The following is a 50,830-nucleotide window of genomic DNA, read 5'->3' as shown; positions in this document are numbered from 1 at the left end:
ACTAATGAAATCCTCATCAGTAATATCATCGGCTTTCGTAAATGTTGTGAATTCCATAACTGTTGGTTTAACTTGGTTTAATCGTAGCATTGCCTTTCCTTGAGGTGTTAAAAATTATTTCTATACCAAGTTAGACGATACTATTTGATAGGTGTGACAAAGTAATCGAAAAGATATTAAAGTGTGGGATTTATTATTTCGTATTTAAGAGATAGACTCTAGGTCAATAAGTCCCGATCGTAAGTGCTCCAAAAATACTTTGACTTTATCAAGTGGATATATTTTGCCTGAGTAAAACGCATATAACACTAGATCTTCTGGTTCGCTGTTAAGTTCAATGTTAATAAGAAAGCCATTATCTATTTCTGTTTGACATGCATGTGTGGGTAAAATGGCAAAGCCAAGTCCTTTTAACGCACCAGCCTTGGCTATGTTACCGCTGTTAACCTTATAGCTGGATTGCACTTGAATAGTTTGCTTTTTCTTAAATCGCCATGGCATGCCTTGTAGCACAGATAAAGTGGTAATACAGGGGACTTTGCTTAAATCATCCAATGAACGTGGCAATGGATGTTTTTTAAGAAGCTCTGGTGCGGCAACCACAGAGCTTGGCCAACGCAGGATTTCCTTAGCGACCCAGCCTGAATCTTCCAATCTCCCACGGCCAAAGCTCAGTACCAGATCGAAGCCATCTAACAAGCCTTCTTTTGGATTTAATTGGGTGTCACAACTTAGTTGTATTCTAGGATACTCTAAGCAAAAATCCGCGATTATCTCAGCCATAAAAGGGAGGTCTGGCAAGATTATTTTAAGATGACCAGCGAGAGAATTACCATATAGTGAGACTTCTTCAAGGGTATCATTCATTGCTTGTGTGAGTGGTGAGATTGACTGATAGAATTGCTTTCCTGATGCAGTAGGAATCATTTTACGCGTAGTGCGTTCCAATAATCGTAAATTAAGCTGTTGCTCCAATAAAGCGACATGGCGACTAATATTCGATGTTGGCAATTGAAGTTGCTCTGCTGCCAGTTTAAAACTCAATTTTTCATATACGGCCTGAAAGCTAAGTAACCACTGAATTTCAATTTTTTCAATCATTCATTCACTCAAAAAATGGGATTAACAAAACAATAATAACTTATTTATCCTAAATTGTGGACTTGTAATAATCACTAACGAAGTTTATTAACGAGGTAGCATAGATGAAAAATAACAATAGAATTGCCATTGTCGGCGCAGGTGTAGCAGGAATAGCACTGGCGATATTGGCAACAAAGCAGGGGTATCAGGTGAGTTTGTATGAACGTGATAGTAAGATCTCGTCCATTGGAGCCGGTGTGACCTTATGGCCCAATGCAATTTTTGTACTGCAACAGATGGGCTTGGAAAAAGAAATAAAGCGAATGGGCGGTGTACCGAGTTGTATGCGTCAATTTAATCAATATGGTGTTCAACAAGGCAAGTTTAATATTGAAGACGTGAACATACTGAGTGGATTTCCCAGTGTGACTATATTGCGACATGATCTCATGGACATACTGGCCAAGGCACTAAACGATTTAGGTGTGCAAATACATTTCAATTGCCCAATGACAGCGCAAGATATTGATGCATTAAAGCAAGAGTTTACACTAGTGGTAGGCGCTGATGGGCGAATGAACTCAGTAGTACGCCAAACAATATACCCAGAAAAGGTGAAGCCCTGTTATCAGGGCTTCATTAATATTATTGGTATTAGTCGGCTGGAGGAAGGTGATTTAGATAACGCCATTCATGATTTTCGCGGCTCAGGTGAGCGCTTTGGCATTGTACCGATTAAAGCTGGTTTATGTTATTGGGCAGGGGGATGGAGTACTTCTATTGATAAAGATCGGCCTTTATCCACTTGGTACGACGAGATGCATCAGCGTTTTATGAACTGGCCTGACCCAGTAAAAAATGTATTGAAATCTTATGAGAAATCGTCGCTCAATCGTATCTTTGTTCATGATCTTGATCCACTGCCCTATTGGCATCAAGACAATGTTCTAATTATTGGAGATGCTGCACATGCACCTTTGCCTACTTCTGGTCAAGGGGCATGTCAGGCGTTGGAAGATGCCTGGCATCTTGCCCGATGTTTAGAAAAAAAAGATGTACTAGATAACATCCTAACAGGCTTTTATCAACAACGTATCGTTAAGACTTCTGCGGCTCAAACCGCGGGGAGACAATTAGCACAGCAAATTTTTTCAGACTATTCTGAACCTCAGCCCTCTGTTTCAGGTATTTCCGCTGAGCAGTTAACCGAGTTATGGATGCAAGGATTAGTGATGAATGAAACATAAGTTTCGTGGCCTTCCTGTCGAATACTCGTGCTCCTAACAACAAGATGGTATATCAGATCCCTTAAAAAATGCTTATTGCTTCTATTTAATAATAGATAAAGGCAGCGGATAAACCGCTGCTTTAGATGATTTCCAGTGGTTTCTTTGCAAATAAAGAACTCATCTTAGAAAGTCCTACACATAGCTGCCCATTAGAAATGAAATAAGAATGATCGGTTTGAGCTTAATCAGCCTCACAAATAAGCAGTAAATTTCGGTTATTATTGATACTGTTAGCTTCTGCTTAGCGCACAAAGTAACCATAAAAAAAGGCCGAAAATTTCGACCTTTTTAGTAATTCCAGTATGCAACTTTATTACTCTTCCACAGCTACACAAGCTATAAATGAAAACTTACTCAACCGTAACCGACTTAGCTAAGTTTCTTGGTTGGTCAACATCGGTCCCTTTGATAATGGCCACATAGTATGAAAGTAATTGTAACGGTATGGTGTACACAATTGGGGCGATTAATTCGTCACAGATTGGTACATCAATAACTTTCATGGTGTCGTCGCTAGAAAAATTAGCGTTAGAATCGGCAAATACATACATTAAGCCTCCACGTGCGCGTACTTCTTCTACGTTTGATTTTAATTTTTCAATTAAGTCATTTTTTGGTGCAACAACAATGACTGGCATTTCTGCGTCAATTAACGCTAATGGGCCGTGTTTTAACTCACCTGCAGCGTAGGCTTCTGCGTGGATATATGAAATTTCTTTAAGCTTTAATGCCCCTTCCATTGCAATTGGGTATTGATCACCTCTACCTAAGAATAGGGCGTGATGTTTATCGGCAAAATCTTCTGCTAAATCTTCAATTGAACTGGCTAATGCCAGTACTTCTTCAAGTTTGCTTGGTAGCGTCATTAATGCTTTAGCAATGTTGCTTTGTATTACTGTACTCATACCATGAGACTTACCTAAAGCTAACGTCATCATCATTAAGCCAACAAGTTGGGTAGTAAAGGCTTTGGTTGATGCAACGCCAATTTCTGCGCCAGCTTTGGTCATAAAGGCAAGATCAGATTCTCGCACTAATGATGAACCATCTACATTACAAATAGTTAAACTAGCTTGATAGCCTAGCTCTTTTGCTAAACGTAAAGCTGCCAGTGTATCGGCAGTTTCACCTGATTGAGAGATGGTAACTAATAATGCATTTTTAGGTACATGAGATTTTCTGTAACGAAATTCACTGGCTATTTCTATGTTACAAGAAACTCCCGCTAAGGCTTCTAGCCAATAACGCGCAACCATGCCAGAATGATAGCTTGTGCCACAAGCAATAATTTGTACATGCTCAATATTTTTGAAAATATCTTCTGCACCCGCACCGAAGGTATTCATATCAAGGGTATCACCAACTAAGCGCCCTTCTAAGGTGTTTCGTATCGCCGTTGGTTGCTCGTAGGTTTCTTTGAGCATGTAATGACGGTATTCCCCTTTATCACCACTGTCATGATTTACTGAAGCTTCTTTTGCTTCTCGTTCTACTGATTCACCATGAATATCGTACACATTCACATCAAATCGAGTGACTTCTGCTACATCACCTTCTTCTAAAAAAGAAAATTTACGGGTAACAGGTAATAACGCCATCATGTCTGATGCAATAAAGTTTTCACCTAAACCGTAGCCAATAACTAATGGGCTGCCGGAGCGTGCAACAATAATTCGGTCTTTGTCTGTACTGTCCATTACCACGGTGCCATAGGCACCTTCAAGTTGTTGAACTGTTTTTTGTACTGCAGCAAGTAATGTATCACTGTTTTTTAATTCATGGTGTACTAAATGCCCAATAACCTCTGTGTCTGTTTGAGAAACAAACTCATAACCATAGCCTTTAAGGAGATTACGTAAGGTTTCGTGATTTTCAATAATACCATTATGAACAACAGCAATATTACCACTAGAAAGATGTGGGTGAGCATTCACTTCGCTCGGAGCTCCATGTGTAGCCCAACGAGTATGCGCAATACCTGTACCACCGCTAAGCGGATTATCTTGTATTGCTTGTGCAAGTTCTTGCACTTTTCCTAAACGCTTAGCACTAACTAATAGATTTTGTTGATCTATTGTTGCAATACCTGCTGAATCATAACCTCGGTATTCTAAACGTCTTAGTCCTTCAACTAAAATTTCTGCTACATCACGTTGTGCTACTGCACCGACTATGCCACACATAGTGTATATCCTTTGTTTTAATTAATGGCTTTAGCGCATATTAAGTTTACGCCTTGAGCTACTAGTTGTGTTCTGACTGATTCAGACAAGTCATCATCAGTAATGAGGGTGTGTATTTGTTGCCATCCTAATTCTAAATTAGGTATTTTTTTAGCTATTTTGTCAGACTCAATCATAACAATAACTTCACGCGCCACTTCTGCCATTACTCGGCTTAAGCCTGTTAGTTCGTTAAACGTTGTAGTGCCTCGTTCAATATCTATGCCATCAGCCCCAATAAAGAGTTGATCAAAGTCATATGAACGGAGTACTTGTTCAGCTACTTGCCCTTGAAAAGCTTCTGAGTTTGCATCCCACGTACCACCTGTCATCAATAACGTTGGTTCATTCTCTAAGGCATGAATTTCGTTGGCTATACTCAATGCATTTGTCATTACTACTAAGCCTTTTTTATTTTCTAACTCACACACTAAAGCTGACGTTGTTTGACCGCTATCAATAATAATGCGGTTATGATCACGAATCAGTGTTGCTGCATGTTTAGCGATTATTTTCTTTTGCTTAGAAAGCTTTTCAGTTTTAGGTTCTGTTATTTCACTTGGTAGTGCTATCGCACCACCATAACGGCGTAAGAGCAAGCCGCTGTTTTCAAGCGAAGCCAAATCTTTTCTAATAGAAACTTCAGAAATATCAAATTGTTTAGCTAAACTATCAACACTTACTTCACCATTAATATTCAACTCTGCAATAATGCTATGGCGACGTTGCTGGGTATTTCTCTTTGACATAACGTTATAGATAAATTTTCAGTTGAGTTTCATTTGTGCTGTATTATGTTTCATTTCGAAAGTTAATGCAATAAATCTATACTTTACTTTGTCAGAATATAAGGTAAAAACTCAGGACATATTTTACTGTTTTTAATTCATCATGCATGATTGAATTTAGGTTATTTATTGGTAAAAACAGCCTAAATTACTCATTAAGAAGACGATTGTATTCAGGTGTTTTACTAAATTCAGCCGCTGCTTGTTGTAATTGATTTACTATTTTTTCATCGCTATTTTTATTTAATGCAATATAACCCATTCGTTGATTTTCTATTGTGATTTTTTTATAGCTAATAGTAATATTGGACTGATTAATAGCCTGTAAGCTAGTTTCTACATTATTAGGGTCAGAATAAATTAAATCTACCCGGCCATTAAGTAATAAATTAAGCATTTTATTGCTATCAGAAACAATATAAATATTTTCTTGCTCTGAAAAACCCGCGCTAATTAGCTCTTTATGTGCAGCAGAACCTAAAATAACAGCCGTAAGTTTTTTCTTTGCTTGTTCCATGGTTTCAACATAACTCTCTGGTTTACTTTTTAACGAAATAAACACACGTGCTGCTTGGCTTACTTTAATTATCCAATGAAAGTTATCTTCTCGTTCAGGTGTTCTGAACATACTTAAAATCAGCGTATTGGGTATGTTTTCAGCTAAAAATACAGCACGAGCCCAAGGAATATAAGCAATATCAGCACTAAGCTGTGTTTCTTTCAACAGGGCATTAAGAATTTCAATAGTAGGACCTTTATGCTCACCATTTTCTTGATATTGAAGTAATGGATTTGAAAAGGCAACAACCTGTAAATCAGCCGATATTTTGTTTTGTGCAAAAGACAATACCGGTTGAACACAAAGTAATAATAGAATTATTATTTTATAAAACATGTTGATTTAGGATTATTTTTTTACTGGACGTTGCCAATTATTAACATTACGTTGTTTACCCCGGGCAATAGATAACGCTTCTTTTTCAACTTCTTTAGTAATAACAGAACCTGCGCCAACAGTCGCTGTTTCACCAATAGTCACGGGGGCAACTAATGAGCTATTTGAACCAATAAAAGCATAATCCTTAATGATGGTTTGTGCTTTATTAACCCCATCGTAATTACACGTAATGGTACCTGCACCTATGTTGACATTTTTACCAATAAGGGTGTCACCAAGGTAGGTTAAGTGCCCTGCTTTACTACCTTCACCTAGGGTGGTTTTCTTCATTTCAACAAAGTTACCTACGTGTGAGTTTTTAAGCATTGATGTACCAGGACGAATTCGCGCGAACGGTCCTACAGAACAATTTTCACCTATAACGGCATCTTCGATAATAGTATTAGGTTTTATTTCAACATTTTCACTAATATAGCAATTTTTCAAAATACAATTAGCGCCAATACTTACACCACTAGCTAATTCTACCTTGCCTTCAAAAATACAATTAATATCAATACTAACTTCATTACCTATCACTAACGAACCTCGAATATCAATACGGGCAGGGTCGCGTAAACTTGCGCCAGCAATCATTAACTCTTGCGCTAATCTTGCTTGATAAGCACGCTCTAATGAGGCTAATTGTACTCTATTATTTGCACCTTCTACTTCAATTTCTGTTTCAGGGTGTGCTGTTGCTATTGATTTACCTTCATGATGCGCTGCTGCAATGATATCGGTTAAATAATATTCACCTTGAGCATTTTCATTAGACAGACCGCTTAACCAACGTTTCAAGTCACCACCATTAGCTAACAAAATACCCGTATTGGCTTCATTAATGGTTAGCTGTTCTGGGCTTGCATCTTTTTGCTCAATAATACCAACCACTTGCCCATCAACACGCACAATACGACCATAGCCAGTTGGGTTAGCTAAATTAACCGTTAATAAGGCCATTCCATTTTCTGGTTTGGCCTGTAGTAAACTTTCTAAAGTTGATACTTTAGTCAGTGGTACATCGCCATACAGTACCAAAACATTTTCATCATCTTTTAAAAAAGGAGAAGCTTGGTCAACCGCATGCCCCGTGCCTAATTGCTCTTTTTGTTCTACAAAGGTTAAATCTTCACCTAAGCCATTTTCAGTTAACGCTGCTTTAAGTACTTCACCACCAAAACCATAAACAACATAAATATTTTTAGCACCAATTTGGCGTGCAGTATCAATAACATGTGAAACCATGGGCTTATCAGCGACAACATGAAGTACTTTAGGTAAGGTAGAGCGCATACGAGTACCTTTACCCGCAGCAAGAATAACAACAGAGAGAGACATGATAAATCCATTCAAATTAACTAATTTTTTATCGCTGTATTGTACCTAAACTTCAGCTCTCTTTACTAGTGATTATGTTGAATATCCATACTTTCTCCATTTGCGTTGTATATGCCAGACGCACTATGATCGATAAAACCAAGATTAATCATTTTAATTAAAAAGGGATCGGATTCATTATCACCAATATCGGCAAAATCAGTGCTTTGATAATTGGCTCGTTGGGCAAAAATCTGATTGATCACTTTCATGTTGTGCTCAATTTTTTGTAATTGCCAATGACTTTTTTTATTACCTTGTGTAATGGTTAACTCTGTAATTAAATTCAAATTTTTATTCCATAACAGTTTTCCGCTCAAGTTTGAATCATCACTGTGCCATTGATACTGTTCTTGCTGATAGCACTCGTCTGCCATAGTATTAATTAATGTTAACGTCTGTTTTTTACTGTTTGGAATAAGCTGTCTAATTTGTTGCCAATATTCTTCTGACATTGGTTTAGCTTGATATTCAATGCTTCTTTTAAATTGATCAAAATGCGTAGTTTTTTGAACTAAGCCATTACTTGATCTATACCAAGTAGTCGATTGCTCGCCATTAATTGACAACACTTTTTGATTAGTTCGCCATAATGAACTGAGGTGAACGGCTTTATCTGTAATTGAATATTGGTTTTCATTACTGTGTATTTTACTGTTTGTTAGTTGATAATACGCACCGAGAAAGTCTTCGCTAAGATGGCAAGTTTGCTCTGCTTTTACCATAAAAGTAGTGAATACTAACAGTAAAAAAATGGCTATAGAACTTTTCATTAAATACTCCAGGGGAGTTATCACTAACCCCCCCTTAATTGGTGAAAACAGCTAACGTTATTCGTTGCTACCTGTTAAATTTGCGGCGTAATTCATAATATGAAAAATAATACTTTGCTCATTTGTACCTGTAACTAAATGTGCACCTGGTCCTGATGCAAAAATGGCCACGTCTTCACCTGCGTGGGTTTCTGATGATAAAGGCACCAGTGCTTCTTGATGAAAACCAACCGTTGTTGTATCAACACTCGTTAAATCAACACGACCTGCACCATTTTCATTAGCATAGGCGGCATCTGCATCAGTTTCTTGCCCTAGGTTTTGATATCCAAGGCCATTGGTATACCCCAATGTAGTGTATGGCATACCATCACTTGCTAAACTTTCTTCCGTTTGACCTACACCCACTACTTTACCGAGTATTGGATTACCGCGCTTTGGATAACCTGCTATGGTAAATACGTGGCTGTGATCCGCTGTAACAATAATGAGTGTCTCTTCGGGGTTAGTACTATCCATAGCCATTTGCACCGCTTTAGCAAACTCAATTGTGTCATTTAATGCGTTATATGCGTTACCCGCATGATGCGCGTGGTCTATTCGACCTGATTCAACCGTTAAGAAAAAACCTTTATCATTATTGTCTAGTATATCAATGGCTTTGCTAGTCATTTCACTCAAACTAGGTTCACCTGCAATATCATTTGCTCTATCGGCTTCATATTGCATATGTGATTCATTAAATAATCCAAACAGGCGAGTTGTTGTTTCAGGGTTAATTGCATCAAAACCAGCTTGATCAACTATATACTTGCCTGATGTGTACTTGGCACGCCACTCAGCAGTTAAATCGCGCCCATCATTTCTATCACCTTCTTTTTCACTTACTGCATCAATACTATTGAATGCTGCATCTTTAGGTAAAAAATGACGGCGACCTCCACCCATCACAACCTCAATACCATCAACATCTACGCCTGTCATTCTGGCTTCTAAATTAACCTCAAAATTTACTAATTGTGAAGCTATATCTTCACAGCCCGCAGCAATGGAGTTAGCAGACATATCTGATACATCTTCCCAATTGCGCTCTGCAGATTTTGCGTAAGTCGCTGCTGGTGTTGCATGCGTAATTCGTGCTGTAGAAATAATACCAGTAGATTTACCCGCAATTTCAGCAAGCTCTAATGCTGTTGTCATTTCATTACCAGCAACGCTTAAACAGTCACCTCGCTGAATATCTGCATCAACACCTAATACACCTGCATCTGTTTTCACGCCTGACATCATGGCGGTCATGGTGCCTGCAGAATCAGGCGTTTGTGCATCAACATTATAGGTTTTAGCAAATCCTGTAAAAGGAAAGTTTTCAAAACTTAAACGATTACTTTCTCCTAGCATACCTTTGCGCTGCCCTTCAAGAATTCGCGCAGCGGTTAAGGTAGAGATACCCATGCCATCACCAACAAATAAAATAACATTTTTTGCTTTGCCTTTAAGTTCTGATATTTCAGACACACTTTGCCAATTAGTTTCTGCCGTTTCTATTGCTTTTTCCCCTTGAATAAACCATTCATTGGAAACGTTTGTCGATAAGCTTTCTCGGGTTAACGTATTATTTTTATCACTATCATCACATGCGGCCAAACTGCATAAAATGGTAAGAGCAATTATTGAGTTATTAAAGTTTTTCATACATTTTTCCTAAATTATTAACTTTGGCAACTATTCAGTTAAACCAAGCGCTTTATTGATGATATGGAATATAACGCTCTGTTCAATATTACCTTGTACTAGTTGAGCACCTGGTCCCATGGCGTGAACAGAAATATCTTCTCCTGCATGGGTTTCTGAACCTAAAGGAATGTTAGCTTCTTGATGATAACCACTGTCCATCGTGTTAATTGCTGTTAAATTTATACGCCCTGAATTAATAGCTTCGTTGTAACCTTTGTCTGCATCTGTTGCACCAATAAGGTTACGATGTCCTAAACCATTGGTATAACCTACTGTGGTGTACGGCATGCCATCACTCGCTAAAGTTGCTTCAGTGCTTCCAACAGAAACAACTTTACCCAAAATAGGGTTGCCCCGTTTTGGGTAACCTGCAATGGTAAAAACATGGCTATGATCGGCAGTAACTAAGATCAATGTTTCTTCTGGATTAGTATTATCAATTGCCGCTTGAACAGCATTAGCTAACTCAATCGTATCGGTTAAGGCATTGTATGCGCTACCTGCATGATGACCATGGTCAATACGCCCAGATTCAACAGTAAGAAAGTATCCTTTCTTATTGTTATCTAGAATATCTAATGCGGTAGTCGTCATTTCTGTTAAACTTGGTTCTCCAGCAATATCATTTACTCTATCAGCCTCATATTGCATGTGCGACTCGTTGAATAACCCTAAAACTTGCGGTGTATTAGTGGTATCTAATAAATCAAAACCCGTTTGATCAACAATATATTTACCTTGTGGGTAATTTGTTTGCCATTGCGCAGTTAAGTCAACTTCATCTGTTCTGTCTCCTTCAACTTCACTCATTGCATCTGCACTATTAAAAGCGATGTCTTTTGGTAAAAAGTGACGACGACCGCCCCCAAACATTACTTCAATACCATCAACATCAACGTCTGGATAACGTTCTTCTAGATTTTTTTCAAAATTGATAAGTTGTGAGGCAATATCTTCACAGCCTTGATCCACGGCTTCGCTCGGCATATCAGAAATATCTTCCCAATTGCGTTCCGCTGATTTTGCATACGTAGCGGCTGGTGTTGCATGTGTAATACGCGCTGTCGAAATAATACCCGTTGATAACCCGCGTATTTCAGCAAGTTCTAGTAAAGTAACAGCTTCATTACCTTTTACTGTTGCACAGTTACCTCGTTCTATATTTTCAGTTACCCCTATCACGCCAGCATCACTTTTTAACCCAGACATCATCGCTGTCATTGTGCCAGCAGAATCTGGGGTTTGTGCATCAACATTATAGGTTTTTACCAAAGCGCTGAATGGAAATTTTTCAAAACTTAAATACCCTTCTTCTCCAGATTTTCCTGCTTGTTGCCCTTGTAATATTCGTGCTGCGGTTAGTGTTGAAATACCCATACCATCACCGACGAAAAGAATCACATTTTTAGCTTTACTTTGTGTTGTTTGTGCCAATTTATTCGCTAGTACTTGCTCGCCTTGCTTATACCAGTCATTAGTTTTTTGATCATTAAATAAATCAACAGCTAACGCAGAGAGGCTTACACTCGGTAGCATAGTCGCTAAGACTAATGCGATGGTTTTTTTGTGCATTATTTACTCCAACCAGATAAATTAAAAATTAATATGCGAGCTAAAATAAAGCATTTGTGTGAAGTAAATATGACTAAAATATGGCGTTTCATTGATGTTTATATGACGATTAAGTGACAAAAAATAAATCATTTTTATATAGGGTTCAGGTTGAATCAGTATTATTTTTTCTTGCACACATCAAGTGCAAATGAGCTTTTTTTCGCCCTAAAATTACGCATAAGGTTAATATTTTTATTCATACTAGTATTATTTTTTTGTTATTTTTCATTAAGTTGTTTTTTATAAAATCTTTGGTACACATTTTGCGATAGCACTGTCAATATTGTCTGTGAGAGTGATAAGTAAACTATGAGTTCAAAAATAAAGTTAGTGGTGGTGGGTAATGGTCCTGTTGGTCATAATTTTTTAGAGTATTTGGTTGAAAGTGGTCAAAGTGAAAATTATCAAGTCACCGTCTTTGGTGAAGAACCTATTCCAGCCTATGATAGAGTCCATTTAACCGCTTGGTTTAAAAATCAATCAGTTGAAGACATTAATATGGTTCACGATGACTTTTACCCTCATAATAACTTCACTCTCCATACTGGAGACAAAGTTACACAAATAGATCGTTTTAAAAAAGTCGTTGTTTCTGAATCTGGTCTTGAAGTGAATTACGACAAGATTATTCTTGCAACAGGTTCTTTTCCTTTTGTTCCACCTGTTCCTGGTCATCAACGCGATAATGTTTTTGTTTACCGTACCATTGAAGACCTTGAAAAAATTACAGCGGCTGCAAAAACAGGAAAAGTAGGCGCTGTTATTGGTGGTGGCTTACTTGGTTTAGAAGCGGCTAAAGCTCTCATGGATTTAGATTTACAAACTCATGTAATTGAGTTTGCGCCTCGCTTGATGGCTGTGCAAGTCGACGATGGTGGTGGCAAAATGCTGAGTAAAAAAATTCAAGATTTAGGTGTTAGTGTTCATACACAAAAAAATACCCAAAATATTACCGATGGAGACACTGCTTTTCATAAAATGAGTTTTGCTGACGGTGAAGAATTAGAAACAGATATTATTGTATTTTCAGCAGGTATTCGTCCACGTGATGAACTGGCTCGCCAAGCGGGTTTAGGCATGGGCGCTCGTGGTGGTGTGGTAATTAATAATAATTGCTTAACTTCAGATCCTGACATTTATGCCATTGGCGAAGTGGCGCTTTGGGATAATAAAATTTACGGTTTAATTGCCCCTGGTAACGCTATGGCTCATGCAGCCGTTGATCACTTAACAAATACAGGCACTAGCGAGTTTACTGGTGCTGATATGAGTACAAAATTGAAACTGATGGGCGTTGACGTTGCGTCTATTGGTGATGCTCACGGTACAACACCTAACTGTCGTAGTTATACTTATGTTAATGATCGTGAAGAAGTTTACAAAAAAATTGTAGTGAGTCAAGATGACAAGCTATTACTTGGTGCAGTACTTATTGGCGATGCTGCGGAATACGGCTCTTTATTACAATTCATGCTAAATAAAATGGAATTACCCAGTGAACCTGAAGGCCTTATTCTACCAAGTTTAGACGGCTCATCGAGCGGAATTGGTGTTGATGCACTACCTGATTCTGCTCAACTTTGTTCATGTTTAAACGTGACTAAAGGCGATATTATTGACGCTGTAGAAGCTGGTGCTTCCGACATGGCTGCTATTAAATCTTGCACCAAAGCAGCCACAGGCTGTGGTGGTTGTACAGCTTTAGTAACCCAAGTATTAAACTGCGAATTAGAAAAACAAGGGGTGGAAGTTAATACTGATCTTTGTGAACATTTTGCTTACACACGCCAAGATTTATATAACATTATCCGCGTTGAAAATATTAAGAGCTTTGCTGAATTACTTGAAAAACACGGTACTGGTTTAGGTTGTGATATTTGTAAACCAACAGCGGCTAACATTTTAGCTTCTTGTTGGAATGATCACGTATTTAATAGCAACCTTCAAGGCTTACAGGATACCAATGATTACTTCATGGGTAATATGCAAAAAGATGGTACTTATTCTGTTGTGCCTCGAGTTGCTGGTGGTGAAATTACCCCAGAGAAATTGATTGTTTTAGGTGAGGTTGCTAAAAAGTATAACCTTTATACCAAAATTACTGGCGGTCAACGGGTTGACTTATTTGGTGCTCGCTCTGAACAATTACCTGATATTTGGCGTGAATTGGTTGATGCTGGCTTTGAAACAGGCCATGCATACGGCAAATCATTAAGAACCGTTAAATCATGTGTTGGTTCAACATGGTGCCGTTATGGTGTTCAGGATTCAATGGCATTATCTATTTTATTAGAAAATCGTTACAAAGGATTACGCTCACCCCATAAATTAAAAATGGCCGTTTCTGGATGTACCCGTGAATGTGCAGAAGCACAGAGTAAAGATGTGGGTATTATTGCCACTGAAAACGGGTGGAATATGTATGTGTGCGGTAATGGAGGTATGAAACCTCGCCATGCTGATTTATTTGCTTCAGATCTTAGTGATGTTGATTTAATTAAATATATTGACAGATTTTATATGTTTTATATTCGCACAGCGGATCGCTTACAACGTACCTCAGTGTGGATGGATAATATGGAAGGCGGTTTAAAGTATTTAAAATCTGTCATTATAGACGACAAATTAGGCTTAGCAGCTGAATTAGAGCAAGAAATGTCTAACGTGGTCGATACTTATCAATGTGAATGGAAAACAACCATTGAAGATCCTGAAAAACTGAAGCGTTTCACTCACTTTGTTAACAGTAAACTACATGACGACAATGTAATATTCACTACTGAACGTGAACAAATACGCCCTGCTATGACTTCAGAACGAAGCACTGAAACAGTTTAATAAGGAAACATGATGACCACAATACAACAGCAATGGTTCGATATTTGTAATATTGATGACATACTACCCAGCATGGGACGTTGCGCACTTTTTAATAAACAACAAATTGCAATTTTTCGAATAACCGATGAGCATGGCCAACAAAATCTATATGCTATTGATAATTACTGTCCGTTTAGTCACTCTAATACTCTATCACGCGGTTTAACGGGAAGTATTGATAATAAAGTAGTAGTCGCCTCTCCGCTTTATAAGCAACATTTTGAGTTAACGACTGGGCTTTGCCTTGAAGATGGTAATGTTAGCGTTAAAACTTACCCTGTGCGCCTTAACGGCAGTACCGTTCAGCTTGCAGCATAAGGAATTATAATGAACAATTTTACTAAATATACTTATTACACCGCTGATGTTTTTACCGATCAAGCTTTTAATGGTGTGCCTTTACCTGTTTTTCCTGAGGCAAGCGGTTTAACTGATATTCAAATGCAAAAAATTGCCAATGAACTCAATGCTTCAAGTACTATTTTTTTGCTACCCGCAGATGATGAAAACACTCGAAATATTCGTGTTTTTTCTAAAGATAAAGAACAACCTACCAGCCTTCATGCAATTTTAGCAGCGAGTTATGTTTTAGCAAAAACAACCATAACTCTCACTAGTAAACATACACTTATTTCACTTATTTCACTTATTTCAACTATGAAAGGTCATAATCAGGTAATTAATAGCTATGTATCTAAAAATGATGATGGTGATGTAGGTATTATTCAACAAACCTATGATACCCATGCAGCAATTGATTATTACACACCAACTACTGATGAATTAGCTGCTATGTTGTCACTTAGTCCTGCAGATATAGGATTTGACCATTATCGTCCTTTGATTGTTTCTTGTGGTGTTCCTTATTTAATTGTACCTATTATGTCTTACACAGCGATACGTGAGGCTAAATTTAACGAATCAGCATGGAGTAATTCATCAGCACCCAGTTCATTAGCGCAAGAAATCTTACTTTTTGCTAACAATACCGATGATAACCCTGCTGATTTTCATGCTCGCTTATTAGGTCCCGCTATTGCACATCATGAAGATCCACCGATAGGCGGTGCAATACCGGCTTTTGCTAGTCATATTTGTGATCATCCTCATGTACAAGCAGGTACTCATGTTTTTGGCATTCAAAGGGGCGCAAATGATGCTCGAAAGAGTCTTTTTTATGTAGAAATGGATAACAAACAAAGCAAAGACTTAACCATACGTGTTGGCGGACACGGCGTTTTAATGAGTGAAGCAAATATTAGAGTATAATTATAATAGTCGTTATTTCCAGTAATTAACCTGAACTCAGTTTAAGAGATAGTTAGTATTATATTAAATTGAGGCAAAACTTGATTACATCTGATAACTAAATTTACACTTTGTTAGTTTTAAATATACGATCAATACCCTTTTCAGTATCTTTTAAATCATAGGGAACTTTTTATAATTTCCCTACTCTTAATAAAGGTAAGTTTTATTTCCCTTGAGTGTTTTATGCGTCTATTAAATAGACGTATTTTTTTGCCTGTAATTGAATGAAATAGGTATTACCTAATATCTTCCAAAAAAAACGCCTTGTTACTATAAAGCAACAAGGCGTTTCTAATTGATTCACTAAACCTTAGTTTATGACTGAATAAGAGATATTATTAATTTCTTTTATTCGTCGCTTGAATAACACGTAATTGAGCTACTGCACGTGCTAATTCAGCCGCAACTGCGGCATAGTCTACATCAGTGCCATGGGCATTCATGTTTTCTTCTGCGCGTTGTTTAGCTTCTAAAGCGGCTTGTTCATCCAAGTCATCACCACGTGTTGCTACATCCGCTAACACAGTTACTTGATTTGGTTGAACTTCTAACATACCACCAGACAGATAGATAACTTCTTCGCTACCATCATTTTTAGTAATAAGTGCCATACCAGGTTTTAGTGAGGTCAGTAAAGGTGCGTGACCAGGCATAATACCCAACTCACCTTCACTACCTGTGATCTGTAATGATTTGATGCTGCCAGAAAATAAACTTTCCTGTGCACTTACTACATCCAGATTAACAGTTAATAATGCCATTTGACTCGACCTCTTAAATTGTAAGCACTTATATTTTACAAGTGCTTACCAGATGATTACATCTTGTTAGCTTTCTCTACGGCTTCTTCAATTGAACCAACCATGTAGAACGCTTGCTCAGGCATATCATCATATTCACCTGCTAAAATTCCTTTGAACCCAGCAATGGTGTCTTTTAATGATACATATTTACCAGGTGAACCAGTAAATACTTCAGCAACAAAGAACGGTTGAGATAAGAAACGTTGAATCTTACGTGCGCGAGATACTGTTTGTTTATCTTCTTCAGATAACTCATCCATACCTAAGATGGCGATGATATCTTTAAGTTCTTTATAGCGTTGTAATACAGTTTGTACGCCACGAGCTACTTCATAATGTTCTGCACCAACCACTAATGGGTCAAGCTGACGAGAAGTTGAATCTAGTGGGTCAATCGCAGGATAAATACCTAACTCAGCAATAGAACGAGAAAGTACTACAGTTGCATCTAAGTGAGCAAAGGTAGTTGCAGGGCTTGGATCGGTCAAATCATCTGCTGGTACATATACCGCTTGAATTGATGTGATTGAACCTTTATTAGTTGAGGTAATACGTTCTTGTAATACACCCATTTCTTCAGCAAGTGTAGGTTGGTAACCTACCGCTGATGGCATACGACCAAGTAACGCTGATACTTCAGTACCTGCAAGTGTATAACGGTAAATGTTATCTACGAAGAATAATACATCACGACCTTCGTCACGGAATTTTTCTGCCATAGTCAAACCTGTCATGGCAACACGTAAACGGTTTCCTGGAGGCTCGTTCATTTGACCGTATACTAACGATACCTTATCAAGTACGTTAGAATCGTTCATTTCGTGATAGAAATCGTTACCTTCACGTGTACGCTCACCAACACCAGCGAATACTGAATAACCACTGTGCTCAATAGCGATGTTACGGATAAGTTCCATCATGTTTACTGTTTTACCAACACCAGCACCACCGAAAAGACCAACTTTACCACCCTTAGCGAATGGACAAACTAAATCGATTACTTTGATACCTGTTTCTAACAATTCGTTAGACATGGCTTGTTCTGCGTAAGCTGGTGCTTCACGGTGAATAGACCAACGGTCTTTTTCACCAATAGGGCCAGCTTCATCGATAGGTTCACCTAGTACGTTCATGATGCGACCTAAGGTCTCAACACCAACAGGAACTTGAATTCCCTTACCGGTATTTACTACATTCAGTCCACGACGCAAACCGTCTGAGGTACCCATTGCAATAGTACGTACAACACCGCCACCAAGCTGCTGTTGAACTTCTAGTACTAAACCATCTAGGTCACCTTCGGTTATATTTAATGCGTCATATACCTGAGGTACAGCATTTTGTGGAAATTCAACATCCACAACTGCGCCAATGATTTGGACGACTTTACCTGTACTCATGTTTATTCCTCTTAATTTAAATTTGCTGATATAACAGCAAATTCTAAGTTAAATTACGAAACTATTGACTGCCTTTGTATTATAACAAGGGCAAATTACCAATTAACCAACCGCTGCCGCTCCTGCTACAATCTCACCCAACTCTTGAGTAATTGCAGCTTGACGTGCTTTGTTGTATACCAGTTGTAAATCATCAATCAGCTCACCAGCATTGTCTGTTGCGGCTTTCATGGCTACCATACGGGCAGCTTGTTCACAGGCTAGGTTTTCAACCACACCTTGATATACTTGCGATTCTACATAACGAACTAATAATTGATCTAACAATACGTTAGCATCAGGTTCGTATATGTAATCCCAACGATGCTTAATAGCGTCATCGTCAGATTTAGGCAAAGGTAACATTTGATCAACTGTTGGCTCTTGTGTCATCGTATTAACAAATTTGTTATACACAACGAACAATTTATCAATTTCACCGTCATCATAGGCTTTCAACATAACCTGTACACTACCAACTAAGTCAGTAATTGAAGGGTTATCCCCTAGCCCAGATATTTGTGCAGATACTTTAGCGCCCATGTTGTTAAAAAATGAAGTAGCTTTAGAGCCTACTACCGCAAATTCAACTTCTGCTGATTCTGACTGCCATTTAGCAGCATCAGCGAGCACTTTTTTAAATAAATTAATATTTAAACCACCACACAAACCACGGTCTGTTGATACAACAATATAGCCAACACGCTTAACTTCACGTTCTTCCATATAGGGATGGCGATATTCTAAGTTGCCAAGCGCAATATGACCGATCACGTTTCGTATATTTGTCGCATATGGACGAGAGGCTGCCATGCTTTCTTGTGCTTTACGCATTTTTGAAGCGGCAACCATTTCCATAGCGTTTGTGATCTTTTGAGTGTTTTGTACACTCGCAATCTTGGTTTTTATTTCTTTACCAACGGCCATGACTCTCTCTCCGAAAAGATTACTTAATTAAAAACGTCTTACCAAGTTTGTGTAGACTTGAAATTTTCAAGTGCTTTCGTCAAACCTGCTTCAATGTCTTTATCGTAGTTACCTGATTCGTTAATCGTAGCCATAAGCTCAGCCTGATTATTACTCATATAGGTTTGTAACGCGTCTTCAAAATCATTGATTTTGTTTATTTCAACGTCATTCAAGAAACCTTTTTCCGCAGCAAATAAAGAGACGGCAGTTTGAGCAACAGATAATGGGCTATATTGCTTTTGCTTCATTAATTCAGTAACACGTTGGCCATGCTCTAACTGAGCACGCGTTGCGTCATCTAAATCTGAGGCAAATTGAGCAAATGCCGCTAATTCACGATATTGAGCCAATGCTAAACGGATACCACCACCTAATTTCTTGATGATTTTCGTTTGCGCTGCACCACCAACACGAGATACTGACAAACCAGCATTTACCGCAGGACGAATACCTGAGTTGAATAAATCAGACTCAAGGAATATTTGACCATCCGTAATAGAGATTACGTTTGTTGGTACGAAAGCAGATACATCACCCGCTTGTGTTTCAATAATAGGTAAAGCAGTTAATGAACCTGTTTGACCTTTTACTTCACCGTTTGTGAATTTTTCAACGTAAGCTTCGTTTACACGAGCAGCACGTTCTAATAAACGACTATGAAGATAGAAAACATCACCTGGGTATGCTTCACGACCTGGTGGACGACGAAGTAGTAATGAAATTTGACGATAAGCAACAGCTTGCTTAGACAAATCATCATATACGATCAACGCATCTTCACCGCGGTCACGGAAGTATTCACCCATTGAACAACCAGCGTATGGTGCTAGGTATTGAAGTGCAGCAGCTTCAGAAGCTGAAGCAACAACAACAATAGTATTTGATAACGCGCCGTGCTCTTCTAAGCTACGTACTACGTTTGCAACAGTAGAGGCTTTTTGGCCAATCGCTACATAAATACTTTTGATACCTGTGTTCTTTTGGTTAATGATGGCGTCAAGTGCAATCGCTGATTTACCGATTTGACGGTCACCAATGATTAATTCACGTTGGCCACGACCAATTGGAATCATAGAGTCAATTGATTTAATACCAGTTTGTACTGGTTGATCAACTGATTTACGTTCAATAACACCGGGTGCAACAACTTCTACAGGAGAGAAGCCATCATTTTCAACTGGGCCTTTGCCATCAATTGGTTCACCTAATGTATTTACTACACGGCCTAATAAGCCGCGACCTACAGGTACTTCTAAAATACGGCCAGTACCTTTAACTTTTTGTCCTTCTGCTAAATCAGCATAAGGCCCCATAACTACCGCACCGACCGAATCACGGTCAAGGTTTAACGCGATAGCATAACGACTACCAGGAAGTTCGATCATTTCACCTTGCATTACATCGGCAAGGCCATGGATACGAATAATACCATCTGTTACAGAAACGATAGTACCTTCGTTGCGAGCTTCGCTGACAACGTCAAACTGTTCAATACGATTTTTGATCAGTTCAGCGATTTCAGTGGAATTCAGTTGCATGCTCTGTTCCCTTATCTAAGATTGTAATGTTGTTGCTAAACGGCTCAGTTTACCTTGTATAGAGCCATCAATTACTACATCTCCAGCTTGTATAATCAAGCCTGAGATAATGCTTTCATCAACAATACAATTAAGCTTTACTTTACGTGCCAAGCGCTTTTCAAGCGCGGCGCTTAATGTTTTTGTCTGTGCTACTTTTAATTTAACAGCAGAGGTAACATCCACAGTAACTTCTTGTTCAAATTCAGCTTTTAATGCTAAAAATTGTTCAAGTACTTGTGGTAGCACCAACAAACGTTCGTTTTCTGCCATCACTTTCAAAAAGTTCTGGCCTTGGCTGTCTACTTGCTCGCCACAAACACCTAAAAATAATGTTTGTGCTTGCTCAACTGAAGTACCGCCAGACAAATAACCCTTAATGGTTTCATCTTTAGCAACTTCAGCAGCAAATGTTAACTGATCTAACCAGCTATCAACTGCTTTAGCTTCAACAGCAAAGTCGAACGCTGCTTTAGCATAAGGACGAGCGACGGTTGTCAATTCAGACATAGCTCTTTCCTCTTAAAGTTCAGCGACGAGTTTATCTAAAATGTCGCTATGTGCAGCGGCATCAATTGAACGCTCAAGAATTTTCTCGGCACCAGCAACAGCAAGAACAGCCACTTGTTGACGAAGTTCTTCTTTTGCACGATTACGTTCAGTTTCGATTTCTGCATGACCAGAAGCTAAGATTCTTTCTTTCTCAGCTTGCGCTTTACCAGCAGCTTCTTCAACAATTTTAGCTTCATGCTTTTTAGCAGCATCTACAATTGATGCAGCTTCAAGCTTGGCTTTTTTTAGTTGAGCTGTAGCTTTTTCTTGAGCAAGCTCAAGATCTTTAGCAGCACGGTCTGAAGCAGCAAGTCCGTCGGCAATAGTTGCTTGACGAGCTTCAATGGCACCAATAATTGGTGGCCATACATACTTCATACAGAATATTACAAATACGACAAATGCGATTAATTCACCAAGTAATGTGGCATTAAGATTCATTTGTGTACCCTCCTATTTAAATTCGCGGTTAAACAATGGACTTAAAATTAAGCACCAACTGCGAATAATAGGTATAAGCCAATCGCAACACCGATCATAGCGATCGCATCGATAAGACCCGCTACAATGAACATTTTCACTTGTAGTTGTGGGGCAAGTTCAGGTTGACGAGCAGCAGATTCTAAGAATTTGCCACCTAATAGACCAAAACCAATCGCAGTACCTAAAGCACCTAGACCGATTAGTAACGCAACAGCGATATATAACATAGTTATCTCCGATTATTTAAAGTTATAAAGTTAAAAAAAATTAAAAATTTGTACAAAAACTATCATTAATATATTTCAATATATTAATGATCTTCATGTGCTAGACTCAAATATAGAATCGTTAACATCATGAAAATAAACGCCTGTAATGGGATAACCAACAAGTGGAATGCAGCCCATAAAAAGTGTACTGGCAATTGGAATAAACCAATTGTTGCTATCAGTAAGAAAATTAACTCACCCGCATATAAATTACCAAACAAACGTAAGGCTAATGATAATGGGCGTGCTAATAAAGTAACCATCTCAAGAATAAAGTTTACTGGATAAAGTGACCAGTGACCAAAAGGCTGAGTGGTGAGTTCTTTAATAAATCCGCCAACACCTTTAACTTTAATTGAGTAGTAAATTATAAGAACAAATACACCTAAAGCTAAGGCAAAGGTCATATTTGGATCCGTTGTTGGTACTGCTTTCATGTAATGAACACCAAACAACTCAAAGATTCTAGGAATTAAATCAACTGGAACCCAATCCATTGCGTTCATTAATAACACCCAAACAAATATTGTTAATGCTAACGGCGCAATAACAGGGTTTTTACCGTGAAATGTGCTTTTAACACTATCGTCAACAAACTCAACAATAATTTCTACTACACATTGCCATTTACCGGGTACACCCGCCGTCGCTTTTTTCGCTACTGCACGAAATGATAAAATAAAAACTAAGCCCAAAAATATTGACCAACCTAAAGTATCAACATGAAAAGACCAAAAGCCTTCTCCTACAGTTAGATTCTGAAGGTGATGTTTAATATATTCTTGGCTAGTAATTTCAGCACCTGAAGCCATATTAATTATCCCAATGATTAAAGTTTAAAAATAAAATTTTTAGTTACGGTTTATCATTAATAGTACTTTTTAAAAAAAAGCGGTGATATTAATGGCATAACCATAACTAAGCAAAACATTACAAAAAATGGTATTGGCAGTAGCACTAAAAATTTAAAGGCGAGTGCAAATAACAAGGCCGTAAGAACCATTTTTAATTTTACGCCACTAAAAAAGGATTCAACCACTTTTTTTGATGACTGCGCCCCTGCATATTGAAATGCTTTCAGGGCAAAAACAATGTTGGGTACTATTGCTACTATACCACCAGTAAAACCTGATAAAGCATGCGATATATCCCAAAAAATATATATTATCAGCGTTATCATCAATACCATATACATTGTGAATAATATTTGCAAAAGAGCAATTTTTCGCCCTGTTTTAGTTAATTTATTATTCATAACTTCAATATAAAATGAATTAAAACATTACTTATAATAACAACTTTCTAATTACGATAAACATCGTAATCATATGAATTTTTTAAAGTAATAATCTTAACGCTAAAAAGTTTGCGCAAGTATACTGATTCTGGCTTTTATTGCAAGATAATAGGGCAGAGAACGCCCCTTATTTGTGCTAATAATTAACATTTATTTAAAAAATACAACTAAAGGACTAGAAGATTTTAATTTATATCAATAACAAGAATAAAATCACATTTGTCTGGCACTAACTACTCGGATGAGTCGCCTTTATTATTATTTAAGATAAAAATCACAAATAATGATTACTTTTTTCAGTTTTACAATTAAGACCAATTTTATTGATATAGCAAAAAGGCCTTTCTTTTTCAGCTGTAATTATGATGTTTTTATTACTAACGATAATGCGTACAAGCATTAAGTGTTGATAAACAAAAAATGATGATTCTTTTGTTCATAAAGGTTATATACCCAAACCACCTCAAGATGCAGGATTCAGCTGGGATTAGAAACGAGCATATTGAGGTTGTTTATAACTATTGTTTTTTTATTTTAGCTATAAATTCTTCTAATTCAGCTAAATTAGCATAAGAGATAACTAATTTACCTTTACCTTTTTTGTTATGGTTAATGGAAACTTTCAAACCTAACTGCTCTGTTAAACTTTGTTCCATGGTGGTACTCGTTTGATCTTTCTCTTTGACAGGTTTTTCTTCATTCGGGTTTTGAATTTTTTTAATTAATGCTTCCGTTTCTCTTACCGTTAATTCTTTGGTGGCCACTATTCGTGCTGCTTCTGCTTGAAGTGAGTTATCAAGTGCTAATAATGCACGCGCGTGACCCATTTCAATATCACCATTTTCTAAAAAGGTTTTAACTTCATCATTAAGGTTATTCAAACGTAATAAATTAGTTACTGTGGTACGAGATTTACCAACAGCTAATGCAACTTCTTGATGTGTTAGATCAAATTCACTGAGTAAACGGTCTAAAGCAACGGCTTCTTCCATTGCATTAAGATCTTCACGTTGAATGTTTTCAATTAAGGCAATTGCAACCGCTGATTCATCAGGTACATCTTTAATTAAACAGGGCACTTCTGTTAGTTGTGCAAGTTGTGCTGCTCGCCAACGACGTTCACCTGCTATAATTTCATATAAATTTTCACCTTCATTGTCTTTACTAATTAATCTAACAACAATGGGTTGAATTATACCTTGTGATTGAATAGATAATGATAGCTCTTCAAGTGCCGCATCAGACATGTCTTTACGTGGTTGATATTTACCTGGTGATAATTTATTAATCGCTATTTTTTTTAAATCACCATCTTTAGGATTAGTTGAATCATGATATTCTTTATTATTATCTTCTTTTGAAGTAGGTTTTACTTGCGGTGTAAGAAGTGCGTCAAGGCCTCTGCCTAAACCTCTTTTTTTAGCTGAGCTCATAATAATCCTTTAAATTATTGTGACGTATTTTCGGTTTGGCTTTGTTCGCCACTTGGCGTTTTAGTTCGGTTATTGTTGGTATTATTCTTACGTAAAACTTCCCCAGCTAAAGCTAAATAAGCTTTAGCACCTGTAGAAGATTTATCATAATACATAACAGGAGAACCAAAACTAGGCGCTTCAGCTAATCTAACATTACGAGGAATAACACTACGATATACTTTATCACCAAAATGACGCTTTAATTGTTCTGACACATCGTTAGCTAATCGATTGCGAGGGTCATACATGGTTCGTAAAATACCTTCAATGTGAAGTTTATCGTTAACAACTGTTGTTAATTTAGAAATGGTATCCATTAAAGCAGTTAAACCTTCTAAAGCATAATACTCGCATTGCATAGGTACTAGAACAGAATCAGCTGCTGTCATGGCATTTACTGTCAACATATTTAAAGAAGGAGGACAATCTATTATAATAAAATCATAATAATTTTTAACTGGTTCAAGTGCTGTTTTTAGGCGTTGTTCACGAGCAAAAACTTCCATTAATTTAATTTCTGCTGCGGTAACATCTGTATTTGCCGCAATTAAATCATATAAACCCGTTGTTTCTGTTTGTACTACTTCTTCAACCGATTTTTCTTCAATAAGTAATTCATAACATGTTGCAGGAACATCATACTTATTAATACCACTTGCCATTGTGGCATTACCTTGCGGATCAAGATCTATTAATAATACTTTTCGCTTGGTTGCGGCTAATGAAGCAGCTAAATTCACTGCTGTTGTTGTTTTACCCACACCACCTTTTTGATTCGCTACCGCTATTATTTTTCCCACAAGCGCCTCTGTTATTATTGTATTATGTTATTTAAGCATTCTTAACACTTTTTAGTTTTTTTTAATATAAGCACATGACGCTCACCTATTAAATTAGGTACTTTTATTTCATGACTTGATACTAAACTAATATTATCAGGTAAATTAGCCAATTCATCTATGGGATATTGTCCTTTTAATGCAAAAAACTGTCCTTGATCAATACTGACCAAATGCGAGCACCAGCTAACCATATCATTAAGCGATGAAAAGGCTCTACTTAATACGCCGTCAAAAGGAGCATTAAGCTGGTAATCTTCAACACGAGATTTTACTGGCTGTACATTCGTTAATTTTAATTGAAATACTACTTGTCTTAAAAAAGTAATACGTTTTCCTAAACTGTCTAGTAATACAAAATTTCTTTCTGGATATAATATCGCAAGAGGAATACCTGGTAATCCAGGACCCGTTCCAACATCAATAAAATTCTTACCTTGTAAAACCTCTCCTACCATTAAGCTGTCCATAATATGCTTTACTAGCATTTCTTGCGGATCTCTTACTGAGGTTAAGTTGTACGCTTTATTCCATTTATGTAAAAGCTCTACATATTGAATCAGCAAGTTTACTTGTTGTGATGAAACTTTCAAAGCTGTTTTACTAATCAAGCTTTCAAGTGTTGAAGTTAAGGTCATATTATTTATTTTTTAACTCTTTTAGGCTATTTTTTTACTAAGTAAGCCGTGCTTTTTTAAGTAAACTAATAATAACGAAATAGCTGCTGGAGTAATACCTGAAATTCGTGATGCTTTTCCAATAGTTTCTGGACAAGCATCTTTTAATTTAGCAACAACTTCATTTGATAAACCTGATAATTGAGTATAATCAAAATCAACAGGAATCAAAGTATCTTCATTTCGCTGTTTTTTTGCAATTTCATCTAGTTGTCTATCAATATAACCCGCATATTTAGTTTGAATTTCTATTTGTTCTGCTGCTTGTGTATCAGCGATAGCAGGGCCTAAACCTTCTATTTTCATCAAATCACTATAACGAACTTCTGGACGACGAATAAGATCTTCAAGACTCGCTTCTTTACTCATTGGTGCTTTAAGTAATGCGTTGACTTGCTCAATATTATTTTGATCTTTTTGAACCCACGTATCTTTTAATCGCTGACGTTCAACTTCAATATTTTCCATTTTTTCATTAAAACGTTGCCAACGAAGATCATCAACTAAACCAACTTCACGTCCTTTTTCAGTTAAACGAATATCAGCATTATCTTCTCGTAATAATAAACGATATTCGGCACGAGAAGTGAACATACGATAGGGTTCTTTTGTACCTAATGTAGCTAAATCATCTATTAAAACGCCCATGTAAGCTTGATCACGACCTAATATAAATTCATCACGACCTTTTACACGGTTGGCAGCATTAGTAGCAGCAATTAGCCCTTGTGCTCCAGCTTCTTCATAACCTGTTGTTCCATTTATTTGTCCTGCAAAATAAAGGTTATCAATAAATTTGCTTTCTAATGATTGTTTTAAATCTCTAGGATCAAAGTAATCATATTCAATGGCATAACCTGGACGTGTAATGAAGGCATTTTCAAAACCTTTAATAGAACGAACTAAATTCATTTGTACGTCAAACGGTAAACTAGTTGATATACCATTTGGATAGACTTCATGAGTAGTTAACCCTTCAGGTTCTACAAAAATTTGATGTGATTTTTTATCAGCAAAACGATTAATTTTATCTTCAATAGAAGGGCAGTAACGAGGCCCCACACCTTCAATAACACCTGTATACATAGGTGATCTATCAAGACCATCACGAATAAATTGATGCGTTTGTTCGTTTGTGTGAGTGATAAAGCAAGATATTTGCTGAGGATGATCATTTTGTGATCCCATAAATGAAAAGGTAGGGCGCGGGTTATCGCCAGGTTGTTCTTCCATTACTGAAAAATCTAATGATCTTGCATCAAGACGTGGTGGTGTTCCAGTTTTTAAACGATCCATTCTAAAAGGCATATCACGCATTTTAGCGGCTAAATTTATACTTGCAGGATCGCCTGCACGACCGCCTTGATAATTATTTAAACCAATATGTATTTGGCCAGCAAGAAAGGTTCCTACCGTTAATACCACTGTTTTACCTTTAAATTTAAGTCCCATTTGAGTAGAAACACCAACAACGCGTTCATTCTCTAATATTAAATCATCACAAGGTTGTTGAAAAATAGTCAAATTTTCTTGGTTTTCTAAATAATTACGTACAAAGGCTCGATAGAGTGTTCTGTCCGCTTGTGCTCTTGTTGCTCTAACTGCTGGGCCTTTACTAGCGTTAAGCGTTCTAAATTGAATTGCACTATGATCTATGGCTGTAGCCATCAAACCACCTAAAGCATCTATTTCTTTAACTAAATGTCCTTTACCTATGCCTCCTATGGCAGGATTACAAGACATTTGCCCTAAAGTATCAATATTATGGGTTAGTAAAAGTGTTTTACAGCCCATTCGTGCAGATGCAAGCGCTGCCTCAGTGCCAGCATGGCCACCACCAACAACAATGACTTCATAAGACTCTGGATACCACATAAAATTTTAACCTTAGAAAAATTACAATTAAAGAATATTGCCTTAAGCAAAATCAGGAGACGTATTTTAGCCTTTTTTTAGCAAGAGGGAAATGATCAAATGAGTAAAAAGATCATCAAGTGATCTCGGTAATATATAATAAGATCTTTATATAGATCTTATTATTATTACTTATTAAGGAGGCTAATTTCTGTGGGTAAGTGATTTTTTATTAATAATAATATCAAGTTACATAAATGATAAGTTTGTGATCAAACATTGATCAAGTACAGTTTAAGCGGTGATCAAAAGCACTGTTTATACACAGGCTGATTATTTAATAACTCTATACACTGAATAACAATAGATAATTAATACGTTGTTCATTGTTTTATCCACAATCAGTGTTTTATAACACTATTTTTGTTAGTAAATTATGTATAAATCTTTATAAAAGATCTTTATGTTCAACTAACCATTGTTGTGCAAGATCTTCTGGATCTATATCTTGGCTCATATCTAGCATTTTTATTTCTACTGTTTCTTTACAACCTTTTGTTATTAAAAGTTTATTTAACTCCTTTCCTGCTTTACAAAATGTATCGTAGCTGGAATCACCTAGCGCAATGATCAAGAAGTTAATTGAGGACAGATCTTGTTCACAATTTTTGAGATCATTAACAAATGCTTGAATGTTATCAGGGTAGTCGCCTGCGCCGTGTGTTGATGTGCAAATTAACCAAATGTTATTTTGGTTGTTAATATTAGAAAGATCTTGACTTAATGTTGATGTAAGGATCGATGAGAAATTTGGTTTTAAGTGTAAATTAACATCGTGATTAAGATCATTTAGTTGTTCTTCACATGCTTCTGCAACATATTCTGTTCCGCCTAACATACTGCCTACTATTATTTGAAATGTACTCATGTTTAGTTATCTTTGGTAATTAATAAGTTAATAATGTGCTTATTATAATATTTTAGTTGTTTTAACTTAACTGATATTTGTTAATAGTTTTAAAAATATCTACTCATGCTCTTATTAAGTGCATAGCGGAATTATCTTTGTGCAGTTTTCTTTTTGTAATTTTTTATAATTTATATAATTAAAAAATTACATTATATAAATCATATGATTAAAATATTTTATATTTATTATTTAACTTGGTATTAAATTTGCGGTAACTCAGTACATAAAGACATTTTCATAATTGAGTTAGGTAAAGTTAATGAGTTACATAGCATTAGGTAGTAAACAAAAAATTATTGTTGTTGGTAATGGAATGGTTGGTCATCATTTTATTGACCAATTAAATAAAGCTAATAATAATGATTTTGATATTACTACTTTTAGTGATGAATCTCGCCTTGCATATAATAGAGTAATGTTAACAAGTTATTTTACGGGTAATAGTGCTAATAACTTGGCTTTAGCCACCTCACAAGGATATGACGATCAAGATGTTGAATATTTTTTAAATGATGAAGTCATAGCAATAGACCGTGAACAAAAAAATATTAATACGGCATCAGGAAAAACTTTATCTTACGACAAGCTTGTTTTAGCAACGGGTTCATTCCCTTTTGTACCTCCTGTTCCAGGTAAAGAACAAGACCACATTCATGTATACCGTACACTTAATGATTTAGAAGCTATTGAAAATTCGTCAAAAAAATCAAAAGTAGGTGTGGTTATTGGTGGTGGTTTGTTGGGCTTGGAAGCAGCCAATGCAATAAAAGAACTTGGCCTTGAAACTCATGTTGTTGAATTTGCACCAAGGCTAATGGCTGTTCAACTTGATCAAGACGGAGGTGATTTACTACGTGAAAAAATCTTCGCGTTGGGTGTTACTGTACATACGGAAAAAAATACCTCTGAAATAATTAAAGGTGAAAACTGTCGTTATAGAATGAACTTTGCTGATGGCTCATTTTTAGAAACAGATGTTATTGTTTTTTCTGCCGGTATAAGACCACAGGACGCATTAGCTCGTCAAAGTGGCTTAGTTATTGGTGAGCGTGGTGGGATTGTTATCGATGATCATTGTTTAACCAGTGATAAGTCAATTTATGCCATTGGTGAGTGTGCTTTGTGGGATAACAAAATATTTGGCTTAGTTGCACCTGGCTATACTATGGCAAAAGTAGCTGTTAGTCACTTAACTAATACTGAACCTGGAAAGTTTACTGGTGCAGATATGAGCACCAAGTTAAAACTTTTAGGTGTTGAAGTAGGCAGTATTGGTGATGCACATGGTAATACGCCTCATTCACAAAGTTATAGTTTTATTGACTCTGTTTTGGGTACATACAAAAAAATTGTTGTTAGTGCTGATGGAAAAATGTTGTTAGGTGCTGTATTAGTTGGTGATACTAGTAATTACAGTCAGTGGTTACCTTTAGTACTTAATAAAATTATATTAACAGAACCTCCCGAATACCTATTAATTCCTAAACAAGATAGTGAAAATTCATCAAACATAGCCGCACTACCTGATAATGCTCAAGTTTGTGCTTGTTATGATGTATCTAAGTCTGTATTGAGTGAAGCTATTAAAAATGGAGCCAATGATGTTGCTGCACTTCAATCTTGTACAAGTGCTGGTACAGGTTGTGGTGGTTGTATTCCTTTAGTTACACAAGTGTTAGAAAGTGAATTAGAAAAAATAACGGCTAATGTCAGTAGTAACGAAATAATTGAAGAGCCTTTTGAAAATATATTATCAGAGAGGGCAGATAAAAATACTTATTTTATTTTTCCTCGTATCCCTGGCTCAAATATCACACCCGAGCATTTAATTTTTATTGGTGAAATAGCCAAAAAATATAACCTACATACTCAAATATCAGGTGCTCAACGTATCGATATACTTGGCGCACGGCTTGAGCACTTACCAATGATTAAAAAGAGAATGGCTGATGTAGGTCTAGAAACAGAACACTTCTTGAAAGATCGCTTAAATAAAAATTCTAAAGAAAAATAATTTAAGTTCCTAAATTTAATTTTAACAAGGCAATGTAATGAAAAATTTAATAAAAAATAAAGTACCTAAGCTAAAAAAATGCACAACTCAAGGAGACTACACCTTATGAGTTCTTCAAAATTTAACTTGTTTTCATTAAGTGAAAACATGAAAGTATTACATTATAGCTGGGTAGCTTTTTTTATTACCTTTTTAGTGTGGTTTAACCATGCTCCTTTACTTGGGTTAATTGCGCAGTCGCTTGATTTAAGCACAGAAGAAATAAAAACATTATTGATATTAAATGTAGCTTTAACAATCCCCGCACGAATATTTATTGGGATGGCTACTGATCAATATGGTCCTAGAAAAACGTTCAGTATTCTCTTATTTTTATGTTCAATACCTTGTGGCATGTTCGCGCTAAGTACTGATTTTGAACAACTGGCTTTAGCACGATTTTTATTGGGATTTATTGGTGCTGGGTTTGTTATTGGTATTCGGTTAGTAAGTGAATGGTTTCCAGCAAACCAACTTGGCACCGCAGAAGGTATTTATGCAGGATGGGGTAATTTTGGTTCCGCTGCTGCCGCTATTATTTTACCTGCAGTTGCACTTTTAGTTGGTGGCGACGATGGTTGGCGCTGGGCTGTTGGCGCTACGGGAATTATTAGTTTTGTTTATTCTTTTCTTTTTTATTTTGGTGTGCGTGATACTCCGCAAGGAGCAACTTACTTTAAACCAAAAAGTTCCAAAGCAATGGAAGTCACTAGTATTGGTGATTTTTATTTGTTGCTTGTAATGAAAATACCATTATTTGCTACTTTAGCTTTATTAAATTGGAAGTTGTCGCCAAGCGGTGTAAGTTTAATTAGTCATAACATGGCAGTATTAATTTATTTTAGTTTAGTTATTTGGTTTATATATGAGGCCTATAGCGCTTATCATGTTAATAAAGAAATTTTCAAAACCCCTGTTGATCCTATTCATCAATATTCATTCAAACAAGTTGCCGTGCTAAATGTTCTGTATTTTGCCACGTTTGGTAGTGAGTTAGCTGTTGTTTCAATGTTACCTCTGTTTTTTAGTGAAACCTTTGATTTAAATATTGTTTATGCAGGTTTATTAGCATCAACTTATGCATTTATGAATTTATTGTCTAGGCCATTAGGAGGTTGGATAAGTGATAAATATGGCCGTAAAAAAACCTTAATTATTTTAACCACAGGCTTAAGTTTAGGTTATGCAACTATGGCATCTATTACGGGTGATTGGCCTTTAGTATTAGCAGTTGCAGCTGCTATGGGGTGTTCTTTCTTTGTGCAAGCAGGAGAGGGCGCTGTATTTGCGGCCGTTCCACTGATTAAGCGCCGTTTAACTGGTCAAATAGCGGGAATGACAGGTGCTTATGGTAATGTTGGTGCTGTATGTTATTTAACAGTATTATCATTTGTTAGTTATTCATTATTTTTCTGGGTTATTGCAGGCTGTGCTTTTATTGGTTTAATGATGTTATTTTTAATGCAAGAACCTAGAGGAAGTATGGCTGAAATAATGCCTGATGGCAGTGTAGAGCTGATTCAGGTGGATTAACGATTGGCTGATGCACAGATGCTAGATACAAAAACTCAATTGCAATGTCGCTCACAAAGGAATATTGAAAATAGCCTTATGATCACCTTTGGCGGCTATTCCACTAAAGGTGCTAAAAGTGAAAATCAAGATGCCTTTGCTTTGAAAATGAGTAAAGGTTTTGATTTAGAGCTAAAAGGGCATGCTGCTGTTATTGCTGATGGTTTATCAAGTGCCAATTGTGCAGCACAAGCAAGTCAAATGAGTGTTTGTCATTTTATTGAAGAATATTTAGCAACGCCAGAAACGTGGTCTGTAAAAAAGTCAGCAGCTAAAGTTATTTCTTCATTGAATAAATGGCTATACTCAAGACAATTGATAGCTGATGAAAAAGGTTTATTAGAACAATGGTTTAGTACTTTTTCGGCAATTGTACTTAAAGGTGATATAGGACATATATTTCATGTGGGTGATTGCCAAATCGTTAAAATTAATAATGACGGCTATCAAGAATTAACAACAGATCATGCCACAGCATCTGGTACATTAACCCGTGCTTTAGGTGCTGACTCTCATATAGAAGTAGATTATAAATATACTGTTTTAGCGCCTCAAGATATTATTATGTTAAGTTGTGATGGTGTGCATCACTTTGTACAACCTAGCCAAATTAAGAAAATAATTAATGATAACGAAAGTTTAGAGAAAGCTAGTGAGTTAATTTGTCAATTAGCGAGTGAACAAGGTTCAGAAGATAATTTAACCTGTTTAATAATTAAAATAGAACAATTACCACAACAGGCATTTAACCAATTATTATTCACTCGGTTGCAGCAAGTGATACCGCCTGCACTTAAATTAGGTAGTAAATTAGATCATTTTGAAATACTTGATGTGTTACACCAAACTAGTCGATCTCATGTATATTTAGCGAAAGATTTACAAGATAAAAAATTAGTTGTTATAAAAATACCATCGGTAAATTTTATTGATGATAATGATTACCTTAGTGGTTTTATAAAAGAAGGTTGGATTGGTGAAAAGATAACACATCCTGCTATTATGAAAATTTATCCTAGAGTAAAAAAAAGTAAATTTTTATATCATAGTTGTGAATATATAGAAGGCCAAACCTTAGCTGATTGGATGAAAGATAATCCCACTCCATCGCTTATTAAAGTACGTGATATTTTAGACCAGTTAATAAAAATACTTCGTGTTTTACAGCGTCAAGATGTTGTTCATTGTGATATTAAAGGCGATAATTTTATTATTGATAGTGATGGGCGTGTAAAATTGATTGATTTTGGAAGTAGTGTTGCTGGGGCAGTATTAGATAATTCATTATCTAATACATTCGATCAATATAATTTTAATCAAGGTACACTCAATTACAGTGCTCCAGAACTATTTTATGGTTATGAAAATAATCACCAAAGTGAGTTATATTCTTTAGCTGTTTTGATTTATCAAATATTGACTAATAGACTACCATATAAAGAAATTAGTCAATTAGAGGCTATACCGAAGCAATTTAATTTGTGGCGGTATAAACCGATAGTTACCTATAGAAAAGACTTGCCTAATTATATGGACAGCGTTATGTCAAAAGCATTAGCAGCTAATCCTGCTAACAGATATGAACATTATTCAGAGTTTCTTGCTGAATTTAATGTTACTGATAAAAACCAACTGAATATACAACATAATATACCACTGTTAGAACGTGATCCTGTTAAGTTTTGGCAAGGCATTAGTGTTATTTTATTCATTACATTAATTAGTGTTTTGATTTATGAATAACAATTTTTCATATTGCACAATAACACTTCATTTATTGCACTATGGCAGTTCATTTTACCTATAATTATTTTTTATCATTTAAAATAATAAATTAAATCAATTGTTTATTTGTTTTTTATCTATGGCGTGGCTGTTGCATTATATTTTTGTATTAAAACAAATAATGTAACCAATAGTTAGTGCCAAATATGATTAACAACCAACAATACGCGTTAGTAGATCCTAAACTTATAACTGCAGATATCAACACAACTTGCCCTTATTGTGGTGTTGGTTGTGGTATTACTGTTTCAAATAGTGCTAACCATTCATCTCAAGCAGTGCTGATAAATGGCGATAAAAATCACCCAGCAAACTTTGGTAAATTATGTATCAAAGGTAAAAATTTAGCTGATACGTTAGATAACAATAACAGACTAATGGCACCACAAATAAATAATAAAGTGCAAAAATGGTCTAGAGGACTTGATTTTGTTGCCAGTAAAATCAATCAATCTATTGATGATTATGGTAAAGAGTCTGTTGGTTTTTATGTATCAGGACAATTACTAACTGAAGATTATTATGTTGCCAATAAATTAATGAAAGGTTTTATTGGTAGTGGCAATATAGATACCAACTCTCGTTTGTGTATGTCATCGGCTGTGTCAGCACATAAACGTGCTTTTGGTGAAGATATAGTACCTATGAGCTATTCAGATATTACTAAGGCTGATTTAATTGTTTTAGCAGGTTCAAATTTAGCTTGGTGTCATCCTGTTTTATATCAAAGAATCAGAGAAGAAAAAACACGTAGGCCAGAATTAATACTTGTAGTGATTGACCCAAGAGTAACAGCTTCAACTGAACTTGCTGATTTACATTTACCTATTAAAGCAGGGCAAGATGTTACTTTATTTAACGGTTTATTAAATTACTTAAACCAAAATGATTTTATCAATGAGGATTTACTTACTTCTGTTGATAAAACTTCTGGTTTAGTACAGGCACTAATTAATGCTAAAGAAGACAGTTTACATCTTTCATCAACGGGACTATCAACAAAAGAAATATCCCAGTTCTATAATCTCTTTGCTAATAAAAACAAGGTAGTAACACTGTTTTCACAAGGTATTAATCAATCTAATCAAGGAACTGATCAAGTTAATGGTATTATTAATTGTCATTTAGTTACAAACAAAATAGGTAAAATTGGTTGCGGTGTCTTTTCTATAACCGGACAGCCTAATGCAATGGGTGGACGTGAAGTTGGCGCCTTAGCAAATACGTTGGCAAGTCATATTGAGTTTAAAGATAGCCATTTGCATGCTGCTTTAGCTGACTTTTGGCAAACAGATAATTTGGCAACCAGTGAAGGTTTAAAGGCCGTTGATTTGTTTGATGCCGTTGAATCGGGCCAAATAAAAGTATTGTGGATAATGGCAACTAATCCGTTAGTGAGTATGCCTAATCATGAAAAAATCAAACAAGCCTTAAAAAAATGTCCTTTAGTTATTGTTAGTGATTGTGTGGCAACTAATGACACATTACGTTATGCCGATGTTATTTTTCCCGCTCAAACATGGGGAGAAAAGTCAGGAACTGTGACTAATTCAGAAAGAAGAATATCTCGACAACGTTCATTTTTACAACCTTTTGCTGAAGCCAAACCTGATTGGTGGATTATCAGTGAAGTTGCTAAGCGTATGGGCTTTTCAGCGCAATTTTCTTATGAATCGGTTCATCAAATATTTGCAGAACATGCCCGTTTGTCTGCTGTAAATAATAATGGTAGTAGGGCATTTGATATTTCAGCATTTAGTGATATTAATGCAGAGCAATATCAGCGGTTACAACCTTTTCAATGGCCGCAACCTCAAGGTATTCCTATCAAAGTGAGCGAACAAAACTTTTTTGCCGATGGACATTATTATCATGATAATAACAAAGCGAGAGTTATTGCTATTAAGAGTAAACAACAAACAGAAGATACGCACTTATTTACTTTAAACACAGGGCGAAATAGAGATCAATGGCATACCCAAACTCGTAGTGGCAAATCTGGTATTTTATCACAACGTCATCCAGAGCCTGAAGTTGAAATTAATCAACAAGATGCATCTCTTCTTAATATAATTGATGGGCAGTTAGTTAGCATAACAACTGATGATAACCACGTAAAAGGGCAATTTTTAATTCGTGTAAGAGTAACTAAAACTCAGCGTCAAAAAGAATTGTTTATTGCTATTCACTGGTCAGCCAGTAATTTTAATCAGGGTTGCGTGAGTAAATTTATTAAAGCAAACTTTGATCTTATATCTGGTCAGCCAGCATTTAAGCATAGCAAAGTGAGTATTAAACCATGGCAAACGCGTAGTGAAGCTATGTTAGTTGTTAAGTCTCCAATCAGTGATAGTTTGGCAACTTATCAAGTAGTGCAAAAAATTACAGGAGGTTATTGTTACTATTTAGCAAGTACTGAATCACCAGCTGACTTGTTCAAACGGTTAAATGATTTTGTATTAACTAACTCGAACCAATTAGTCGATAAGAGCGACATTAATGTGCTTAATGCAAGTGATTCGATAAAAAATTATTTTAGAAAAAGTTATTTTATAAAAGATGATATGCAAGCAACTATTTTAGTGGCGCAACAAAAAGATGACTTACCTCAGGGATGGATAAGCCAAATATTCACGTTAACAGATAATATTGACATTAAGAGAAATATACTATCCAACGATAGTAAGCACTTACAAGTTAAAAGTACTTTTTGCCATTGTTTACGTGTTGAATTAAAAGATATTGAACACGCTATTGATTCTGGAGAAATCACTGTTGAAAGCATTAGAGCAAAAACCAATGCGGGTAATGGCTGTGGCAGTTGTATTGGTGACATAGCGCTTAAACTTAAGCAGTGTGGAGTTTAAACGTATTATTTTGCTGCTATTTACCAATACAAAAAGAACTAAAAATTTTACCTAATAGATCATCACTGGTGAATTCTCCTGTGATTTGATCTAACTCTAACTGACAAATTCGTAGCTCTTCAGCTAAAATTTCTCCAGCGACATAAGATTCTAATTGTTCTAAACCCGTGATTAGGTGTTGATGCGCATTATTTAAAGCGGTCAAATGGCGTCTTCTTGCCATAAACCCACCTTCAGTACTACCTTGGTAGCCCATAATCGCTTTTAAGTGCTCTTTTAAGCTGTTAACGCCTGCTCCAGTTTTTGCTGACAGCGTTATGGCGGTATGTTTTTTATTATTTTTATCAGAAAATTCAGTTAAGCCAATATCTTTTTGTTCAATTGATGGATTTAAATCGGCTTTGTTTCTAACTAACGTTAAGCCAATATTACTGGGAAGTTTTTCAAAAAATTCAGGGTAGTAGTTTTTTATATCTTGTTCATTTTCTAAAATGTTGTGATTTTTACTGGCATCAATCATCAATAGTACTCTGTCAGCTTGGTTTATCTCTTGCCAAGCGCGCGCTATACCAATTTGTTCAACTTTATCATCACTATCACGTAAGCCTGCAGTATCAATTATATGCAGAGGCATACCGTCAATATGAATTTGCTCGGTTAATACGTCTCGGGTTGTACCCGCAATATCCGTGACTATTGCGCTGTCTTTTCCGCTTAAGGCATTTAGTAAACTTGATTTACCTGCATTTGGCCTACCAGCAATAACAACGCGCATACCTTCTCTAATAATACTCCCTTGCTGTGCTTGTTCACGTACTTCTTCAACTTTGTTGATAATCGCTTTAAGATCGGTCACTATTTTTGTATCGGCAAGAAAGTCTATTTCTTCTTCTGGAAAATCAATAGCGGCCTCAACATACATACGCAGATGTATAATGCTTTCCACCATTTCATTAACGAGTTTAGAAAAATTACCTTGTAGTGAGTGCAGGGCAGAACGTGCTGCTTGCTCAGAGCTTGAATTGATTAAATCAGCAATCGCTTCAGCTTGGGTTAAGTCGAGCTTGTCGTTTAAAAAAGCTTGTTCACTAAACTCTCCTGGTTTTGCCATAATAACATTAGGCAAAGCTAGAATTGCTTTGAGTAACATATCTAAAATAATAGGACCACCATGGCCTTGAAATTCAATAACATCTTCACCCGTAAATGAATTAGGTGCTTGAAAATACAACGCTATACCTTGGTCTAATACATCACCATTCGTATTTGAAAAAGGCAAATATTCAGCTTTTCTTATCTCAGGTATACGGCCTAAAATGGCTTGAGCAACATTTTTTGCTTCTGGGCCTGATACTCTAATAATACCAACACCACCACGCCCTGGTGCAGTTGCTTGTGCCGCAATTGTTGTTTTTCCACTAAGTTTGTTACTAGAATGTGATGTCATTAGTTGATGCAAGCCTACAAAATATGAGAAATTGGATTTAAATATTTTACTGTATTTAACGATAACTAACAAAAAAGCGATTTCATTATCTGAAACCGCTTTTCTTTTTAACAAGTTAAAAATAGATATTAATACAAGTTAACTTTCTTTTGCTTGCTTTTTCTTTTCAATTCCGCTGAATATTATTTTCATTTGAACGATTGAAATTATATTACTTACAAACCAATAAAGCACTAAACCAGATGGGAACCAAGCCATAAAAATAGAGAAAACAACAGGCATATATTGCATTATTTTTTGTTGCATAGGGTCTTGTATTGTCATCGGTTGCATTCTTTGCATTACATACATACTAATTCCCATTAAAACAGGTAGTACATAGTATGGGTCCATTGCAGATAAATCTTGAATCCAGAATACAAATGGAGCATGCCTTAATTCAACACTCTCTAAAAATACCCAATAAAGTGCTAAAAATATAGGCATTTGTAACAATAGTGGTAAACAACCGCCCGCAGGATTTACTTTTTCTTTGCGGTACATTTCCATGGTTGCTTGCGACATTTTTTGTCTGTCGTCACCAAAACGCTCTTTTAATTGTGCCATTTTTGGAGCTAATTCACGCATTTTTGCCATTGAGGTATATTGCGCTTTAGTTAGTGGGTACATACCACCTTTAATAATTAAAGTGATAATGATGATTGCTAGACCCCAATTTCCAACACCACCTAAATCAACATCAAACATATCAAAGAAATTAAATTCACCCGATTGGATGATATTTAGCAAACCATAAAGTGGTTGGCTAATCATCCATAAGAAACCGTAGTCAATGGTTAAATCTAAATTAGGAGCTATTTTCTCTAAAACTTCTTGGTCTTTGGGACCAACATAGAAAATGGCAGAGGTATTACCTTGTGTGCCAGCATCTATAATTATAACTGGTGCTTTAAAGCCAACAACCGCTTCTTGGTTGTTGCTAAGTGTAGTATAAAGTTGATTATTATCGGCTGCATTGGGAACCCAAGCTGATACAAAGTAATGCTCGAGCATGGCAACCCAACCACCTGGTGTAGTTTTGTTTAAGTTTGCTTCGGCAATATCATCAAAGTCATACTTTTCATAACGATCTTCAGAAGTAGAGAAAGCGGCACCGCGGTAAGTTGGAAGCATGCCAGATGATGTATCTTTAAGTGTTGACTGTTTTAGTTGACCATACATTTGTACTGAAACACTGTTGCTAGTGTTGTTGTTGATAATATATTCAACGCCCACACTATAACTACCCGCAGTAAAAGTGAAACGTTTTGTTACCGCAAGGCCTTTACTGTCTTGAAAGGTTAAATCAACGGTTAGGCTATCATTTATTAATTCATAATTGCTTTGAGTGCTGTTATAAATTGGTCGACCTTTAATAACTCTATCTACACCGTTTGCACCAGTTAAACCAGATTGTGCAACATATTTTTGATTACCATTTTGCATCACAGTAAAAGGAATATTATTACTTTGTTCAGTGTTAAATTTTAGCAATTTAGCTTCAACAATATCGCCACCTTGGGTATTGATTTTTAAGCGAAGCGTATCCGTTGTTATGTTGATTAGTTTGGAGCTTGACGCGGTTTCTTTTGCAATAGCTACTGGTGAGTCAGTTGATTCAGGTACAAATTCTTCATTAGTTTTTTGTTCATTATTTACATTAACATCTTGACTAATTGTTGTAGGTTCAACTGCTGGCGCATTTTGTTGTTGCCACTGACTAAATAGTAAGTAAGTAACAACCATAAGCGCAATAAAAAGCAGACTGCGTTGAGATTCCATAAGATTTATTTCTCTTGTTTTTGGGTTGGCAACAGGTTTTTACCTCTTGCATGTAATTAATAGCAAAACATTTTAGACTAGGTTTAACAGCAAACCAACACTCTTTTAGTATTAGAGTTCAAAAATAGGTTAGCCTTTAATGATTTTGTTACTATTTCTCTTTTTTTAGTGGTGGCACAGGATCTTCACCACCTTTATTTAACGGATGACATTTTATTATACGTTTGCCTGCTAACCAACATCCTTTCATTACACCAAAACGTTCAATAGCCTGATGTGCATAACATGAACAAGTGGGCTGAAATCGGCAATTTGTTCCTAAAATAGGACTAATAAATCGCTGGTAAGCTTTTATAAATGCTATTGTTAATTTTTGTGGCGCTGAATTATTTTTCGCCATATTTTAGTTAATTCTTGGTTGATTTCGGCATTGTTGAGTTGATCAATACCTGATTTTACCATAACGACCATGTCGATAGCAGGTAAGTCATGTTGGTTTAGTCGAAAACTCTCTCTAACAATTCGTTTAATGCGATTTCGTTGCACGGCAAGTTTAACGCGTTTTTTGGCTATAGCTAATCCAAGACGATTATTTTTACATGAATCATCAGGTAAGTTTGTTGGGGTAATCAATATTGTAAAGTGGCGAGAGCCAAATCGGACAGGTTTTTTAAATACAGATTGAAAGTGACCGGGAGTCAACAAGCGTGACTCCCGATTAAATTCATAAGTAACCGTGTTGGTTACCATCTTAATTCTATTTCTAAGTAAGAAAAAAAGTTAAGATTAAGCGCTAAGGCGCGCACGGCCTTTAGCACGGCGACGAGCTATAACAGCACGGCCATTTTTAGTTGCCATACGAGCACGGAATCCGTGGTTACGCTTACGCTTTAATACGCTAGGTTGAAATGTTCTTTTCATTACGCTAATCCGTCGGTTGTTGTTGCCCTAACAAAAAAGCTAGTTGAGCACACAGGTCTAAAAAAAGAGGGCGAATTCTAAATCTAACTAGCTACGTTGTCAATGATTATGAGATATTATTTACAAAGATCATTCTATGATCTTGCTGTTTTATTTTATTATAATTACTTGAATGACAGTTTTGTGAAAAATATCCACAGGCTTAGTTTTAAATCTAGCTTAATTTTGTAAATTTGTGATTTTTTTCTTCATAAGTAAATATACTAAGTATAGTTTTTTAGCTTTTTTTTAATCTAAAAAATGCGTTATATTGATGTTTCACAGGCTTTTAGCAATTAATTATCAAAATAATGACGAATTGTTGTCTGTCAATATTGCACTTGTGGATAAGTATAGAGATAATGGGCACACATAATAAAAATTTCCGTTTGTTTTTCTTTTTCAGGTGTAATACCTGTCTTTTTTGAACAATGATCTTATTGTGCACACATACAATTTTTGTTTTGTCTAAAATTAGTCTCGAATTCGAGTGTGAACAATAAACGGTTAAAATATATTCCATTGGAGTTTTGGTTGGAACATTCTCTTTGGCAGCGATGCCTTACTGTTCTTCAAGAAGAATTGCCAGCACAACAGTTTAGCATGTGGATTCGTCCACTACAGTGTGTTGTTACGGATAACGTATTAACACTCTATGCACCAAACCGCTTTGTATTAGATTGGGTTCGCGACAAGTATGTTCATAGGATCAACGAATTGATCTCTACGACTGACGGTGAAGATCCTTATCTTCTTAGATTCGATGTGGGTAGTAAGCCATTAGCAACACCTAAAAATAATACTGAAAATTCTGCAAGTGCAAACTTCAGTTTAAACACTAAATCGACTTCTTCTTCAACTGCAGAAACAAATTTACCTAATAAACCAAACGTTAGGGTAAAATATACGTTTGATAATTTTGTTGAAGGTAAATCTAACCAACTTGCAAGAGCTGCTGCTTCTCAAGTTGCCGATAACCCAGGTGCTGCTTATAATCCTCTTTTTATTTATGGTGGTACTGGTTTAGGTAAAACGCATTTATTGCATGCGGTAGGTAATGGTATTTTACAAAATAACCCCAATGCTAAAATTGCTTATATGCATTCAGAACGTTTTGTACAAGACATGGTAAAAGCCTTGCAAAATAATGCGATGGAAAAGTTTAAGCAATACTATCGTAGTGTTGATGCTTTACTTATTGATGATATTCAATTCTTTGCAGGAAAAGATCGAACGCAAGAAGAATTCTTTCATACTTTTAATGCACTACTTGAAGGTAATCAACAAATTATTTTAACCAGTGACCGATACCCAAAAGAAGTCGCTGTTGAAGATCGGTTAAAATCCCGTTTTGGTTGGGGGCTAACAATTGCTATTGAGCCACCAGAACTTGAAACTCGAGTGGCTATATTAAAAACTAAAGCCCAAGAAAGTAATATAAACTTAGCTGACGAGGTTGCTTTTTTCATAGCTAAGCGCCTACGTTCTAATGTTCGTGAATTAGAAGGTGCACTTAATCGTGTTATTGCTAACGCTAATTTTACTGGTAGAGCAATAACTATTGACTTTGTCCGTGAGGCTTTACGTGATTTATTAGCATTACAAGATAAGTTAGTTACTATTGATAATATTCAACGAACAGTGGCAGAATACTATAAGATTAAAGTTTCTGATTTACTTTCAAAAAGAAGAAATCGATCTGTGGCTAGACCTAGACAACTAGCAATGGCATTATCTAAAGAATTAACCAATCATAGTTTGCCTGAAATAGGGGATGCTTTTGGTGGAAGAGATCATACAACAGTACTTCATGCCTGTCGTAAAGTTAAGTCGTTACGTGAGGAACTACATGATATTAAAGAAGATTATTCTAATTTAATTAGAACATTGTCTTCTTAGTTTATTTACGCTTGGTACATATTGATGTTTTCATTAATTTGCGTGTTACTTTTAAATAATAATACATTTGCTCAGAAGCAGGAATATAGATGAGATTTTCACTTAACAGAGAATTATTACTTAAGCCATTATTGTTAGTTTCAGGTGCTGTTGAACGAAAAAGTACATTGCCTATTTTGGGTAATATTCTTTTTGATATTAAAGGACATACTTTAACATTAACTGCTACTGACCTAGAGCTAGAAATGGTTGCTCATGTGCAACTAGATAATGAAGGGATTGATGGTAAAATAACAATTCCTGCACGAAAGTTACTTGATATTTGTAAAAGCTTACCTGAAAACGCTATGCTGACTTTTAATGCTGAAGGTGAGGGTGATAGTGTAAAATTAAGTTCTGGTCGTAGTCGGTATTCATTATCCACATTACCTGCAGATGATTTTCCGAATATAGAACAGTGGAAGGGTGATGTTGAGTTTCAATTATTAAAATCCGATTTATTGCGCTTAATTGAAAGTACGCATTTTTCTATGGCTAACCAAGATGTTCGTTATTACTTAAATGGTATGTCTATTGAAAGCGAAGCAAATGAAATTCGTTCTGTTGCTACAGATGGCCACCGACTTGCTATTTGTAAAATATCAAATGATTCTCTTAATTTACCAGCGAGACAAGTTATAGTTCCTCGAAAGGGGATTCTCGAAATAATTAGATTACTCGCACCCGTAGAAGAATATGTTCAAGTTTATCTTGGTTCTAATCATTTGAGGATTATCGATACAGAATTTTCTTTTACAAGTAAATTGGTTGATGGTCGTTTTCCTGATTATCGTCGAGTTTTACCACGTAATGGTGATAAAGTCTTTGTTACTGATAAAGAGCAATTGCGTCAAGTGCTCTCAAGGGCATCTATATTATCAAATGAGAAATTTAAAGGTGTACGTTTAAATTTCTCACATGCATTATTAAAAATAACAGCTAATAACCCTGAACAAGAGCAAGCTGAAGAAGAGTTAGAAATAGATTTTCCGTATGATGAATTAGAAATCGGTTTCAATGTTAGTTATGTTCTGGACGTTCTCAACGCTATTAAGGATGAGCAAGTCAAATTTACTTTGGCTGATGCCAATTCAAGTGTTGTTATTGAAGGCGCTTCTTCAGGTGAAGCTCTCTATGTTGTTATGCCGATGCGTTTATAACATTTATTATTGATCATTATAAATGAGTGTAACTAAATTAATTACTCGTAATTTTCGTAATTTGAATGATTTGGATATAAATTTCCATCGTAAATTTAACTTTTTTGTTGGTGATAATGGTAGTGGAAAAAGTAGTTTATTAGAGGCATTATTTTATTTAGGACATGGAAAATCATTCAGAACGAGTAAAACTGATGCGCTTGTTTGTTATGAAAAATTTAATTTTGTCGTTAGTATTAAAAATACCAGTAATAGCCAACTCGGTTTAAGCCGTAATATTTTAACTGGCGAAACAAATATAAAAATTGATGGTGAACGCCATTATCGTTTATCTGTTTTAGCTAAAAATATTGCAATTCAGATTGTAACACCTGAAAGCTTTAAACTTTTTTTTGGTGGCCCTAAAGAAAGAAGAAAATTTATTGATCTTGGTATGTTTCACGTGGAACATGATTTTGCATCTCAGTGGAAAAACTTTAATAGAGTTTTGAAACAAAGAAATGCTTGTATACGGTTAAATAATAGTTCAAGTAAGGCAATGTTATCTTATTGGACGGATCAGTTTTGCGAATTATCTATTCAAGTTGCGCAAGTAAGGTATGAATATACTAGTGCGATAATTAAAGAATTAGACGTTTGGTTAGCTATTTTGTTACCTGATTTGAAGAGTCGGGTGACAGTACAATATTTACAGGGGTGGCCACAAAAAAGAGATTTGAATGATGTATTATTAAATCATTACGAAAGAGAAATAAGCTATGGTTATAGCTTGTATGGAGCACATAAATTTGATGTAAAATTTCTTCTTGATAAGCAATTATTAGAAACGCAGCTATCACGAGGACAACAAAAGTTGTTTTTACTGGCATTAACTTTTGCTCAAGCAAAATTAATTGCACAAGTTAATCGAGTAAAACCAATTATATTGATAGATGATATTGGTGCCGAATTAGATATTAATTCTAGACGTGCATTGTCATCTGCTTTAGAACAGCTTGATTGCCAAGTGCTTATAACAGCAATCGAAAGTGAGGTTTTACAACCATTTTTTGAACGTTTAGATTCTAATTTTAACGAACAAAAATATGATAGTTGTATTGGCTCTGCGACGAATAACGCAGATTTAAATTCGACTACGAAGCTTGAAAATTATAAAGTGTTTCACGTGAAACATGGCGAAATAACAGCGATGTATCCAGATAATTCTGAATGAAAAAACAGAAAAGCAATTGAATAGGCTAAAACTATGACAGTAGAAAATGAATATGACTCGGCCAGTATTAAAGTATTAAAAGGACTTGATGCAGTACGAAAAAGACCAGGCATGTATATAGGTGACACAGATGATGGCACAGGCTTACATCATATGGTTTTTGAGGTTTTAGATAACTCAATTGATGAAGCATTAGCGGGGCACTGTACTGATATCGTTGTAACCATTCACTTAGATGGTTCAGTTTCTGTTATAGATGATGGTCGTGGTATACCAACAGAATTACATCCAGAGGAGGGGGTTTCAGCAGCTGAAGTTATCATGACTGTATTACATGCAGGTGGAAAATTTGGCGGAGATGACTCTGGATATAAAGTATCTGGTGGTCTTCATGGTGTTGGTATTTCTGTTGTAAATGCATTGAGTAGTAAATTAAAATTAAATATTCGCCGTGACGGAAAACTTTTTGAACAATTTTATTCTATTGGTATTCCAGATGAACCACTAAAAGTGGTTGGTGAAAGTGATAAAACAGGAACAGAAGTAAGGTTTTGGCCAAGTGTTGAAGTATTTACTGATGTACTATTTCATTATGACTTATTAGTGAAGCGTATTAGAGAATTATCTTTCTTAAACTCTGGTATATCAATTAAATTAATAGATGAACGTGAAGAAGGTAAAGAAGATCACTTCAAATTTGATGGTGGTATACAGGCATTTGTAGATTACTTAAATACGAATAAAACGCCAGTAAATGAAGAAATATTTTATTTTGATTTAGCAAGAGAAGACGGAATTATTGTTGAAGTTGCGATGCAATGGAATGATGGCTTCCAAGAAAGCATTCATTGTTTTACCAATAACATTCCGCAAAAAGATGGTGGTACACATTTAAGCGGTTTCCGTACAGCGTTAACACGTACGTTAAATAGTTATATGGTTAAAGAAGGCCTTAATAAAACGAAGAAAGGCGGTAGCACAGAAACAAATGCTTCAGGTGATGATGCTCGTGAAGGGTTAACCGCTGTTATTTCAGTGAAAGTGCCAGATCCTAAATTTTCGTCACAAACAAAAGATAAATTAGTATCATCAGAAGTTAAAACTGCTGTTGAACAGGCTATGGGTGAAAAATTAGGTGAGTACTTATTAGAAAAACCAGCTGTTGCTCGCACAATTATTATGAAAATTGTTGATGCAGCAAGAGCACGTGAAGCCGCACGTAAAGCGCGTGAAATGACGCGACGAAAAGGTGCGTTAGATATTGCAGGTTTACCAGGTAAACTAGCTGATTGTCAGGAAAAGGATCCTGCACTTTCTGAATTATATATTGTGGAAGGGGACTCTGCTGGCGGATCAGCTAAGCAGGGGCGCAATCGTAAAAACCAAGCAATATTACCACTTAAAGGTAAAATACTTAACGTAGAAAAAGCACGTTTCGATAAGATGATATCGTCGCAGGAAGTGGGTACATTAATTACGGCATTAGGTTGTGGCATTGGCCGTGATGAATATAATCCTGAAAAACTTCGTTATCACAGTATTATTATTATGACAGATGCGGATGTTGATGGTTCACACATTCGAACATTATTGTTAACTTTTTTTTATCGCCAAATGCCAGAAATTATGGAACGTGGTCATATCTTTATAGCTCAACCACCTTTGTATAAAGTGAAAAAAGGTAAGCAAGAACGTTACATAAAAGATGATGATGGGCTAACAGAATACTTAACAACATTGGCGTTAGAGAATGCTTCTATTCATGTAAATGAAGATGCGCCCGCAATATCTGGTGTAGCATTAGAGCAATTAGTCATTCAGTTTAGATCTACAATGGAAACTATAAAACGTATATCTAGACAAATTCCAAGCGATATTCTAGAGAAAATGATTTACAGTAAAAATATTGCCAAAGAAGACTTCTCTGATAAAGCAAAGGTTGATGAGTGGTCAAAAGATTTAATTACACAACTTGAAGATCAAGATGGCAATGGCTCGATTTATAGCGTAACTGTACAGTATAATACAGAACGTAATATTTATTATCCTCAGTTTATTGTACGTAAACATGGTATAGATAAAACTTATAGCTGTAGCTATGAGTTTATTCAGTCGAATGAATTTGGCATAATCACCTCATTAAATACGGCAATTAATGACCTGATGGAAGAAGGTGCGTATGTTAAACGTGGTGAAAAAGTTAAATCTATTACTAGCTTTGAAGAGGCTCTTAACTGGTTGATGGCTGAATCGAAACGAGGCCAATATATACAACGTTATAAAGGATTGGGTGAGATGAACCCAGATCAACTATGGGAAACTACCATGGATCCAGCAACACGTCGTATGCTCAGAGTAACAATAGAAGATGCTATTGCAGCAGATCAACTATTTAATACGCTAATGGGTGATCATGTTGAACCGCGCCGTGCTTTTATTGAAGAGAATGCACTGAAAGTTGCAAACTTAGATTTTTAAGTAAAAAGTACTGTCGGATCTCATCATTCGTGCTTTTATGTCTCATATGAATGCTTTTTTGTATCATATACGTGCTCTGAGATCTCATAACTAGTGCACCACAGCGTTACTATTTAAAAAGGTTGCTCCTAGAGCAGCCTTTTTTATTGGCTTATCAATAATTAAGTTAAATATACTAATAGTATATATGTTGCGTATGTTGTTGTTATAGTTGAATTATATTTGTAATCAATGATGTTTTTTGTGTGAAAATCAGACGAAAAAGGTCTATAATAGTAACCATAATTTGTAGGACAGTAATGTGATTATTTTATGTCTCCATTTGGAATTTGCTTAGAGCAACTAAGAAGAAACCGAAATTTACAACAAAAGGATTTAGCAGAATTAGTAGGGATTAATCCTTGCTATGTCAGTGTCATTGAACGAGGGAGAAAAGGACCCCCGTCTAAGGATGTTCTGGATAAAATCGTAAAGTCACTAAACTTGAATCAATTGGAAAAAGAAGAGTTTTGGTATAACGTAGAATTATCGGAGTTGAGCTTTAAAGTTCCTGACAATGTTTCACGGTCAGAATTTGAATTAGTTTACAAATTAAAGAAATGCCTAGGAAAATTAAGTGATGAGCAGGTTCTTATTATGTTAACAACAATGAAGATTGGTAATGAGACACTTTAATTTTATAGGTATTGAGGAGGTCACATGAGAGATTAACGGGACGCACCATTGGATTGCCCCACTAAAATGAGAAGGAAATACCAACTCGTGCAGACATAGTATGCCCTTCAAAATTTAGTCCGTCAACCAATCTAAAAATCATTAGTAAATGCATTAAATAAAATTACCTGATTGGGTAAGGAGTTTCTATGTCTTCAATAAATGGGCAATACAAAGAAAATAATAGTCTTTGTCGTAGTACAAAGCCGCGATATATGCCACTTAACAGCCCCTTGCGTGTAAGAGAGCCGGTGAAGCGTACAAAGGGAAGAGTTGTTGGTTACTATCCGTCAACAAAAAGCAATGCAGCTATTGCATGGGAATCACAGCTAGAGTTAAAGGCCTGTGCAATATTTGAGTTTTGCCCAACTATATATAGCTACCGAGACCAGCCGCTTAGTATATATTTCGAAAATGAGCACGGTAGCATGAGTCGTTATACTCCAGATTTTGAGTTAACAAATACTAAACAGCAATTGGTATATGTTGAGGTAAAGCCTTCATCAAAACTTGAAAAACAAGAGGAGATATTACGCTTTCAAAAAATAGATAAAGTGTTCAAACAAGAAGGGTTTCAGTTTGTTGTTATTACTGAAAAAGAGCTAGATAACCCAGAACTACAGCGAAATTTCAAGCTGCTGCGCAGTTATCAACGGGTTGAGGTGTCAGAGCAAGTCAAGATAAAAGCTATAACTCATATTGAAAATAATGATATGGCTACCTTTGCTGAGCTAGCGACATACTTGGCTTCAAAAGCATACGTATATTCGTTGCTTGCCAACCACGTCGTAGAAGCAGATTTGAATGCCCCACTTAGATTAACCACTAAACTTTATAAAAAATTGGAGGCCGAAAATGAAATTAGCATCTTTTCATACCGGATTGCACCTAACTTTAAATGATATTTCTTACAGAATTGAACGGATTCTAACTTCAGGTGAGTGTTACTTGGAGCGGTTATCAGATAAATCAATACTAGTGAAAACTAAGAATGAGCTCAAAGACAAATTAGCTGAGGGGAAAGTCGAGCTTGAAGGTCGGAGGGGTGAGGCCGGGAGTTACATTAAAGAAAAGGATGACCGAGTTAAAGGCGATTTATCAGGAATGGAGCCGGCTGAACAAAAGCTGGTGTTAAAGAGATATGAGTATATTAGGACTGCAATTAAAATACTTGGCGATAAACCAACAAAAGTCAATCTAGTCGATGTGACAAAAAAAGTATCTGACAAACTTGGGGACGAAACGCCACCATCATTTCATACCGTTTATCGGTGGTGGAATAAATGGCATAAGGCTGACAAAAACCTTCTTTCATTACGAAATAATAAATCAGGCGGGGTTGGCGTAAGGAAGTTTAACAAGCTTATTCAGGAGGAATTTAGGCATATCGTCGAAGAGGTCTACCTTACAAGGCAGAACGAGAGCATTAAGAATACATATGATGCTTTTAAGACCCATATTACTAACCTAAATATGAGTCGACTAATATGTATTAGTTCCGACTTAATCTGACACATCGACTTGAAAAGTTGAGAGTTACCCGTTTTTATTAAAGGTGTCGAATCTTTAATTTAAACAAAAAAAGGTAACTCTCATGTTGCATA

General features: G+C 36.0%; 42 protein-coding genes. 15 read left to right on the top strand and 27 right to left on the bottom strand.

Going from position 1 to position 50,830, the window contains the following annotated elements; translation table 11 throughout:
- Positions 1–204 precede the first annotated feature (204 nt).
- A complete protein-coding gene (locus ACE1OF_RS13855; protein ID WP_448895236.1) occupies positions 205–1,101 on the bottom strand; it encodes a LysR family transcriptional regulator in 897 nt (298 codons plus the stop codon).
- Positions 1,102–1,205: 104 nt separating this feature from the next.
- Here ACE1OF_RS13855 and ACE1OF_RS13850 point away from each other — a divergent pair, with 104 nt between their 5' ends.
- Positions 1,206–2,330, top strand: a complete 1,125-nt coding sequence (locus ACE1OF_RS13850; protein ID WP_448895235.1) for an FAD-dependent monooxygenase — start codon at positions 1,206–1,208, stop codon at positions 2,328–2,330.
- A 392-nt stretch (positions 2,331–2,722) separates the two neighbouring features.
- Here ACE1OF_RS13850 and glmS read toward each other — a convergent pair whose 3' ends face one another.
- The 7 genes from glmS to ACE1OF_RS13815 form a co-directional block, all read right to left on the bottom strand.
- Positions 2,723–4,555 carry a glutamine--fructose-6-phosphate transaminase (isomerizing) gene (gene glmS, locus ACE1OF_RS13845; protein ID WP_448895234.1) on the bottom strand — a complete coding sequence of 611 codons (1,833 nt, stop codon included), beginning with the start codon at positions 4,553–4,555 and terminating at the stop codon, positions 2,723–2,725.
- A 17-nt stretch (positions 4,556–4,572) separates the two neighbouring features.
- Positions 4,573–5,343 carry a DeoR/GlpR family DNA-binding transcription regulator gene (locus ACE1OF_RS13840; protein WP_448895233.1) on the bottom strand — a complete coding sequence of 257 codons (771 nt, stop codon included), beginning with the start codon at positions 5,341–5,343 and terminating at the stop codon, positions 4,573–4,575.
- Positions 5,344–5,530: 187 nt separating this feature from the next.
- Positions 5,531–6,229, bottom strand: a complete 699-nt coding sequence (locus ACE1OF_RS13835; protein ID WP_448895232.1) for a substrate-binding periplasmic protein — start codon at positions 6,227–6,229, stop codon at positions 5,531–5,533.
- A gap of 60 nt (positions 6,230–6,289) precedes the next feature.
- Positions 6,290–7,660, bottom strand: coding sequence for a bifunctional UDP-N-acetylglucosamine diphosphorylase/glucosamine-1-phosphate N-acetyltransferase GlmU (glmU, locus tag ACE1OF_RS13830; RefSeq protein ID WP_448895231.1), 1,371 nt, complete (start codon positions 7,658–7,660; stop codon positions 6,290–6,292).
- 65 nt (positions 7,661–7,725) lie between these two features.
- On the bottom strand, positions 7,726–8,472 hold the full coding sequence (locus tag ACE1OF_RS13825) for a hypothetical protein (protein WP_448895230.1): 747 nt from the start codon (positions 8,470–8,472) through the stop codon (positions 7,726–7,728).
- 57 nt (positions 8,473–8,529) lie between these two features.
- Positions 8,530–10,167 carry an alkaline phosphatase gene (locus ACE1OF_RS13820; protein ID WP_448895229.1) on the bottom strand — a complete coding sequence of 546 codons (1,638 nt, stop codon included), beginning with the start codon at positions 10,165–10,167 and terminating at the stop codon, positions 8,530–8,532.
- Positions 10,168–10,197: 30 nt separating this feature from the next.
- Positions 10,198–11,781 carry an alkaline phosphatase gene (locus ACE1OF_RS13815; protein WP_448895228.1) on the bottom strand — a complete coding sequence of 528 codons (1,584 nt, stop codon included), beginning with the start codon at positions 11,779–11,781 and terminating at the stop codon, positions 10,198–10,200.
- Positions 11,782–12,132: 351 nt separating this feature from the next.
- Between ACE1OF_RS13815 and nirB (ACE1OF_RS13810) the strand changes: the two genes are divergently transcribed.
- Genes nirB (ACE1OF_RS13810) through ACE1OF_RS13800 form a run of 3 tightly spaced genes read left to right on the top strand, consistent with a single transcriptional unit; the run spans position 12,133 to position 15,972 of the window.
- Positions 12,133–14,661 carry a nitrite reductase large subunit NirB gene (gene nirB / locus ACE1OF_RS13810; protein ID WP_448895227.1) on the top strand — a complete coding sequence of 843 codons (2,529 nt, stop codon included), beginning with the start codon at positions 12,133–12,135 and terminating at the stop codon, positions 14,659–14,661.
- Positions 14,662–14,673: 12 nt separating this feature from the next.
- The gene (nirD, locus tag ACE1OF_RS13805; protein WP_448895226.1) at positions 14,674–15,021 is read left to right on the top strand and encodes a nitrite reductase small subunit NirD; all 348 of its coding nucleotides are present in this window, start codon (positions 14,674–14,676) and stop codon (positions 15,019–15,021) included.
- A 9-nt stretch (positions 15,022–15,030) separates the two neighbouring features.
- The gene (locus tag ACE1OF_RS13800; protein ID WP_448895225.1) at positions 15,031–15,972 is read left to right on the top strand and encodes a PhzF family phenazine biosynthesis protein; all 942 of its coding nucleotides are present in this window, start codon (positions 15,031–15,033) and stop codon (positions 15,970–15,972) included.
- 380 nt (positions 15,973–16,352) lie between these two features.
- Here ACE1OF_RS13800 and ACE1OF_RS13795 read toward each other — a convergent pair whose 3' ends face one another.
- The 14 genes from ACE1OF_RS13795 to ACE1OF_RS13730 all read right to left on the bottom strand — a co-directional run bounded on the left by ACE1OF_RS13795 (position 16,353) and on the right by ACE1OF_RS13730 (position 29,176).
- A complete protein-coding gene (locus ACE1OF_RS13795; RefSeq protein WP_448895224.1) occupies positions 16,353–16,775 on the bottom strand; it encodes a F0F1 ATP synthase subunit epsilon in 423 nt (140 codons plus the stop codon).
- Positions 16,776–16,831: 56 nt separating this feature from the next.
- Positions 16,832–18,217 carry a F0F1 ATP synthase subunit beta gene (gene atpD / locus ACE1OF_RS13790; RefSeq protein WP_448895223.1) on the bottom strand — a complete coding sequence of 462 codons (1,386 nt, stop codon included), beginning with the start codon at positions 18,215–18,217 and terminating at the stop codon, positions 16,832–16,834.
- A 102-nt stretch (positions 18,218–18,319) separates the two neighbouring features.
- Positions 18,320–19,183 (bottom strand): F0F1 ATP synthase subunit gamma, encoded by an 864-nt coding sequence (gene atpG, locus ACE1OF_RS13785; protein WP_448895222.1) that lies wholly within the window; start codon positions 19,181–19,183, stop codon positions 18,320–18,322.
- Positions 19,184–19,221: 38 nt separating this feature from the next.
- Positions 19,222–20,763, bottom strand: a complete 1,542-nt coding sequence (atpA, locus tag ACE1OF_RS13780) for a F0F1 ATP synthase subunit alpha (RefSeq protein WP_448895221.1) — start codon at positions 20,761–20,763, stop codon at positions 19,222–19,224.
- A 15-nt stretch (positions 20,764–20,778) separates the two neighbouring features.
- A complete protein-coding gene (gene atpH, locus ACE1OF_RS13775) occupies positions 20,779–21,312 on the bottom strand; it encodes a F0F1 ATP synthase subunit delta (protein ID WP_448895220.1) in 534 nt (177 codons plus the stop codon).
- Positions 21,313–21,324: 12 nt separating this feature from the next.
- On the bottom strand, positions 21,325–21,795 hold the full coding sequence (gene atpF / locus ACE1OF_RS13770; RefSeq protein WP_448895219.1) for a F0F1 ATP synthase subunit B: 471 nt from the start codon (positions 21,793–21,795) through the stop codon (positions 21,325–21,327).
- Positions 21,796–21,842: 47 nt separating this feature from the next.
- The gene (atpE, locus tag ACE1OF_RS13765) at positions 21,843–22,064 is read right to left on the bottom strand and encodes a F0F1 ATP synthase subunit C (protein WP_076417406.1); all 222 of its coding nucleotides are present in this window, start codon (positions 22,062–22,064) and stop codon (positions 21,843–21,845) included.
- 83 nt (positions 22,065–22,147) lie between these two features.
- Positions 22,148–22,918: a F0F1 ATP synthase subunit A gene (gene atpB / locus ACE1OF_RS13760; protein WP_448895218.1), complete on the bottom strand. Its 771-nt coding sequence runs from the start codon at positions 22,916–22,918 to the stop codon at positions 22,148–22,150.
- Between the two features lie 56 nt (positions 22,919–22,974).
- Positions 22,975–23,361, bottom strand: a complete 387-nt coding sequence (locus tag ACE1OF_RS13755; RefSeq protein ID WP_448895217.1) for an ATP synthase subunit I — start codon at positions 23,359–23,361, stop codon at positions 22,975–22,977.
- A 560-nt stretch (positions 23,362–23,921) separates the two neighbouring features.
- The gene (locus ACE1OF_RS13750; protein WP_448895216.1) at positions 23,922–24,836 is read right to left on the bottom strand and encodes a ParB/RepB/Spo0J family partition protein; all 915 of its coding nucleotides are present in this window, start codon (positions 24,834–24,836) and stop codon (positions 23,922–23,924) included.
- Positions 24,837–24,850: 14 nt separating this feature from the next.
- Positions 24,851–25,678: a ParA family protein gene (locus ACE1OF_RS13745; RefSeq protein ID WP_448895215.1), complete on the bottom strand. Its 828-nt coding sequence runs from the start codon at positions 25,676–25,678 to the stop codon at positions 24,851–24,853.
- Between the two features lie 41 nt (positions 25,679–25,719).
- Positions 25,720–26,355: a 16S rRNA (guanine(527)-N(7))-methyltransferase RsmG gene (gene rsmG / locus ACE1OF_RS13740; RefSeq protein WP_448895214.1), complete on the bottom strand. Its 636-nt coding sequence runs from the start codon at positions 26,353–26,355 to the stop codon at positions 25,720–25,722.
- A 21-nt stretch (positions 26,356–26,376) separates the two neighbouring features.
- Positions 26,377–28,269 (bottom strand): tRNA uridine-5-carboxymethylaminomethyl(34) synthesis enzyme MnmG, encoded by a 1,893-nt coding sequence (mnmG, locus tag ACE1OF_RS13735; protein WP_448895213.1) that lies wholly within the window; start codon positions 28,267–28,269, stop codon positions 26,377–26,379.
- Between the two features lie 427 nt (positions 28,270–28,696).
- The gene (locus tag ACE1OF_RS13730; protein ID WP_448895212.1) at positions 28,697–29,176 is read right to left on the bottom strand and encodes a flavodoxin domain-containing protein; all 480 of its coding nucleotides are present in this window, start codon (positions 29,174–29,176) and stop codon (positions 28,697–28,699) included.
- A gap of 301 nt (positions 29,177–29,477) precedes the next feature.
- On the opposite strand from ACE1OF_RS13730, the gene nirB (ACE1OF_RS13725) reads away from it, so the two are divergent.
- From nirB (ACE1OF_RS13725) to ACE1OF_RS13710, 4 genes are all read left to right on the top strand, one after another.
- On the top strand, positions 29,478–31,232 hold the full coding sequence (gene nirB, locus ACE1OF_RS13725; protein ID WP_448895211.1) for a nitrite reductase large subunit NirB: 1,755 nt from the start codon (positions 29,478–29,480) through the stop codon (positions 31,230–31,232).
- Positions 31,233–31,337: 105 nt separating this feature from the next.
- Positions 31,338–32,804 (top strand): NarK family nitrate/nitrite MFS transporter, encoded by a 1,467-nt coding sequence (locus ACE1OF_RS13720; protein WP_448895210.1) that lies wholly within the window; start codon positions 31,338–31,340, stop codon positions 32,802–32,804.
- Between the two features lie 3 nt (positions 32,805–32,807).
- Entirely contained in the window at positions 32,808–34,586 is a 1,779-nt protein-coding gene (locus tag ACE1OF_RS13715; RefSeq protein ID WP_448895209.1) for a protein kinase domain-containing protein, read from the top strand.
- Between the two features lie 188 nt (positions 34,587–34,774).
- On the top strand, positions 34,775–37,495 hold the full coding sequence (locus ACE1OF_RS13710) for a molybdopterin-dependent oxidoreductase (RefSeq protein ID WP_448895208.1): 2,721 nt from the start codon (positions 34,775–34,777) through the stop codon (positions 37,493–37,495).
- Between the two features lie 16 nt (positions 37,496–37,511).
- On the opposite strand, the gene mnmE is transcribed toward ACE1OF_RS13710, so the two are convergent.
- From mnmE to rpmH, 5 genes are all read right to left on the bottom strand, one after another.
- Positions 37,512–38,942, bottom strand: coding sequence for a tRNA uridine-5-carboxymethylaminomethyl(34) synthesis GTPase MnmE (mnmE, locus tag ACE1OF_RS13705; protein WP_448895207.1), 1,431 nt, complete (start codon positions 38,940–38,942; stop codon positions 37,512–37,514).
- Between the two features lie 138 nt (positions 38,943–39,080).
- Positions 39,081–40,763: a membrane protein insertase YidC gene (yidC, locus tag ACE1OF_RS13700; protein ID WP_448895206.1), complete on the bottom strand. Its 1,683-nt coding sequence runs from the start codon at positions 40,761–40,763 to the stop codon at positions 39,081–39,083.
- A gap of 151 nt (positions 40,764–40,914) precedes the next feature.
- The gene (gene yidD, locus ACE1OF_RS13695) at positions 40,915–41,163 is read right to left on the bottom strand and encodes a membrane protein insertion efficiency factor YidD (RefSeq protein ID WP_448895205.1); all 249 of its coding nucleotides are present in this window, start codon (positions 41,161–41,163) and stop codon (positions 40,915–40,917) included.
- Positions 41,130–41,468 carry a ribonuclease P protein component gene (gene rnpA, locus ACE1OF_RS13690; protein ID WP_448895204.1) on the bottom strand — a complete coding sequence of 113 codons (339 nt, stop codon included), beginning with the start codon at positions 41,466–41,468 and terminating at the stop codon, positions 41,130–41,132. The genes yidD and rnpA overlap by 34 nt, the downstream gene beginning before the upstream one ends.
- An 81-nt stretch (positions 41,469–41,549) precedes the next feature.
- Positions 41,550–41,684, bottom strand: a complete 135-nt coding sequence (gene rpmH / locus ACE1OF_RS13685) for a 50S ribosomal protein L34 (RefSeq protein WP_011045771.1) — start codon at positions 41,682–41,684, stop codon at positions 41,550–41,552.
- Positions 41,685–42,257: 573 nt separating this feature from the next.
- On the opposite strand from rpmH, the gene dnaA reads away from it, so the two are divergent.
- The 7 genes from dnaA (at position 42,258) to ACE1OF_RS13650 (ending at position 50,738) form a co-directional block, all read left to right on the top strand.
- The gene (dnaA, locus tag ACE1OF_RS13680; RefSeq protein WP_448895203.1) at positions 42,258–43,622 is read left to right on the top strand and encodes a chromosomal replication initiator protein DnaA; all 1,365 of its coding nucleotides are present in this window, start codon (positions 42,258–42,260) and stop codon (positions 43,620–43,622) included.
- Positions 43,623–43,711: 89 nt separating this feature from the next.
- Positions 43,712–44,821, top strand: coding sequence for a DNA polymerase III subunit beta (gene dnaN / locus ACE1OF_RS13675; RefSeq protein WP_448895202.1), 1,110 nt, complete (start codon positions 43,712–43,714; stop codon positions 44,819–44,821).
- A gap of 22 nt (positions 44,822–44,843) precedes the next feature.
- A complete protein-coding gene (gene recF / locus ACE1OF_RS13670) occupies positions 44,844–46,034 on the top strand; it encodes a DNA replication/repair protein RecF (protein WP_448895201.1) in 1,191 nt (396 codons plus the stop codon).
- 33 nt (positions 46,035–46,067) lie between these two features.
- Positions 46,068–48,512 carry a DNA topoisomerase (ATP-hydrolyzing) subunit B gene (gyrB, locus tag ACE1OF_RS13665; RefSeq protein ID WP_448895200.1) on the top strand — a complete coding sequence of 815 codons (2,445 nt, stop codon included), beginning with the start codon at positions 46,068–46,070 and terminating at the stop codon, positions 48,510–48,512.
- A 312-nt stretch (positions 48,513–48,824) separates the two neighbouring features.
- Positions 48,825–49,187, top strand: a complete 363-nt coding sequence (locus ACE1OF_RS13660) for a helix-turn-helix domain-containing protein (RefSeq protein ID WP_448895199.1) — start codon at positions 48,825–48,827, stop codon at positions 49,185–49,187.
- 188 nt (positions 49,188–49,375) lie between these two features.
- Positions 49,376–50,128 (top strand): TnsA endonuclease N-terminal domain-containing protein, encoded by a 753-nt coding sequence (locus tag ACE1OF_RS13655; protein WP_448895198.1) that lies wholly within the window; start codon positions 49,376–49,378, stop codon positions 50,126–50,128.
- Complete coding sequence (locus ACE1OF_RS13650) at positions 50,082–50,738, top strand: hypothetical protein (RefSeq protein WP_448895197.1); 657 nt, start codon at positions 50,082–50,084, stop codon at positions 50,736–50,738. The genes ACE1OF_RS13655 and ACE1OF_RS13650 overlap by 47 nt, the downstream gene beginning before the upstream one ends.
- Positions 50,739–50,830 lie beyond the last annotated feature (92 nt).

This window comes from Colwellia sp. E150_009 (assembly GCF_053543955.1).
The sequence above is the reverse complement of the archived record's forward strand: the minus strand, read 5'-3'. Positions and strand labels throughout refer to the sequence as shown.

Bases quoted from the DNA above. Each gene is read 5' to 3' on its own strand.
- ACE1OF_RS13855 (WP_448895236.1), bottom strand. From the start codon at position 1,101: ATGATTGAAAAAATTGAAATTCAGTGGTTACTTAGCTTTCAGGCCGTA.
- ACE1OF_RS13850 (WP_448895235.1), top strand. From the start codon at position 1,206: ATGAAAAATAACAATAGAATTGCCATTGTCGGCGCAGGTGTAGCAGGA.
- glmS (WP_448895234.1), bottom strand. From the start codon at position 4,555: ATGTGTGGCATAGTCGGTGCAGTAGCACAACGTGATGTAGCAGAAATT.
- ACE1OF_RS13840 (WP_448895233.1), bottom strand. From the start codon at position 5,343: ATGTCAAAGAGAAATACCCAGCAACGTCGCCATAGCATTATTGCAGAG.
- glmU (WP_448895231.1), bottom strand. From the start codon at position 7,660: ATGTCTCTCTCTGTTGTTATTCTTGCTGCGGGTAAAGGTACTCGTATG.
- ACE1OF_RS13825 (WP_448895230.1), bottom strand. From the start codon at position 8,472: ATGAAAAGTTCTATAGCCATTTTTTTACTGTTAGTATTCACTACTTTT.
- ACE1OF_RS13820 (WP_448895229.1), bottom strand. From the start codon at position 10,167: ATGAAAAACTTTAATAACTCAATAATTGCTCTTACCATTTTATGCAGT.
- ACE1OF_RS13815 (WP_448895228.1), bottom strand. From the start codon at position 11,781: ATGCACAAAAAAACCATCGCATTAGTCTTAGCGACTATGCTACCGAGT.
- nirB (WP_448895227.1), top strand. From the start codon at position 12,133: ATGAGTTCAAAAATAAAGTTAGTGGTGGTGGGTAATGGTCCTGTTGGT.
- nirD (WP_448895226.1), top strand. From the start codon at position 14,674: ATGACCACAATACAACAGCAATGGTTCGATATTTGTAATATTGATGAC.
- ACE1OF_RS13800 (WP_448895225.1), top strand. From the start codon at position 15,031: ATGAACAATTTTACTAAATATACTTATTACACCGCTGATGTTTTTACC.
- ACE1OF_RS13795 (WP_448895224.1), bottom strand. From the start codon at position 16,775: ATGGCATTATTAACTGTTAATCTGGATGTAGTAAGTGCACAGGAAAGT.
- atpD (WP_448895223.1), bottom strand. From the start codon at position 18,217: ATGAGTACAGGTAAAGTCGTCCAAATCATTGGCGCAGTTGTGGATGTT.
- atpG (WP_448895222.1), bottom strand. From the start codon at position 19,183: ATGGCCGTTGGTAAAGAAATAAAAACCAAGATTGCGAGTGTACAAAAC.
- atpA (WP_448895221.1), bottom strand. From the start codon at position 20,763: ATGCAACTGAATTCCACTGAAATCGCTGAACTGATCAAAAATCGTATT.
- atpH (WP_448895220.1), bottom strand. From the start codon at position 21,312: ATGTCTGAATTGACAACCGTCGCTCGTCCTTATGCTAAAGCAGCGTTC.
- atpF (WP_448895219.1), bottom strand. From the start codon at position 21,795: ATGAATCTTAATGCCACATTACTTGGTGAATTAATCGCATTTGTCGTA.
- atpE (WP_076417406.1), bottom strand. From the start codon at position 22,064: ATGTTATATATCGCTGTTGCGTTACTAATCGGTCTAGGTGCTTTAGGT.
- atpB (WP_448895218.1), bottom strand. From the start codon at position 22,918: ATGGCTTCAGGTGCTGAAATTACTAGCCAAGAATATATTAAACATCAC.
- ACE1OF_RS13755 (WP_448895217.1), bottom strand. From the start codon at position 23,361: ATGAATAATAAATTAACTAAAACAGGGCGAAAAATTGCTCTTTTGCAA.
- ACE1OF_RS13750 (WP_448895216.1), bottom strand. From the start codon at position 24,836: ATGAGCTCAGCTAAAAAAAGAGGTTTAGGCAGAGGCCTTGACGCACTT.
- rsmG (WP_448895214.1), bottom strand. From the start codon at position 26,355: ATGACCTTAACTTCAACACTTGAAAGCTTGATTAGTAAAACAGCTTTG.
- mnmG (WP_448895213.1), bottom strand. From the start codon at position 28,269: ATGTGGTATCCAGAGTCTTATGAAGTCATTGTTGTTGGTGGTGGCCAT.
- ACE1OF_RS13730 (WP_448895212.1), bottom strand. From the start codon at position 29,176: ATGAGTACATTTCAAATAATAGTAGGCAGTATGTTAGGCGGAACAGAA.
- nirB (WP_448895211.1), top strand. From the start codon at position 29,478: ATGAGTTACATAGCATTAGGTAGTAAACAAAAAATTATTGTTGTTGGT.
- ACE1OF_RS13720 (WP_448895210.1), top strand. From the start codon at position 31,338: ATGAGTTCTTCAAAATTTAACTTGTTTTCATTAAGTGAAAACATGAAA.
- ACE1OF_RS13710 (WP_448895208.1), top strand. From the start codon at position 34,775: ATGATTAACAACCAACAATACGCGTTAGTAGATCCTAAACTTATAACT.
- mnmE (WP_448895207.1), bottom strand. From the start codon at position 38,942: ATGACATCACATTCTAGTAACAAACTTAGTGGAAAAACAACAATTGCG.
- yidC (WP_448895206.1), bottom strand. From the start codon at position 40,763: ATGGAATCTCAACGCAGTCTGCTTTTTATTGCGCTTATGGTTGTTACT.
- yidD (WP_448895205.1), bottom strand. From the start codon at position 41,163: ATGGCGAAAAATAATTCAGCGCCACAAAAATTAACAATAGCATTTATA.
- rpmH (WP_011045771.1), bottom strand. From the start codon at position 41,684: ATGAAAAGAACATTTCAACCTAGCGTATTAAAGCGTAAGCGTAACCAC.
- dnaN (WP_448895202.1), top strand. From the start codon at position 43,712: ATGAGATTTTCACTTAACAGAGAATTATTACTTAAGCCATTATTGTTA.
- recF (WP_448895201.1), top strand. From the start codon at position 44,844: ATGAGTGTAACTAAATTAATTACTCGTAATTTTCGTAATTTGAATGAT.
- gyrB (WP_448895200.1), top strand. From the start codon at position 46,068: ATGACAGTAGAAAATGAATATGACTCGGCCAGTATTAAAGTATTAAAA.
- ACE1OF_RS13660 (WP_448895199.1), top strand. From the start codon at position 48,825: ATGTCTCCATTTGGAATTTGCTTAGAGCAACTAAGAAGAAACCGAAAT.
- ACE1OF_RS13655 (WP_448895198.1), top strand. From the start codon at position 49,376: ATGTCTTCAATAAATGGGCAATACAAAGAAAATAATAGTCTTTGTCGT.
- ACE1OF_RS13650 (WP_448895197.1), top strand. From the start codon at position 50,082: ATGAAATTAGCATCTTTTCATACCGGATTGCACCTAACTTTAAATGAT.